Source organism: Cryobacterium melibiosiphilum (genome assembly GCF_003602235.1).
In the GTDB taxonomy this organism is placed as follows: domain Bacteria; phylum Actinomycetota; class Actinomycetes; order Actinomycetales; family Microbacteriaceae; genus Cryobacterium; species Cryobacterium melibiosiphilum.
Window position 1 is genome coordinate 1 of record NZ_QZVS01000082.1, and the last position, 57,045, is coordinate 57,045.

At 68.5% G+C, this 57,045-nt stretch carries 53 protein-coding genes, 1 pseudogene and 1 riboswitch (1 of these 55 only partly in view); of the genes and pseudogenes, 34 read left to right on the plus strand and 20 right to left on the minus strand.

Annotated features, from left to right (window positions below):
- Together D6T64_RS10000 and nhaA are read left to right on the plus strand one after the other, a co-directional pair.
- Positions 1-1,444: multicopper oxidase domain-containing protein (locus D6T64_RS10000; RefSeq protein WP_158594856.1), on the plus strand; the 1,444-nt coding region annotated here is incomplete at its 5' end.
- Between the two features lie 117 nt (positions 1,445-1,561).
- On the plus strand, positions 1,562-2,950 hold the full coding sequence (gene nhaA / locus D6T64_RS10005; protein ID WP_119974537.1) for a Na+/H+ antiporter NhaA: 1,389 nt from the start codon (positions 1,562-1,564) through the stop codon (positions 2,948-2,950).
- A 102-nt stretch (positions 2,951-3,052) separates the two neighbouring features.
- Here nhaA and D6T64_RS10010 read toward each other — a convergent pair whose 3' ends face one another.
- The 3 genes from D6T64_RS10010 to D6T64_RS10020 form a co-directional block, all read right to left on the minus strand.
- A complete protein-coding gene (locus D6T64_RS10010) occupies positions 3,053-3,415 on the minus strand; it encodes a type II toxin-antitoxin system RelE/ParE family toxin (protein WP_119974538.1) in 363 nt (120 codons plus the stop codon).
- A complete protein-coding gene (locus tag D6T64_RS10015; RefSeq protein WP_199719131.1) occupies positions 3,412-3,717 on the minus strand; it encodes a type II toxin-antitoxin system ParD family antitoxin in 306 nt (101 codons plus the stop codon). Before D6T64_RS10015 ends, D6T64_RS10010 begins: the two co-directional genes overlap by 4 nt.
- A gap of 234 nt (positions 3,718-3,951) precedes the next feature.
- Positions 3,952-5,469: a SulP family inorganic anion transporter gene (locus D6T64_RS10020; RefSeq protein WP_119974539.1), complete on the minus strand. Its 1,518-nt coding sequence runs from the start codon at positions 5,467-5,469 to the stop codon at positions 3,952-3,954.
- Positions 5,470-5,526: 57 nt separating this feature from the next.
- On the opposite strand from D6T64_RS10020, the gene D6T64_RS10025 reads away from it, so the two are divergent.
- The 4 genes from D6T64_RS10025 to D6T64_RS10040 all read left to right on the plus strand — a co-directional run bounded on the left by D6T64_RS10025 (position 5,527) and on the right by D6T64_RS10040 (position 7,235).
- Entirely contained in the window at positions 5,527-5,916 is a 390-nt protein-coding gene (locus tag D6T64_RS10025) for a MerR family transcriptional regulator (RefSeq protein ID WP_119974540.1), read from the plus strand.
- Positions 5,917-5,991: 75 nt separating this feature from the next.
- A complete protein-coding gene (locus D6T64_RS10030; RefSeq protein WP_119974541.1) occupies positions 5,992-6,423 on the plus strand; it encodes a chemotaxis protein CheY in 432 nt (143 codons plus the stop codon).
- Positions 6,420-6,731: a winged helix-turn-helix domain-containing protein gene (locus tag D6T64_RS10035; RefSeq protein ID WP_119974542.1), complete on the plus strand. Its 312-nt coding sequence runs from the start codon at positions 6,420-6,422 to the stop codon at positions 6,729-6,731. Before D6T64_RS10030 ends, D6T64_RS10035 begins: the two co-directional genes overlap by 4 nt.
- A gap of 96 nt (positions 6,732-6,827) precedes the next feature.
- The gene (locus D6T64_RS10040) at positions 6,828-7,235 is read left to right on the plus strand and encodes an SRPBCC family protein (RefSeq protein ID WP_119974543.1); all 408 of its coding nucleotides are present in this window, start codon (positions 6,828-6,830) and stop codon (positions 7,233-7,235) included.
- 60 nt (positions 7,236-7,295) lie between these two features.
- Here the strand turns inward: D6T64_RS10040 and D6T64_RS10045 are convergent, their stop codons facing one another.
- Positions 7,296-8,414, minus strand: a complete 1,119-nt coding sequence (locus D6T64_RS10045; protein ID WP_119974544.1) for a DUF418 domain-containing protein — start codon at positions 8,412-8,414, stop codon at positions 7,296-7,298.
- A gap of 3 nt (positions 8,415-8,417) precedes the next feature.
- Positions 8,418-8,879 carry a winged helix-turn-helix transcriptional regulator gene (locus tag D6T64_RS10050; RefSeq protein WP_119974545.1) on the minus strand — a complete coding sequence of 154 codons (462 nt, stop codon included), beginning with the start codon at positions 8,877-8,879 and terminating at the stop codon, positions 8,418-8,420.
- Between the two features lie 103 nt (positions 8,880-8,982).
- Between D6T64_RS10050 and D6T64_RS10055 the strand changes: the two genes are divergently transcribed.
- The 4 genes from D6T64_RS10055 to D6T64_RS10070 all read left to right on the plus strand — a co-directional run bounded on the left by D6T64_RS10055 (position 8,983) and on the right by D6T64_RS10070 (position 12,606).
- A complete protein-coding gene (locus D6T64_RS10055) occupies positions 8,983-10,170 on the plus strand; it encodes an MFS transporter (protein ID WP_233551012.1) in 1,188 nt (395 codons plus the stop codon).
- 213 nt (positions 10,171-10,383) lie between these two features.
- On the plus strand, positions 10,384-11,325 hold the full coding sequence (locus D6T64_RS10060) for a hypothetical protein (RefSeq protein ID WP_119974546.1): 942 nt from the start codon (positions 10,384-10,386) through the stop codon (positions 11,323-11,325).
- A gap of 187 nt (positions 11,326-11,512) precedes the next feature.
- On the plus strand, positions 11,513-12,304 hold the full coding sequence (locus D6T64_RS10065) for a transglutaminase-like domain-containing protein (RefSeq protein ID WP_119974547.1): 792 nt from the start codon (positions 11,513-11,515) through the stop codon (positions 12,302-12,304).
- A 17-nt stretch (positions 12,305-12,321) separates the two neighbouring features.
- Positions 12,322-12,606 carry a hypothetical protein gene (locus D6T64_RS10070; RefSeq protein ID WP_119974548.1) on the plus strand — a complete coding sequence of 95 codons (285 nt, stop codon included), beginning with the start codon at positions 12,322-12,324 and terminating at the stop codon, positions 12,604-12,606.
- A 10-nt stretch (positions 12,607-12,616) separates the two neighbouring features.
- On the opposite strand, the gene D6T64_RS10075 is transcribed toward D6T64_RS10070, so the two are convergent.
- A complete protein-coding gene (locus D6T64_RS10075) occupies positions 12,617-15,391 on the minus strand; it encodes a LuxR C-terminal-related transcriptional regulator (protein ID WP_158594858.1) in 2,775 nt (924 codons plus the stop codon).
- 363 nt (positions 15,392-15,754) lie between these two features.
- On the opposite strand from D6T64_RS10075, the gene D6T64_RS10080 reads away from it, so the two are divergent.
- The 8 genes from D6T64_RS10080 (at position 15,755) to D6T64_RS10115 (ending at position 23,561) form a co-directional block, all read left to right on the plus strand.
- Entirely contained in the window at positions 15,755-16,477 is a 723-nt protein-coding gene (locus tag D6T64_RS10080) for a SipW-dependent-type signal peptide-containing protein (RefSeq protein ID WP_119974550.1), read from the plus strand.
- A gap of 21 nt (positions 16,478-16,498) precedes the next feature.
- The gene (locus D6T64_RS10085; RefSeq protein WP_147364516.1) at positions 16,499-17,137 is read left to right on the plus strand and encodes a S24/S26 family peptidase; all 639 of its coding nucleotides are present in this window, start codon (positions 16,499-16,501) and stop codon (positions 17,135-17,137) included.
- On the plus strand, positions 17,134-17,877 hold the full coding sequence (locus D6T64_RS10090) for a hypothetical protein (protein ID WP_119974552.1): 744 nt from the start codon (positions 17,134-17,136) through the stop codon (positions 17,875-17,877). The genes D6T64_RS10085 and D6T64_RS10090 overlap by 4 nt, the downstream gene beginning before the upstream one ends.
- Entirely contained in the window at positions 17,874-19,712 is a 1,839-nt protein-coding gene (locus D6T64_RS10095; RefSeq protein WP_119974553.1) for a choice-of-anchor G family protein, read from the plus strand. Before D6T64_RS10090 ends, D6T64_RS10095 begins: the two co-directional genes overlap by 4 nt.
- 76 nt (positions 19,713-19,788) lie before the next feature.
- A riboswitch (TPP riboswitch) is annotated at positions 19,789-19,898 on the plus strand.
- On the plus strand, positions 19,881-20,750 hold the full coding sequence (gene thiM, locus D6T64_RS10100; RefSeq protein WP_158594859.1) for a hydroxyethylthiazole kinase: 870 nt from the start codon (positions 19,881-19,883) through the stop codon (positions 20,748-20,750). Its footprint overlaps the riboswitch before it by 18 nt.
- Positions 20,747-21,568, plus strand: a complete 822-nt coding sequence (gene thiE / locus D6T64_RS10105) for a thiamine phosphate synthase (RefSeq protein WP_119974554.1) — start codon at positions 20,747-20,749, stop codon at positions 21,566-21,568. The genes thiM and thiE overlap by 4 nt, the downstream gene beginning before the upstream one ends.
- On the plus strand, positions 21,565-23,058 hold the full coding sequence (locus D6T64_RS10110; RefSeq protein WP_119974555.1) for a bifunctional hydroxymethylpyrimidine kinase/phosphomethylpyrimidine kinase: 1,494 nt from the start codon (positions 21,565-21,567) through the stop codon (positions 23,056-23,058). The genes thiE and D6T64_RS10110 overlap by 4 nt, the downstream gene beginning before the upstream one ends.
- A gap of 125 nt (positions 23,059-23,183) precedes the next feature.
- Positions 23,184-23,561: an HPF/RaiA family ribosome-associated protein gene (locus D6T64_RS10115; protein ID WP_119974556.1), complete on the plus strand. Its 378-nt coding sequence runs from the start codon at positions 23,184-23,186 to the stop codon at positions 23,559-23,561.
- 51 nt (positions 23,562-23,612) lie between these two features.
- Here the strand turns inward: D6T64_RS10115 and D6T64_RS10120 are convergent, their stop codons facing one another.
- Complete coding sequence (locus D6T64_RS10120; protein ID WP_233551013.1) at positions 23,613-24,323, minus strand: TetR/AcrR family transcriptional regulator; 711 nt, start codon at positions 24,321-24,323, stop codon at positions 23,613-23,615.
- A gap of 117 nt (positions 24,324-24,440) precedes the next feature.
- Between D6T64_RS10120 and D6T64_RS10125 the strand changes: the two genes are divergently transcribed.
- The 3 genes from D6T64_RS10125 to D6T64_RS10135 are packed head-to-tail and all read left to right on the plus strand — an operon-like array spanning position 24,441 to position 26,776.
- On the plus strand, positions 24,441-25,508 hold the full coding sequence (locus tag D6T64_RS10125; RefSeq protein WP_119974557.1) for an ATP-binding cassette domain-containing protein: 1,068 nt from the start codon (positions 24,441-24,443) through the stop codon (positions 25,506-25,508).
- On the plus strand, positions 25,505-26,335 hold the full coding sequence (locus D6T64_RS10130) for an ABC transporter permease (protein WP_119974558.1): 831 nt from the start codon (positions 25,505-25,507) through the stop codon (positions 26,333-26,335). Before D6T64_RS10125 ends, D6T64_RS10130 begins: the two co-directional genes overlap by 4 nt.
- Before the next feature lie 48 nt (positions 26,336-26,383).
- Entirely contained in the window at positions 26,384-26,776 is a 393-nt protein-coding gene (locus tag D6T64_RS10135) for a VOC family protein (protein ID WP_119974559.1), read from the plus strand.
- 17 nt (positions 26,777-26,793) lie between these two features.
- On the opposite strand, the gene D6T64_RS10140 is transcribed toward D6T64_RS10135, so the two are convergent.
- Positions 26,794-27,651: a LysR substrate-binding domain-containing protein gene (locus D6T64_RS10140; protein ID WP_119974560.1), complete on the minus strand. Its 858-nt coding sequence runs from the start codon at positions 27,649-27,651 to the stop codon at positions 26,794-26,796.
- Positions 27,652-27,776: 125 nt separating this feature from the next.
- Here D6T64_RS10140 and D6T64_RS10145 point away from each other — a divergent pair, with 125 nt between their 5' ends.
- A complete protein-coding gene (locus tag D6T64_RS10145; RefSeq protein ID WP_119974561.1) occupies positions 27,777-28,241 on the plus strand; it encodes a DUF5997 family protein in 465 nt (154 codons plus the stop codon).
- Positions 28,242-28,584: 343 nt separating this feature from the next.
- On the opposite strand, the gene D6T64_RS10150 is transcribed toward D6T64_RS10145, so the two are convergent.
- Positions 28,585-29,241 (minus strand): alpha/beta hydrolase, encoded by a 657-nt coding sequence (locus D6T64_RS10150; protein WP_119974630.1) that lies wholly within the window; start codon positions 29,239-29,241, stop codon positions 28,585-28,587.
- A 126-nt stretch (positions 29,242-29,367) separates the two neighbouring features.
- Between D6T64_RS10150 and D6T64_RS10155 the strand changes: the two genes are divergently transcribed.
- Complete coding sequence (locus tag D6T64_RS10155; protein ID WP_119974562.1) at positions 29,368-29,952, plus strand: NUDIX hydrolase family protein; 585 nt, start codon at positions 29,368-29,370, stop codon at positions 29,950-29,952.
- Positions 29,953-30,077: 125 nt separating this feature from the next.
- On the opposite strand, the gene D6T64_RS10160 is transcribed toward D6T64_RS10155, so the two are convergent.
- The 5 genes from D6T64_RS10160 to D6T64_RS10180 form a co-directional block, all read right to left on the minus strand.
- Positions 30,078-31,046, minus strand: coding sequence for a nucleoside hydrolase (locus tag D6T64_RS10160; protein ID WP_119974563.1), 969 nt, complete (start codon positions 31,044-31,046; stop codon positions 30,078-30,080).
- 30 nt (positions 31,047-31,076) lie between these two features.
- Positions 31,077-31,568 carry a GNAT family N-acetyltransferase gene (locus tag D6T64_RS10165; protein ID WP_119974564.1) on the minus strand — a complete coding sequence of 164 codons (492 nt, stop codon included), beginning with the start codon at positions 31,566-31,568 and terminating at the stop codon, positions 31,077-31,079.
- A 108-nt stretch (positions 31,569-31,676) separates the two neighbouring features.
- Positions 31,677-33,275 carry a DEAD/DEAH box helicase gene (locus D6T64_RS10170; protein WP_119974565.1) on the minus strand — a complete coding sequence of 533 codons (1,599 nt, stop codon included), beginning with the start codon at positions 33,273-33,275 and terminating at the stop codon, positions 31,677-31,679.
- A gap of 279 nt (positions 33,276-33,554) precedes the next feature.
- Positions 33,555-34,193, minus strand: a complete 639-nt coding sequence (locus tag D6T64_RS10175; RefSeq protein ID WP_119974566.1) for a DUF1684 domain-containing protein — start codon at positions 34,191-34,193, stop codon at positions 33,555-33,557.
- Entirely contained in the window at positions 34,190-34,807 is a 618-nt protein-coding gene (locus tag D6T64_RS10180; RefSeq protein ID WP_199719132.1) for a hypothetical protein, read from the minus strand. The genes D6T64_RS10175 and D6T64_RS10180 overlap by 4 nt, the downstream gene beginning before the upstream one ends.
- A gap of 76 nt (positions 34,808-34,883) precedes the next feature.
- On the opposite strand from D6T64_RS10180, the gene D6T64_RS10185 reads away from it, so the two are divergent.
- The 3 genes from D6T64_RS10185 to D6T64_RS10195 all read left to right on the plus strand — a co-directional run bounded on the left by D6T64_RS10185 (position 34,884) and on the right by D6T64_RS10195 (position 37,354).
- Positions 34,884-35,324 (plus strand): EVE domain-containing protein, encoded by a 441-nt coding sequence (locus D6T64_RS10185; protein ID WP_233551020.1) that lies wholly within the window; start codon positions 34,884-34,886, stop codon positions 35,322-35,324.
- A 157-nt stretch (positions 35,325-35,481) separates the two neighbouring features.
- On the plus strand, positions 35,482-36,747 hold the full coding sequence (locus tag D6T64_RS10190; RefSeq protein WP_119974567.1) for a coiled-coil domain-containing protein: 1,266 nt from the start codon (positions 35,482-35,484) through the stop codon (positions 36,745-36,747).
- Positions 36,748-36,781: 34 nt separating this feature from the next.
- A complete protein-coding gene (locus D6T64_RS10195; RefSeq protein ID WP_119974568.1) occupies positions 36,782-37,354 on the plus strand; it encodes a 2-phosphosulfolactate phosphatase in 573 nt (190 codons plus the stop codon).
- A 26-nt stretch (positions 37,355-37,380) separates the two neighbouring features.
- On the opposite strand, the gene D6T64_RS10200 is transcribed toward D6T64_RS10195, so the two are convergent.
- The 4 genes from D6T64_RS10200 to D6T64_RS10215 form a co-directional block, all read right to left on the minus strand.
- Entirely contained in the window at positions 37,381-37,875 is a 495-nt protein-coding gene (locus tag D6T64_RS10200; RefSeq protein WP_119974569.1) for a SprT-like domain-containing protein, read from the minus strand.
- Complete coding sequence (locus D6T64_RS10205; RefSeq protein ID WP_119974631.1) at positions 37,875-39,071, minus strand: PQQ-dependent sugar dehydrogenase; 1,197 nt, start codon at positions 39,069-39,071, stop codon at positions 37,875-37,877. Before D6T64_RS10205 ends, D6T64_RS10200 begins: the two co-directional genes overlap by 1 nt.
- A 113-nt stretch (positions 39,072-39,184) precedes the next feature.
- The gene (locus D6T64_RS10210; protein WP_233551022.1) at positions 39,185-39,763 is read right to left on the minus strand and encodes a tetratricopeptide repeat protein; all 579 of its coding nucleotides are present in this window, start codon (positions 39,761-39,763) and stop codon (positions 39,185-39,187) included.
- Positions 39,764-39,854: 91 nt separating this feature from the next.
- Entirely contained in the window at positions 39,855-40,754 is a 900-nt protein-coding gene (locus D6T64_RS10215; protein WP_119974633.1) for a spermidine synthase, read from the minus strand.
- Between the two features lie 294 nt (positions 40,755-41,048).
- Between D6T64_RS10215 and rpoB the strand changes: the two genes are divergently transcribed.
- Entirely contained in the window at positions 41,049-44,540 is a 3,492-nt protein-coding gene (gene rpoB, locus D6T64_RS10220) for a DNA-directed RNA polymerase subunit beta (protein WP_119974570.1), read from the plus strand.
- A 42-nt stretch (positions 44,541-44,582) separates the two neighbouring features.
- Positions 44,583-48,505: pseudogene (locus D6T64_RS10225) on the plus strand (DNA-directed RNA polymerase subunit beta').
- A 514-nt stretch (positions 48,506-49,019) separates the two neighbouring features.
- On the opposite strand, the gene D6T64_RS10230 reads toward D6T64_RS10225, so the two are convergent.
- Both D6T64_RS10230 and D6T64_RS10235 read right to left on the minus strand, forming a co-directional pair.
- A complete protein-coding gene (locus D6T64_RS10230) occupies positions 49,020-49,586 on the minus strand; it encodes a hypothetical protein (RefSeq protein WP_147364517.1) in 567 nt (188 codons plus the stop codon).
- Positions 49,587-49,835: 249 nt separating this feature from the next.
- Positions 49,836-50,477 (minus strand): acetate uptake transporter, encoded by a 642-nt coding sequence (locus tag D6T64_RS10235; RefSeq protein WP_119974572.1) that lies wholly within the window; start codon positions 50,475-50,477, stop codon positions 49,836-49,838.
- Positions 50,478-50,809: 332 nt separating this feature from the next.
- Between D6T64_RS10235 and D6T64_RS10240 the strand changes: the two genes are divergently transcribed.
- From D6T64_RS10240 to D6T64_RS10265, 6 genes are all read left to right on the plus strand, one after another.
- The gene (locus tag D6T64_RS10240) at positions 50,810-52,480 is read left to right on the plus strand and encodes a GspE/PulE family protein (protein WP_119974573.1); all 1,671 of its coding nucleotides are present in this window, start codon (positions 50,810-50,812) and stop codon (positions 52,478-52,480) included.
- A gap of 45 nt (positions 52,481-52,525) precedes the next feature.
- On the plus strand, positions 52,526-53,920 hold the full coding sequence (locus tag D6T64_RS10245; protein ID WP_119974574.1) for a type IV pilus twitching motility protein PilT: 1,395 nt from the start codon (positions 52,526-52,528) through the stop codon (positions 53,918-53,920).
- The gene (locus tag D6T64_RS10250) at positions 53,920-55,149 is read left to right on the plus strand and encodes a type II secretion system F family protein (RefSeq protein WP_119974575.1); all 1,230 of its coding nucleotides are present in this window, start codon (positions 53,920-53,922) and stop codon (positions 55,147-55,149) included. Before D6T64_RS10245 ends, D6T64_RS10250 begins: the two co-directional genes overlap by 1 nt.
- 9 nt (positions 55,150-55,158) lie before the next feature.
- Positions 55,159-55,596, plus strand: a complete 438-nt coding sequence (locus D6T64_RS10255; protein WP_119974576.1) for a type II secretion system protein — start codon at positions 55,159-55,161, stop codon at positions 55,594-55,596.
- A complete protein-coding gene (locus D6T64_RS10260) occupies positions 55,593-56,189 on the plus strand; it encodes a PilW family protein (RefSeq protein ID WP_147364518.1) in 597 nt (198 codons plus the stop codon). Before D6T64_RS10255 ends, D6T64_RS10260 begins: the two co-directional genes overlap by 4 nt.
- A gap of 89 nt (positions 56,190-56,278) precedes the next feature.
- Positions 56,279-57,045: the 5' portion of a hypothetical protein gene (locus tag D6T64_RS10265; RefSeq protein WP_119974578.1), read on the plus strand. 607 nt of this gene lie beyond the right edge of the window; the window shows 767 of its 1,374 coding nt (coding positions 1-767); its start codon is at positions 56,279-56,281; its stop codon lies beyond the right edge, outside the window.

Sequence of the window (57,045 nt, forward strand, 5' to 3'; positions counted from 1 at the left end):
CGCGCCCTCAGCGGGGGCAACCCCACCGGCCGCGCCCGCGGCAACCGTTGCCGCGCCGGTGCGGCGCCGTGGCCTGGCCGCCGCCGCGGCGACGCTCGCGCTGAGCCTCGCCCTCGGGGTGGGCCTCGACTCCTCCGCGATGACCCTCGCCGGTACCGGCGCGGCCGGCGGCACCGGGCACACCACCACCGTCGACGTGACCATGATCAACACGACCTTCAGCCCCGACAGCATCGACGTTCCGGTCGGCGACACCCTCGTGATCAACGTCACCAACGACGACGACATGCTGCACGACCTGGTGCTGGCCAGCGGCGGCGACTCCGGCCGGGTGGCTCCGGGGGCGAGTGCCACGATCAACGCGGGCGTGATCACCGCCGATCTCGACGGCTGGTGTTCGATCGCCGGGCATCGCCTGCTCGGCATGGAGCTGACCATCAACGCGATCGGTGCTGACGACAGCGCGAGCGCCGGGGCAGCGGATGCCGCAGCCCCCGACGACGGAACGGCCATGGACCATGGCGCGATGGGTGACGAATCCGTCGAAACCGGGTCGGCCGCCGACGACCTCGTGCCGGGGGCACTGCCGGGGGCGGACTTCGTGGCGCGGGACGCCGCGTTGGCGCCCGCGGCATCCGCTACCGTGCACGAACTGACGATGACCGTGACCGATGAAGAACTCGAGGTCGCGCCCGGGGTCACGCAGACGCTGTGGACCTACAACGGCGGTGCGACCGGGCCGACGCTGCGCGGCAGGGTCGGTGATGCCTTCGACGTGACCTTCGTCAACGCGGGCACGATCTCGCACTCGATCGACTTTCACGCCGGAGCGCTCGCACCCGACAAGCCGATGCGCTCGATCGACCCGGGGGAGAGCCTCGAGTACCGCTTCACGGCGACCCGCTCGGGCATCTGGATGTACCACTGCGGAACCATGCCGATGACGAGTCACATCGCCAACGGCATGTTCGGCGCCGTGATCATCGACCCGGCCGGGCTCAGCACGGTCGACCGGGAATACTCGCTCGTGCAGAGCGAGTACTACCTCGGCCCCCAGGGTGGTGAGGTCGACTCCGCCAAGGCGCAGGCCGCTGTCCCCGACCTCGTGGTGTTCAACGGGTACAGCGATCAATACATGGCCGAACCACTCACAGCCCGGGTTGGAGAGACCGTGCGCGTCTGGGTACTGGACGCCGGGCCGAACTCCGGCAGCTCATTCCATGTGGTCGGCGGGCAGTTCGACACCGTCTTCAAAGAGGGCGAGTATCTGCTCAAGGACGGCGGCAGCACCGGCAGCGGCGGGGCGCAGGCCCTCGCGCTGAGTCCCGCGCAGGGCGGCTTCGTCGAGCTCACCTTCACCGAGGCGGGCACCTACAGCTTTGTGACCCACATCATGGCCGATGCCGAGAAAGGCGCGCACGGCGTCTTCGTGGTCACCGACTGACGGTTGCGGCCCAAACAGGGGCCTTCGTTCAGGTGCGACCGTTAGAGTGGGTAAAAGGTGAGCCGGGAAGTCTGGTCGGCACAGACTTTTGTACGCCCGAAACCTGAGGACGAGATTTTGACTCACCCCACCCCCCTGCCCCCTTCTTCCAGCCCTTCATCGCCCGCCGTGCTACGGCGCGGCAGCGGCCGTGAGGCCCTGCGCATCGGCGCCATCCTGCGCAAGGAAACCGTCGGCGGTGCCCTGCTGCTGCTGGCGACCATCGCCGCCCTGATCATGGCCAACACCGGCCTCGCCGACAATTACTATGCGTTCCGTGACGTGAAAATCGGCTACGAGCCGTGGAACCTGAGCCTCAGCCTGGGCGCGTGGGCGGCCGACGGCCTGCTCGCGATCTTCTTCTTCCTCGCCGGACTCGAGCTGAAACGAGAGTTCGTCGCGGGCGACCTGCGCAGCGTCAACCGGGCCATCGTGCCCGTCGCCGCCGCGGTCGGCGGCGTGATCGTTCCCGCCGTCATCTACACCCTCATCAACCTGAACTCGGGGCCCGAGGCCCTGAAAGGCTGGGCGATCCCCACGGCGACCGACATCGCCTTCGCGCTCGCCGTGCTCGCGGTCATCGGTTCCAAGCTGCCCGCCGCCCTGCGTATCTTCCTGCTCACCCTGGCCGTCGTGGACGACCTGCTCGCGATCGCGATCATCGCCTTTTTCTACACCACCGACATCCTCTTCGGACCCCTGCTGCTCGCGATCATCCCGCTGGCGCTCTACGCCTTTCTCGCCCACAAGTTCTCTCACTTCTTCGGCACCAGGGCGCTCGCGCCGTGGCTCATCCTGCTGCCGATCGGTTTCGTCACCTGGGCGCTCGTGCACGAGAGCGGAGTGCACGCGACCGTTGCCGGCGTGTTGCTCGGCTTCGCCGTGCCGGTGCTGCGCAGTGCCAAGGGCGGGGGGCCGGATGCCGGTCCCGGCCTCGCCGAGACCCTCGAGCACCGCATTCGGCCCCTCTCGTCGGGCTTTGCGGTGCCGGTGTTCGCGTTCTTCTCCGCCGGGGTCACCATCGGTGGTGCCCAAGGCCTGTACGAGGCGCTGACCGACCCGGTCGCGGTCGGCATCGTCGTGGCGCTCGTCATCGGCAAGCCGATCGGTGTTCTGCTCGCCACCTGGATCGTGACGAAGACCACCAAAGCCAGGCTCGACCCCGACCTGGCCTGGATCGACGTGTTCGGCCTCGCCCTGCTCGCCGGCGTGGGCTTCACGGTCTCGCTGCTGATCAGCGAACTCGGTTTTGGGCAGGGCACCCTGCTTGACGACCACAGCAAGGTCGCCATCCTGGTCGGCTCGCTGCTCGCGGCCGTGTTGGCCTCGGCGATCCTGATCAGCCGAAACCGCCACTACGCGAAGATCGCCGAAAAAGAGGCGGTCGACGCCGACGGCGACGGCATCCCCGACGTCTACCAGACCGAGGATTCCGACCAGGCCGGCCGGCCCGCCCCGAAGAACTAGCGTCCGCCCGTACCATTCGACGGAGATCGGCCCCGAAAACCATGGTTTCGGCAAGAAGGCGTGATCTTGGGTGCTGAATACCGTCGAATGGTACGGGGACGGCTAGTCCCAGCGGGGTCGGGAGTCGAGGAGCTGGCGCGGCTCCATGGCGTCGTGCAGTACGCGGCCGATGACCGATACCTCGCCTTCGCGCCGGCAGAGGAGAAAATGTCGCGGGCTGTGGACGGTCTTCCCTGGTGCGTGGTCGCGGCTCTGCGCCAGATGCCACGAGAAGACACCGTCGCCTAACTCCGGGCGGGGGAGGCAACCGACATCGTCGCTGCGCGCGGCCGCATCCCGAATGGCGGTGCCGATGAGTGCCTCGTAGCGCTTGCGTGCCTGCTCGCCGAACTGCTCGTCTGTCCAGGCGAGGATGGCGATGATGTCGGCCTGCGCCGCATGAGTGAGACGGTATCCCGCCCTCACCCAGCCGACTCGTTCCGGGCCGCCGCTCGCACACCGAGCTGTCCGATGACGGCGTCGAGGTTCTCGTCAGCAACGTCATCGAAGCGACCGGATGCGAGATCCGACCAACCCTGCTCGGCCGCCGCACGCAGTGCGGCAAGTTTTGCTGCACTCTCCAACTCCCGACGTTCCAGGAGCCGAAGACCGTCTCGCAGCACCTCGCTGGCGTTCTGGTAGCGCCCCGCCTTCACCAGCGATTCGACGAGCTCGTGCTGGTGCTGACTCAGGACCACGTTCCTGGTTGCCACGGCGACCACCTCCATTGGCAGTTTATGCCATCGGGTCCCTGTTCGGCAGGGCACAAAAAGCCGTTGGCGGCGTCGACAGGAGCCCCGCAGTCGTCTGATTGCAGGCCGTCCCCGCCGTCTGGCGGGTCGCAAGAGGCGTTCTGTGACACCTCGTGCGCGAGGTGTCACAGATAGTCCCGTGGTGGGTGGCAAAACCAAGCGAATGGACCGCTCGCCGGGCCCTGGGTCGCTCGTGGTTCGACGGGGCGGTCAGTGGCCGCCGCCGAGGGTGCCGGCGAGGCGGGCGTGCAGGGTGGTGCTCGCCTCGTTGAGGCCCTCGATGACCACGCGCTTACCGTGGCGCTCGTACTTGTACGTGATCGAGTCGAGGGTCGCGACGGTCGAGGCGTCCCAGATGTGGGATGCCGACATGTCGATCACGATGTGCTCCGGGTCGTCGGCGTACTCGAACTGGGTCATCAGGTCGTTGCTCGAGGCGAAGAAGAGGGCGCCGGTGACGGTGTAGTGCGCGGTGGGTTGCGGTGCGTCGAGCGCTACCGTGCGGTCGACGGTCACGAGGTGGGCGACCCGGCGCGCGAAGGCGACCATGGCCACGATCACCCCGACGACCACGCCGATCGCGAGGTTGTGGGTGATGACGATGACGACGACCGTGGCAAGCATGACGGTCGTCTCGCTCGCGGGCATCCGCTTCAGGGTCGACAGGCGGATGCTGTGCCAGTCGAACGTGAGGTACGACACGATGATCATCACCGCGACCAGGGCGGCCATGGGGACGACCGCCAGCACGTCGCCGAGCCCGAGCACGAGAACGAGCAGGAAGACCCCGGCGAGGAACGTGGAGATGCGGGTGCGGGCACCAGATGCTTTCACGTTGATCATGGTCTGGCCGATCATGGCGCAGCCGCCCATGCCGCCGAACAGGCCACTCATGACGTTGGCGACGCCCTGGCCCCAGGTTTCGCGGGTCTTGTTGGAGTGGGTGTCGGTGATCTCGTCGACGAACTTGGCGGTCATCAGTGACTCGAGGATTCCGACGAGGGCCATGCCGAGCGCGTAGGGGGCGATGATCGTGAAGGTGTCCCAGGTGAGGGGGACTGTGGGCAGGAAGAGCTCGGGCAGGCTGCGGGGGAGTTCGCCCTGATCGCCGATCGTGGGCACGTTGATGGCGATGACCACGGTCGCGACCGTGAGCACGACGATCGCGACGAGCGGCGCCGGAACCACCTTGGTGAGGCGCGGCATCACGATCATGATGATGAGGCCGGCGGCGACGAGCGGGTAGACCATGAACGGCACGCCGAGCAGCTGGGGGAGCTGGGCGGTGAAGATGAGGATGGCGAGGGCGTTGACGAAGCCGACCATGACGCTGCGCGGGATGAAGCGCATCAGCCTGGCGACGCCGATCAGGCTCAGCACGATCTGGAAGACCCCGGCGAGAATCACCGTGGTGATGAAGTATTCCATGCCGTAGTCGCGCGCGACCGGTGCGATGACGAGGGCGACGGCGCCGGTCGCGGCGGTGATCATGGCGGGGCGTCCGCCGACGAAGGCGATCGTGATCGCCATCACAAACGACGAGAACAGGCCCACGCGCGGGTCGACGCCGGCGATGATCGAGAAGGCGATGGCTTCGGGAATCAGGGCCATCGCCACGACGAGGCCGGCGAGCACCTCGCGGGTCAGCAGTTTCGGGCTGCGGAGGGCGGTGAGTACGGAGGGCTCGGCGCGATAGCGGTTGGGGCGCGGGGTGGTGGTGAGTGCCATTCGTGCAACTCTACCCTGACGTTAGGGTTGAGTTCGCGTTCGTGAGAAGCTGGACCCATGACAGCGGAGACGAACCCAGGCCTCGCGATGATGCACATCGGCGAACTCGCGGAGAAGACCGGCATGTCGCTGCGCACCCTGCGCCACTACGACGAGATTGGCCTGCTCGCCGCCTCGGGCCGCACCGAGGGCGGCTTTCGCCTCTACACCGAAGACGACCAGTCGCGCCTGATGCTCATTCGACGGATGAAGCCCCTCGGCTTCTCGCTCGAGGAGATGACAGCGCTGCTCAGCGTGATCGACAGGTTGCAGGGCGATCAGGCCGACGACCCGGCCGTGCGCGCCGAGCTTGCCGCCTTCATCACGTCGGCCGGTGAGCGCCGCGTGAAGCTTCAGGAGCAGCTCGCCATGGCCGACGAGTTTCTGGAGCTTCTGCGCGCACAGTAGGCGCGGTCCCGATAAGGAAAGTACTTGCCAAAAGTGCAAGTACCTGCCATATTGGGGGAAACGGAAAGGAACATCATGGAGACTCAGTCCCCGGTCAGTCCCGCAGAAGCACGCAGCCTGCTCGATCACGCCGACCGCATCAGCCGCCAGGCCCACGAATCGACCCGCTGGCCGTACATCACCTTCATCTTGGCTCTCGGCGTATCCACGTCGCTCGGTACCCTGGCCATGGGTTTGACCACCGGCGACGCCTTTGGCATGTCCTACTTCGGCACGCTGACCGTGGGCCTCGCGCTGATCATCTTCTTCTCGATTTCGATCCAGGGCCGGGCCGCCTTCGCGCGGAGCCGACGCTGGACGGCCTACATTGCGATCTGGGTAGCGACCTACGCGGCTGCGATCGTCGTCGCCGCCTGGGTTCACGGCTCGGTCTTGTGGTCGGGCATCACCTCCGGCCTGATCCTCGTTGTCACGATGTCCTGCGCGGCCTACGAGGCACGGCGATGACCGTGACCGAGAAAGCCCACCCCCGGCACCGGCTGGACGAGCACCTGCAGAACCCCGTGCGGTTCTCGATCATGGCCGCGCTCGCCCGGGCGGGAACGCTCGGCTTTCGCGAAGTTCGGGACGCGATCGAGGTCACTGACTCCGCGTTGAGCAAGCAGGTCGCCCTGCTCGAAGCGGCCGAGTACGTCTCGGTCGGCAAGGCATTCGTCGGCAAGATGCCCCGCACCTCCCTGACGCTGACCCGCCAGGGACGGCTCGCCTGGAAGGCCCATCTCGCCGCGCTGACCGAAATCGCCGGCCAGGGGTGAGCATCCGCTTCGAAGGCCCCGGTCCGAAGTCGTGAGCCCTTACACTGTGGCCGGGGGTGGGTATCCGTTCCTGGACGCCCACGGTGCGGAGACAGCTTGGAATACGTCGGTCGGCGAATAGTCAACGCGAGCAGCGCGACGATCGTCGGCATCCTTGCTGATATTCGGCGACTGCCGGAGTGGAATACCGCGATCCTGTCGGTCACAACCGGCGATGCCCAGGCCATCGCGCTCAAGACGTACCCGATCAGAGCGAAGCTGCCCGGTGCGTGCACGATGACCTACGACACGGTTTCGACCAGCCACATCGGCTGGCGGGTCGACGGCTTTCACGCCCATGAAACCGGAAAGTGGACACTCGTGCAGGTCGCCGACAACGTGACCGAGGTCACGCACACGATCAGGCACAGCGGAGCGGTCTTTCGCCTGCTGGCCGGCGCTTTTCGGACTGTGCCTGGCCTGAGACTCGATCGTCTGCAGCGCCGAGCTGAAGGCGGAAAATAGCGCTTCCCGCCGCTGGATTACGTCACGCTGGCACTCGACGCGCTCGACGCGCTCGGGGAATCAGGGGGTGCGGGGGCGGCGGGTGGCGGCCGCGAGCATCCGCTCTAGAGGACCCTTGCCGAAGAAGACGCGCCAGAGCGACGCGAAGAGCAGGGAGGCGAGCACCATGCCGACCAGCAGTGGCACGCCGGGGTAATCCACGATCGCTGGCACGCTCGGATCGTTTCCCTCCCGCACTGCGACGAAGCCGATCAGGGCCACGATCTGCAGGGTGTAGACGGTGAGGGCCATCGAACCGGCCGCCGCGATCGGCCAGAGTGCGCCGCGTGCCGCGCGCCCGAGCGACGCGCGCTCGGGTGCGGTCAGCCAGAGCAGTGCGCCAATGATGGCGATCGCCAGGCCTCCCGAGCCGAGCACCTCGGCGGTGGATCCGGAGTGTGCCTCGGCGCTGATCCCCGGCAACACCGCGGCGGCGCCGTAGCCGGCGAGGGCGAAGAACGCGCCGACGCCGATCATGAGGGCCCGGGTGCGCGGCCGGGTCAGGCCCGACCGCGCCGCGATCAGGCCGGCGAGCAGAAACGGCAGCCAGATCAGAATGGGGTAGTAGCCGTTCAGAAAGTAGTAGTCGACAAAATAGGCGACCGTGTCACGCGACGTGTTCACGTCGCCCTGCCCGGCGCCGAGAATCGGCGCGAGCGCGATCAGCCCGACGCCGAGCGCGGCGAGCGCCCAGCGCGGAAAGAACAGCACCGGGGTCAGCAGCAGGAACATGATGCCGTAATAGTCGAGGATCACGGCGACGTCGCTGTCGAAGCTCGAGAGCACGATGCCGATCAGAAAGATGAAGATCGCGCGCAGCACGACGCTCACGATCCGATCCGAGCGGATGCCCCGCCCGGTTGGCCGCGCGGCCCCGGTCATCAGGCCGAGCGACACCCCGGCGAGTGTCGCGAACAGGATTGAGGAGCGGCCGTCGACCAGGAGTTCGGTGTCGTTGGGCCGTGGAATGGCGTGGGCCACGAGCATGCCGAAGATGGCGAGCCCGCGCGCCACGTCGACGCCTACGATGCGCGCGCGGCTGTCGGTCTGAGTGGAAGGGGCGGGCGCCGAGGTCGGCCCCAGAGCAGGAGTGGCACCGGCGCCCGAGCCGGGATCCGGGGGAGTCGCGGGGGGCGGCATCCGTTACCAGACCGTGATCGCGGCGGGGCCGGGCACGATCCCCACGGCGGGCAGCTCGCGGCCGGCGGCGTCGACGACGGCGACGCGGGCCGGGGCGCCGGTGGCGGGGTCGACGAGGCGGGAGCCGGCACCTTCGGGCGCAGGGTTGAAGGTGTCGCCCCACTGGATGAGGGCCGCCAGGGCGAGGTCGAGGCCCTGGCCGGCGGGGGTGAGGTGGTAGCTGGAGCGCTCGCGGCAGCCGGGCTCGCGGTAGGGGCGCTTGTCGAGCACGCCGGCCGTGACCAAGGTCGCGAGGCGACTGGCGAGGATGTCGGTCGGGATGCCGAGTCCGTCGCGAAACTCGCCAAATCGGGTCTGGCCGCGCAGGGCGTTGCGCACGATCAGCAGCGACCAGCGTTCGCCCACGATGTCGAGGCTGCGGGCGACCTGGCAGGTGGTCGGCGTGCCGTCCGGTCGTCTGTACATGGGAACACTGTACGACTTTTTCGCCTCACTTGGAGATTCCAAGACAGACTGGGTATGGTGACCACCATGAGACAACCGGGCCTTCGATGACGCTGGGCCTTCGATGACGCTGGGCCGCCGCGGCACCTTCTGGTCGGCCGCGATCGTGCTCGCCCTCTGCCTCTGGGCGAGCGGGGCGCCGAGCGTGCTCTATCCCGCCTATGCCGCCGCGTGGAACCTGGCTCCGGTCGTGATGACCTCGGTGTTCGGCGCGTACCCGATCGCCCTGCTGCTCGTGCTGCTGTTCGCCGGCGGACTCAGCGACACGATCGGTCGGCGCCGGGCGATGCTGCTCGGCATCACGCTGATCGGCGTCTCGGCCGTCGTGTTTGCGGTCGCCCCGAACGTCGGCTTTCTCTTTGCCGGCCGGGTGCTGCAGGGCGTGGGCACCGGATTCGCGCTGGGCGCCGCGAGCGCTGCCCTCGTCGAGCACAACGTTTCGGGCAACCTGCGCTTCGCCGGGTCGATGGCCACCGTCTCGACCTCGACCGGGCTGACGCTGGCGCTGCTGCTCTCGGGAGCGCTCGCGGAGCTGGCGCCGCTGCCCCTGGTGCTGAGTTTTCTGGTGCTGTTCGCGCTCAGTGTTCTCGCCTATTTGCTCGTCTGGCTGACCCCCGACGATCGGCCAGCTGGCCTTGCGCGCTATCGCCCGCAGCTGCTGCGGATGCCGCCCGGCATCATGCGGGTCTTCATCGCGTCGACCCTCTCCGTCTCGGTCGCCTACGCGATCGGTGCCATGTTCCTCTCGCTCGGCGCCCAGATGGCCCGGCAGCTGACCGGCACGACGAACCTAATCGTGGTCGGCGGGCTGCTCGCGGTGTCTGCGTTCGTGATCGGGCTGACAGCGCTGTTCCTCAGCCGGGTGCACGCGCACGTCGCCATTCTGGTCGGGGGCGTGCTCTCGATCGGCGGGCTGGCGCTGATGGCGGGCACCGCGGCATCCGGGTCGATCGGAATGTTCCTCGGCTGGTGCGTGGTGGGCGGAATCGGGTACTCGTTCGCCTTCACCGGCGGGTTGCAGCTCGTGAACCGCACCGCGCCGGTGGCGCACCGCGGCGCGACCCTGTCGATGATGTACCTGTTCGGCTACCTGTTGCAGTCGGTCACCGCGATCGGTGCCGGCGCGCTCGCGACGGCGCTGGGCCTCGAAACGGCGATCTACGTCGCCGCGCCGGCGCTCGCCGTATTGTGCCTCGCGGCGATCGGCTGGGCGGTCCTCGACCTGGCCGCCCGGCGCCGTCGGCCTTCATGAGACGACTCTCACAAAGAACGCGTCTCCCAGGGTAATTGCTGATCACAGCGAATTCTGTGTGATAGCAGCGGATGTCCCCGGCCGGCGGAATACCCCCCGGTCAGCTTTCACGGAGCTTCGGTAACAGGCCCGTGCCTAGGCTCGGGCCGTGCCCAAGTGTGGCTGGTGCGGCGTCTGCCGGGCCGGTCACGAGCTATCGAAAGGAACACACGAATGATGACGCAGAACCACACGCAGAACCAGAACGAGAACACCTCGGCCTTCGGCTCCCCGCTGAAGAAGCGTTTCGCCGTCGGCGCCGTGACGGCGCTGGCCGCCGGCTCCCTGCTGGGCCTCGGCGCCGTGGGTGCCACTGCCGCCCCGCTCGATGTCTCGAGCGAGAACGGGTCGAGCAACTCGACGACCGCGTCGGCCGAGGCTGACACTGCAGCGGGTACCCAGCTGACCGAGGCTGAGGCCCTCGACCAGATCGCCACCCTCACCGAGCAGCTGCAGGCCGACCTGGCCGGCAGCACCGAGGACGGCTCGACCGATGACGGCGCGGATGCGACGCAGATCGTGACCGACGCGATTGCCGGCCACGGCGACCTGTTCCAGAGTCTGCCGGCCAACCTGCAGAGCGACCTGACCGCACTCGGCGACGCGAACACCGACCAGGCGATCGCCGCCGACACGATCGAGACCACCGCCCTCAGCGGTGGGTATGGTGAGCAACTGCAGAAGCTGGCCGAGGCGATCCAGCAGGACCCGGAGCATCCGCTCGCCGCCGTCTTGCAGGCCGTCGCAGCCAGTGACGCCGTCGCGCCTGACACGGGAGCACCGAACGGCCTGAGCGCCGAAAAGATCACCGACGCGCTCGCGGCCAACCCGGCCCTGTTCGAGAAGCTGCCGCAGGAGCTGCAGGCCGACCTGACCGAACTGCAGGCCGCCCCCGAGGGAGACCGCGCCGCCGGAGCCGACGAGATCAAGGCCACCGCGCTCGACGGCGGCTACGGCGAGCAGATCCAGGCGATCGCCGAGCGGGTGGTGGCGAACTTCGCCGCCGCCGAGGCCGGTGCCGAGGCTGAGGCCGGCGCTGATGTTGAGTCCGACGAGGCCGACACCGACGTCAAGACCGACGCCGCGGCCACGGCGGGCGGGCACGACGCCAACTAGTCCACCATCACAACGGCGGGTCGGGAGCGATGCTCCCGGCCCGCCGTTGTGGGTGAGCGCGGCGAAAGCAGGATGCGACGCTTCAAACGGCTCGTTTCAACCTGTTTTCGCCGACAGCAGCGCAAATCGTCCTGTTTTGGGCACGCACCCGGCGCGAACGGATGCCCCGACCTGCCATCATCGGGGGATGAATCGCATTTCCTCCGCACAGATGCAACTTGAAGCCGTGGCGCCGGCCCGCCTGGTGCTCTCGATCGCACCCGCCGCCGGCCTCGATTCCACCGAGCAGTTGAGCGTGCTGCAAGCGGGCGAAAGCCTGCCGGTGCGCGAGATCCACGACGAGTTCGGCACCCGGCTGCACCTCGTCGACGTGCAGGCCGGAGGGGTCGACGTGAACTATTCCGTCGCGGTGACCGGCCAGGCCGAGCCAGCCGCGGTGACGGAGATCGACCGCATCCGCTACCTGCGGCCGAGCCGCTACTGCGAGTCCGACCGCGTCGGGGCCATGGCCCGCGCCGAGTTCTCGGGGCTCACTGGCCGCGACCTGCTCGCCGGGGTCAGCTCCTGGGTCGGGCAGAAACTCGTCTACGTGCCCGGGGCCAGCCTGCCGACCGACGGCGCGGTGCGCACCCTCATCGCCCGGCAGGGGGTCTGCCGGGACTACGCTCACCTCGTCGCCGCCCTGCTGCGCGCGGTCGACGTGCCGACCCGGGTCGTCTCGGTCTACGCGCCGGGCCTCGACCCGATGGACTTCCACGCCGTCGCCGAGGCGCTCATCGACGACGTCTGGCAGGTGGTCGACGCCACGATGCTCGCGCCGAGGCAATCCCTCGTGCGCATTGCGACCGGCCGCGACGCCGCCGACACCGCCTTTCTCACGACGATCGGCGGCATGGTTCTGCTGCACACCCTCGAGGTCACCGCGACCGTGGACGTGCTGCCCCGCGACGACGTGCGCGAGCTCGTCGAGCTGCGCTGACCGGAACCCTCGCGACGGTGCTGACCGGCACCGCCGGAGGCCTCGACGCCTCACTCAGCGGCCTCTTCGCCGCCCTGCCCGGGGTACTCACGCTCACCGTGAACGTGCAGCCGGACCAGGCGGATGCCCCGCCGCATCCGCCCTATCAGGCCGCTAACCCGCCGGATTCCAGCGCCGAATACCGGGTAAGCGCACTGCGGATCGGACTGCTCGACTCAGCGCCCGGCAGCGTGGCCGGCAGCGAACTCGCCTCGGTGACCCTCGCCACGGCCTCGGCGGGGGCGAACGCCCGGTTGCCGTAGTCGGGGCCGGTCAGGCCAACTGCGGGGAGGGGCGGTCGGGCTCGCCGGCCACCTCGGCGGGGGTGCGCGCACCGAGCTTGATGCGGGCCTTGTAGAGGTGGGACTCGACCGTGCGCACCGAGAGAAACAGGGCGGCGGCGATGTCGCGGTTGGTGCGCCCCTGGGTGGCGAGGGTCATGATCTCCGCCTCCCGCCGGGTGAACGCCGTGCGCGGAGCACGCACCACCGGCCGCCCGGCCGGCGGCAGGCCGGCGGCCATGGCCCGAAGCTTCTTGCCCTGAATGCGGCTGAGCGCGGCGGCGGCGCGGTTGTCGTGCTCGGCGTGCAGGAGCGCGGCCTCCTCGCTGACCCAGGCGGCACGGCCCCAGGCTCCCAGGCCGTCCAATCGCGAGCTGGCCCGGTCCAGCGCAACGGCGTCGCCGTCGGCGAGTGCGCGCACCTGTTGCGCGCCGGCGAGGAGCAGCGGCGCGTCGGTGTGGTCGACCGCGAGCTGAAGGCTGTCGATGAGGTCGGCCGCGGATTCGCCGAGGTCGACCCGAACGTGCACGAGCCACGACCGCATGACCGGGGATTGGCCGCCATCATCGAGCAGAAGCTGATCGGTGAGGGCCAGGGCGCCGTCGATGTTGCCCGTCGCAATCAGCAGGGCGAGCGCGGCGCGGTGAGCTTCGAAGCTCAGGTTGCCGTTGACCTCGTCGGGGCAGACGTGAGCGTTGACGGTGGCCATGAGAACCCGGGCGGCATCGACCGAGCCGACCCGTGCCAGGGCGCCGGCGAGTTGACACTGCACCCACGGCTGCCAGCCCGCGGCGTCGGACTCGGCGAAGTGCGCCTCGGACCGGCGCAGTTCGGCGACCGTCTGCGCGGTGTCGCCGTGGTACCGCGCGAGGGTCGCGGCAATCAGGCTGAGCACACCGAACTCGCCCTCATCACGGTCGCGCACGGCTCGATCGACCCGCTGGTGCAGTTGCGCCGCCAGGCCGTGCACATTGAGCCCGCTCATGCAGCGTACGAGGGTTTCGTGATGAAAAATCTTCAGCGAGAATGCCGCGGCAGAAAACGATTCCGTGGCGCCGTGGCGCCCATCGCTGTGATTGAGCGTTGTCGCCCAGTCGAGCAGTTCGAGAGCCCGGGTGGCGCGCCCCAGATACGCGTAACCGAGGCTGCCCAGGCACGCCGCACGGATGCGGGTGCCGGGATCGGCGGCTTCGTCCTGCGCCAGTGCTTCGCCTTCGGCCGAGACGCGCACCCAATTCATGCGCTGCCACGACGCGACGAGTCCGATGAACGCGAGCTCGCCGGCCATCGCCCCCGACTCAAACCACTCGGCGGCCTCCAGGGCCAGGGCGGCCAGGGCGTCCGGTCCTTCCGAGGACACCCGGGCCAGGGTGAGACGCCACTCCACGAGCTGAACCCCATCGTCCGACGTGCGCACCAGGGCGGCGGCATCGTTCAACAGTGCGCGGGCCGGCGCGAAACGATTGTCGCCCGCCAACGCCCGGGAATGACCGATGAGCGAGCGGATGCCCGGGCGAATTTGCCCGGCCAGCCAGGCGTACAGCACGGCATTGCCCGGATGGTTCATCGAGCTGCTCCGGCGTGACGCGACGAGGAGCACCTCACTGACCACGTCGTCGCCCCACTCGTCCCGCAGCCGGGGTGCGATGGTTCCCGCCTGCACCCACTGGTCGGCGATGAGCAGGCACTCCGCCGACGTGGTGGTCATGCCCAGCTTGCGGTCCAGGAGCAGACGATGAACCAGCCGGGCGCTCAGGTCGCCGAGCTGCGCCGGGTCGCAACTGGCCAGCGCTGCGTCGCCCACGAGCCCGTTCACGCGCAGGATGTCGCCGCCGCCGGCGGTCGTCGGCTGCACGAGCCCGCGCTGTACCAGATCGCGCAGTTCGACGCGGTTGCAGATCGCGGCCGCGCGCGACTGCTCCACGCCATTGGCGTGCGCGAGCAGGGCCATCGCGGCGATCTGGCTTCCCGTCAGGCTGCGGAGCTGGTGCGCCAGCAATTCGACGATGCGGCCGGCGGGACGCAAACGGGGAGCGGGGTCCCGGGCGGTGGAGCCGTGCGCCCCGCGAGCCACCAGCGCGGTCAACTCCCGAAGCAACACCCGTGATCCGCCACTGCCCTCGTGGAGTTGCGCCAGCGTGATGAGGTCGAAGGTCTCGGTGGGAGCGAATTCGCGAACCAGGTCGGCGGTCTGCGCCGGCGACATCGGCTCCAGGTCGATACGCTCGGCGCCGCCTTTGATCCAGAGGGCATCGAGCAGGCGAATGGTCACGGGATCGGTCTCATCGACCCGCACGGTGGCCACCGGGTCGGAGGTGAGGAGCAGGGCCAGCGCGCCCTCGAACGCGAGCTGGTTCAGGCAGGTCATCGTGGCCGCATCGAGCAGGTGCGCATCGTCGACGATGATCACCGCGGGGGAGTCGGTCGAGGAATGCTGAACCGCGTAGGCGAACACCCGCGCTGCGGTGATGGGTTCCCCGCCCGCGAAGGCGTCGGCGAGTTCCCGGGTCGAGCTGCCGGTCAGGGCACCGAACGCGACGGTGTGCGAGGAGGCCTGCGCTCGAATGCGCATCGCCGCCGCGCCACGGGCCTCCAGCAGTTCTGCGACCGCATCGGCGAGATGGCTCTTGCCGAAACCCGGTGCCCCCACGATGAGCACGCTGCGCGAGGTCAACAGGTGGCCGGAAATCTCGGCAAGGCGCTGTTCGTCAGCCAGGCCCGATGACAGCGGCGCGGGCAGGTCGGATACTGCGTGTCCCCTGTGCACCCCGGGCCTCCCCTCGATCAGGTTCGAGCTGTACGCCACACTTCCAAGTTACCCGCAAGCAGGGGGTGGTATGACGATCCGCGACCCGACGGCACTGATTTCGCGTCGCCCACGCTGGCATATCACTGCCTTTTCACTGGCTTTTCACTGAGATCTCCCGGGGATGACGGCGATGGCCCTGCGTGCGGCGCGGACACGCAAACTGAGGCCCACGCTGGCAACCGGCGGCCACGGCACTGAAATAGCCGAATCCGTTTCCATCGACGTGATCACTCGACCTAACGTTTGGCTGGTGGCCCCGATTGGGGCGACACAAACGCAGGGCGTTGCTCAGCAACGTCGCCTGTTCACAGGGGGATCACGATGGCACGACACATTTCCGGTACCAAGCCTTCCCGGCGCGGCAAGGTCATGGCGATTCTCGCCGGCGGCGCCGTTATCGGCCTTGGCACCACGGCCACACTGGCCTCCTGGACCGACACCGAATGGGTCTTCGGCGGCACCACCGACGTCAACGGCGACATCATCCCGGGCGTCGGAACCTCCATCTTCGAGGTGGAGCAGAACGTCTCCACCCCGTACGTCAGCACCGGATTTCTGCAGAACGAGACCAACCCGGGTGAGAGCCTCATCTTCACCAGCACGGCCCTCGCGCTGTCGCCGGGCACCAGCACCTACGCGGCCGTCGCCCTGCGCACGGTGACCGCCTCCGTCGGGGGAGACCTCACCCTGCAGGCCGCCGTGCCGGCCGCCGGCTTCAATGCGGCCGCCGACGTCGACGACCTGCTCTGGAACGCCCTCACCGTGCGGGCGTCGGTCACGAGCGCCGCGGTCACCTGTGATGCCAGCGCGTTCCTGTCGACCGTCAATGCCGGTGCCGGCCCCGTGATCGTCGCCTCGGGCGCGCTCGGCACGGCGATCGGCACGACCGACCAGAGTGTCAGCGCCGCCAGCGGCAATGTGCAGCACTACTGCTTCGAGGTCACCCTGCCGACGGTACCGACGGTCTCGGGCGCCTACACGGTGTCCGACCTGCAGGACCGGCTCGTCGCGCCGGCCTGGGAATTCTCCGCCGTCTCCAACTAGCATCGTCGCAACAGACCCGTCGTGATGGCCCTGATCGAGCGAGCGGATGCGGCGGCGCGGCCCCGTCGCATCCGTCGCCCGGATCGCGCCGCGCGCACCCGGCGCGGTGCGGGACCGTGGATCAAGGAACTGCTGCTCACCCTCGCCGGCCTGGCCGGCGTGATCTCGATGGGCTGGTTCGCGGCCTCGTCGATCTTCGGCCTGACCGTCGTGATCTTCATGACCGGGTCGATGGCCCCGGGTTTGCCCACTGGATCCGCGGGGATCGCGGTCAACGACGTGCCGGCTGCGAGCCTCTCGGTGGGCGACATCGTCACGGTGCCGCGTGAGGGCCGTGACCTGCCGGTGACGCACCGCATCATCGCCATCGATCCGGTGCCGGGCGCCCCCGCGACGCGCTCGCTCACCCTGCAGGGCGACGCGAATGCGACGCCCGATCGTGAGGCCTACATGGTCGAAACGGTGCAGCGCACGGTGTTCGGTGTGGCCGGGGCCGGATTCGCCCTGCGTGCGCTGCAAACCCCGTTACTGCTCGGCGCGGTCACCCTGCTCGTGGCCCTGCTGGTGGTGTGGGCGTTCTGGCCGGCTCCGCCGGTCGCCGGTCGCCCGAACCGGCGCCGGCACTCCCCCCGATACCCAGCTTCCGAGGAATTCCCATGACCACGATCATGCCAGCCGGCGCGGCCCGCCGGGCCGTCGCGCTGGCGTCGGGCGTGGCGCTCATGGTGGGACTGAGCCTCTTCTCCGTGCAGGCGCAGGCCGCCCTGCGCGGGGTCCCCGAGACCGGTGCGGCCGGCATGCTCACCCTCACGTCTGACCAGGCCGACCCGGACCAGATCGTGGTCGTGCCGGGCGTGCCGACCTACTGGCAGATCGACGCCGCGCTGCAGCACGACGGGTCGGGAACGCTCAACCTGGAAATGATCAAGAGCGGCGCAATGGCGACCAACGCGAACGGACTCACCGTGATGGTGGAGCGCTGCAACGAATCGTGGACCAACGTGCCCGACCGGCCCGAGTGCGCCGCCAACCGCCGAACCGTCGTCGTCGCGACGCCGCTCGACAACCTGGAGTCGGGCAGCGAGCTCTTCGACCTCGACGGCATTCCGGCCCGCAGGGGCAAGCACCTGCTGGTGACCCTCACGCTGGGCAACACCGGCATGCCGGCCGGAACCCTGTCCGGGCGCATCGGATTCGGTCTGACGGCGGCCGGTGACACGGCCGCCGCCGATACCGCGAGCAGCCCCGCGGCCCTCGCCGCGACCGGGATGGACGCCGCCGCGCTGGTTCTGGTCGGGCTCGGTGCCGTCGGGCTGGGCCTGACGGTGTCCGCCATGCGGCGCGCCCGTGCGTCCGTGGTTGTGGCCGCCCGGCCGAGCCCGACCGGGGACCTGCGATGACGCTGCGCTCAGGCGTCTTCCGGCCGCGCGGTCGCCCGTCGGGTCGCGCGGTGCACCGCTCCGCGTCGTCCCCACGTTCCCTGGCCGGCACCGCGCTCGCCGCGGTGCTGGCGGCCAGCCTGCTCGTGGTGACGGTTCCGGGGCCCACCGCGCCCACGATGGCCTCCTGGAACGACGCCGAATGGACCTCCGGATCCCTCGGCACCGACTCCTTCGACTGCGGCGCCGACACGAACTATTCCACCACCGCGTCGGCCCGGTTTCTCAGCGGCAGCCTGCTCGGCACCAACCTGGATTCGGTGGCTGAGCTCGCCGGCGTGACCGCCACGCGCAACGTGTCCGGCGCGGCACCGGTCACCCCGACCACGTCTCTGGTTCTGGCGACCGGTGACCCGGCGACGGATGCCTACGCGAACCCGCTGCCGGCATCCGCCCTGAACGGGGTGGTCGGCCTCGACCTGACCGGCCTCACCCTCGGCCTGCCGGGCGGCTCCGCCGGCGCCCTGAACCAGTACGCCCGGGTCAGCACCGACGGCACCTCGGCGGGCGCATCGGGGCTCGTCAACAACTCCGGCGGGGTGGGCGTGACCGCGGGCACGCCGAGTTCGGAGCTGCCGGAATCGGCGACGCTCAGCCTGGCGCAGGCTCTTCCGGTCGTCTCCGGCGTGACGGATGCCCGCCTCGAGATCGGCGCGGTCGCCGCGTCTTCGCAGCTCGACTGGTGCGCGGCGCTGCTCAGCCAGGTCTGGGGCGACGGGACCATCAGCGGGGTCACCCGCGATTACGGCATAGCCGGGCTCGACCTCGTGGTGGACAGCCCGCTGGTGAGCGACCTGGTCGGCTCCGTGAACGGCACGATCGCCGGGCTCGAAGCCGCCGTCACGGACCTGTCGGGCACCAACGGGCTGATCAACAGCACGATTCGCAGCGCCCTGCTGGCGAGCGGGTTGCTCGGCACGCTCGGCCTCGGCTCGATCACGGGCACGGTCACGGTCGCTGACCCGCAACTCGCGAGCGCCGTCGGCACGCTGCTCACGACCCCGCTCAGCGACGGAACGGTCACGATCAACCTCGTCGACGGCACCGTTGCGGTGAACCTCGCGACGCTGCTGGGCGATTCGACCCAGGGCATCAACAACCTCGCGCCGAATACCGAGCTGGTGCTCACCAGCGCGGTGCTGAACCCCCTGGCCGCGCGGGTCGGCGCGCTGCTCGACGCCTGGACCGTGAATGTCACCGCCGCCGTGACGGATGCCGTGAACGCCGCCGTGCTCAGCGTGGAATCGTCGGTGACGATCAGCCTGCCGCCCGTGCTGGGTGTCGCCGTCGAGGTGTTGCGGCTGGACATCGGCCTGCGCAACGTCAACGCCGGCGACACCTCGTCCACGACGGTCGGCGACGTGCTGGCCGGGCGGGCGGCCCTGGCCATCGTGCCCACGACGCTCGGGGTGGGGCTCGGTGGGGTGACCGCGCTCGTCACCGGGTTGACGGCGTCGCTCGTGGCGCCAGTGTCGACCCTGCTGACCACGCAGCTGCTGACGCCGGTTTCGTCCCTCGGCGCCGCGCTGGCGGCGGCGTCGGCGCCGATCGTGACGGCCCTCGGCAGCGTGGTCGCGGCACTGCCGAGTCTGCTCTCGCTCGCGGTCAACGTGCAGCCCGACCAGGCCGGGGCGCTGCCCGGGCCGGGCTACTCCGCCGCCGTGCCGCCGCGAACGAGCGCGGAATACCGGGTGAGTGCCCTGCGCATCGGGCTGCTCGACTCGGTCGGCAGCGCGGGCTTCGTCTACGCCCACCTCGCCACCGCGACGGCGGGTGTCAACGCTCGCCTGCCCTGATCGCTCGCAGCGTGCGCGGAGGTGTCGCCGGACGACCCCCGAATTGGCCGCGGGTGAACGCGCCGTCTAGGGTGAAGGCAGTGACACGGGGTGCGGTCGCACGGCACCGGTCGGGCGAAGGCTGAGAACACACCCGTTGAACCTGATCTAGCCAGAACTAGCGAAGGGATGTCGCGAGTGAACTCTCGACTGTCGAACCACCATGCCCACCCGCCCGTGCCCGAGGTTCCGGCGCCGGCGCCGATTCCCACGGCCGAGACCGCCGCCGCTCTGCTCGCGGAGCTGCAGGCGCGTCAACCGCTCGTGCAGTGCCTCACCAACGCGGTCGTGACCAACTTCACGGCGAACGTGCTGCTGGCGGTCGGGGCATCCGCCGCCATGACCGACCTGCCGCTGGAAGCCGGCCCCTTCGCGGCCATCGCCTCCGGCGTGCTGGTCAACCTCGGCACCCCACACACCGCCCAGCGCGACGCCATGCGTGAGGCCGTCGCCGCCGCCAAGGCCGCCGGCACCCCGTGGGTGCTCGACCCCGTCGCGATCGGCACGCTTCCGGTGCGCACCGCGCTCGCCGCGGAGCTGCTGCTGCAGCGGCCGACCGTGATCCGCGGCAACCCCTCGGAGATCATCGCCCTCGCCGGGGTCGGCGTCGGCGGCCGCGGGGTCGATTCCGTCGACTCCGCCGAGGACGCCCTCGCCGCCGGGCGCCTGCTCGCGGTCGAGTTCGGCTCGGTCGTCGCCATCTCGGGACCGATCGACATCGTCACCGACGGGGTCACCGACGTGCGGGTGCACACCGGCACGCCCCTGCTGACCCGCGTGACCGGCGGCGGCTGCGCCCTCGGCGCGGTCATGGCCGCCTTCGCCGCCCTCAGCGACGACCGGCTCGCGAGCACCGTCGCGGCGACCGTCGTCTATACGATCGCGGCCGAGCAGGCGGCAGCGGATGCCGCCGGCCCCGGAAGCTTCGCCGTCGCCTTCCTGGATCGGCTGGCCAACCTCACCGCCGAGACCGTGCTGACGCTCGCGGTGATCCGATGACCGCGCAGAACCCGGCCGCGGCCGACGCGGTGGCGGATGCCGCGGCATCCGCTTCGGGAGCGCGCCCGAAACGGGTGAGCGCTACGGCCGTTACCGGAGCGGCCACCGAGATCGGGCGCGCTCACGATGTGGCGCCGACACAAGCGCCCGTTGTGCTCGGGCGACCGACGGCATCCGTCGACCTGTCGACGTACCTCGTGACCGACGCCGGCCTCAGCGGCCCGCACGGCGTGCTCGCCGTGATCGCGGAGGCCGTCGCCGGCGGGGTGTCGGCCGTGCAGATTCGCGACAAGACCGCCTCGACCCGCGAGGTCTACGAACTCGTGATCGCCGCCACCCGGCTGACCCGCGGGCGGTGCCTGCTCTTCGTCGACGACCGGGTCGACGTGTTCCTGGCCGCCCGCAACGGCGGCGCGCACGTGGACGGCGTGCACGTCGGGCAGTCCGACCTGCCGGCCAACGTGGTGCGGCGCCTGATCGGACCCGACGCGCTGCTCGGCCTGACCGCGAATAGCCCCGCGCACCTCGCCGCGGCCCACAGCCTGCCGAACGGCACCGTCGACTACTTCGGGGTCGGCGTGATTCGGCCGACCGCGACGAAGGCGAACCATCCGGAGCCGCTCGGCGCCCGGGGCTTTGCGGCCCTCGCGGCGTCGACGCCGATTCCCTGCGTGGCGATCGGGGGCATCTGCCTCGATGACACCGCGGCGCTGAAAGCCGCCGGTGCGGCCGGGCTCGCCGTGGTGTCGGCGATCTGCGCCGCCGAAGATGCGCGCGCCGCGACCCGCGAGTTCGTCGACGCCTGGGCCCGCGCATGAGTCGCATCGTGAACGTTCTGAGCATCGCCGGCACCGACCCGACCGGTGGCGCCGGAATCCAGGCCGACCTCAAGAGCGTGTCGGCGACCGGCGGCTACGGCATGGCCGTCGTCACCGCGCTCGTCGCCCAGAACACCCGCGGCGTGCGGTCGATCCACCTTCCGCCGGTCGACTTTCTGCGCGAACAGCTCGACTCCGTCAGCGACGACGTCACCATCGACGCGGTCAAGATCGGCATGCTCTCCAACCTCGCGGTGATCGACGTCGTCGCCGACTGGCTCGATCGGGTGCGGCCGCCGATCGTCGTGCTCGACCCGGTCATGGTCGCCACGAGCGGCGACCGGCTGCTCGACGCCGCCGAAGAGGGGCTGCGCGCCCTGCTCACCCGGGTGCACATCGTCACGCCGAACCTGCCCGAATTGGCCGTGCTCGTCGACGCCCCGGTCGCGTCGGACTGGGCTGGGGCGCTCGCTCAGGGACGTCGCCTGGCGAAGGAATACGTCGTGCGGGTGCTCGTCAAAGGCGGCCACCTCGGCGGCAGCGCCTCGCCCGACGCCCTGATCGAACCGGGCGGCCGGATGGTCGAATTCGCGGCCGACCGCATCGACACCGTCAACACCCACGGCACCGGATGCTCCCTCTCCAGCGCCCTGGCGACCCTGCAGGCCCAGCTCGGCGACTGGGAACAGGCCGTTCGGTCGGCCAAGTCGTGGCTGACCGACAGCCTGCGGCACTCTGATGAGCTGCAGGTCGGGCAGGGGCACGGGCCTGTGCACCACTTCGCCGCCCTGTGGCGCGGAGATGGCCTGCCGGCGGCGCTGCTGCCGGCCGTGACTCCGCACCTGCTGCGGGACGACTGGTGGCACGGCATCGCCGACCTGCGCACCCAGGTCGACGACCTCGAGTTCATCCGCGGGCTGAGCGACGGCACGCTGCCCGAAAGTGCGTTCTCGTACTACCTCGCCCAGGACGCGCTCTACCTGCGCGACTACTCCCGGGCCCTCGCGCGGGCGAGCCAGCTCGCGCCGACCCTCTCGGAGCAGTCCTTCTGGGCCGTGAGCGCGCACGGCAGCCTGGCCGTGGAGATGGAACTGCACCGGGACTGGCTCGGCGCCGACCTCGCCGCCCCCGAGCCGAACCCGGTCACCAGCAACTACCTGAACCATCTGCTGGCCGTCGCCGGGGGATCCAGTTATGGAGCGCTCGTTGCGGCGCTGCTGCCCTGCTTCTGGATCTACCAGGACGTGGGAGAGCGGCTGGCGGCGGCGAACCACCCGGGGCATCCGTTCACTGCCTGGCTGTCGACCTACGCCGATCCGGCGTTCGCCGAGTCGACCCGGCAGGCGATCGAGATCGTCGAGGCGGCGGCGCTGCTCGCCGGGCACGTCGAGCGCGGCCGCATGTGGGAGGCGTTCCGCGCCTCCGCCGCGCACGAAGTCGCGTTTTTCGCGATGGGCACCGCGCCCGTGGCCGTGCCCGTGAACGGGTAGCAGTCGGGAGCGCGTTCGGCCTGATCGGGCGCACAAATTGGAGCGCTACGCTGAAACCAGCGGATGATTTTCGGTCACGATACGCACTTCGCAGCGTGACGGGTCACCGCGTGCAAAGGAGCAACATGCAGGTTCTACTGAACACCGACCACAACATCGACGGCACCGCCGGTCTGACCGAGTACGTGGAAACCACCGTGGCCGCGAGCCTTGCTCGCTTTGCCCCGCACATCACCCGCGTCGAGGTTCACCTCAGCGACGGCAGCGCGGGCCGTTCCACCGGCGACGACATCAAGTGCCTGCTCGAGGTGCGCCCCGCCGGCGGCAGCCCGATCACCGCGCACAACAATGCGTCCAACGTCGATGATGCCCTGAACGGGTCGCTCGAGAAGATGGAACGCCTGCTCGAGACGGCGTCGGGCAAGCTTGACGACCGCCGCGGCGACTTCGCGTCGGAGATCGCCGAGCAGCACGCCGAGCAGGAATCCGTGCAGCGCGCCTGATCCACCCGCATCACCCGCACCACGAGATCCACCCGATCGGGCGGGGGCCGCTCAGAGCCCCTGCTCGACCATGGTCACGACCCGACCGACCAGTGACTGAACCTGATCGGGGTCGAGGGCCCGCAGCGGCCCGTCGATGAGCAGCGCGGCAAGGCCGTGCACCGCCGACCAGGCCAGGAACTCCGCTCCCGGGCGGCGCTCGGAGGGCAGCACCCCGACCGCCACCAGGTCGTCGAGCGCCGCCGTGAGCAGCTCGAACGGCGTGCGCCCGGTGGTGCCGGCCCGCGCCGCACTCGTCGCGCTCTCGAGGTCGGACGAGGGGGAGAACGCGGCCCCGAACAGGCCCGGTTCGGCGAGCGCAAAGCGCAGGTAGCCGGTGCCGACGGCACGAAAACGCAGGCGTGCCCGCAGCGCGCGGGTCTCGGCATCCGTCAGCGCCGGGGCAGCGGGTGACCCGGCCGCCGGGCCGCCCAGGACCGCCAGCGCCGCCTCCTGCTCGGTCTCCATGGCGATCGCCACGCGGGACTGGCAGGCCGAGCACACCGCGTCGAGCAGTGCGAGGCGGTCGACGAAATGGCGGTAGGCGGCGTTCGGGGTCACTCCCACGCGGCGGGTGGCCTCGCGCACGCCGACCGCGGCCGGGCCGCCCTCCCGGGCCAGCTCGACGCCGGCCTCGATGAGCGCGCGGCGCAGGTCGCCGTGCCGGTAGGTGTCGCGGCCGGGAGAGGTCGCCGGCGGGATTTCTGCCGGAATGGTTGTCACGGCCACCCCGTTTCGTTAGCATGGAAATTCAGCATGTGGACAACGTACACATTAGCGGATCTCCTCCCGTTCAGACGCTTTCAGACGCATCCCGACGATTTCGAGGCAAGGACCAGCATGACGATCATCGAGGCCCACGGTCTGACCAAGACCTACAAATCCAAGAGCGGACCGGTGCACGCGCTCGCCGGGCTCGACCTCACCGTGCCGCGCGGTACGGTGAAGGCCCTGCTCGGCCCGAACGGCGCCGGCAAGACCACCGTCGTGAAGATGCTCACGACCCTGATCCGGCCCGACAGCGGCACCGCCCTGGTCGACGGCATCGACGTCGTCACCGACCCGAAGGGGGTGCGCCGCATCATCGGCGTCTCGGGCCAGTACGCCGCCGTCGACGAGAACCTCACCGGGTTCGAAAACCTCGAAATGGTCGGCCGGCTCTACCACCTCGGCGGCGCGGCCGCCCGCAAGCGGGCTCACGAGCTGATCGACCTGTTCGAACTGACGGCGGCCGGCAATCGCCCGGTGAAAGGCTTTTCCGGCGGCATGCGGCGACGCATCGACCTGGCCGGTGCCCTCGTGATCAACCCCAAGGTGCTCTTTCTCGACGAACCGACCACCGGGCTCGACCCGCGCAGCCGCCTCGCCCTGTGGGACGTCATCAAGCGCCTCGTCGCCGACGGCACGACCGTGTTGCTGACCACCCAGTACCTCGAAGAGGCCGACCAACTCAGCGACGACATCATGGTCATCGACGGTGGCAAGGCCATCGCCGAGGGTACCTCCGACCAGCTCAAGGCGCAGATCGGTGGGCACCGGCTGGTGATCGCCCTTGTCGACGCCACCGACAGCGCTCCCGCCCGCCAGATCATGGCCCGCCACGGCTCCGCAGAGCCGACGGTCTCCACCGACGGCCGCGGCATCGAGGTGGCCGTGACGGACGGACCCGCCGGACTGCAGCACGTGCTCGCCGAGCTCGGCGCGGCCGGCATCGAGCTGCACGACGCGGGCATGCGCCGCCCCACCCTCGACGATGTCTTCCTCAAGCTGACCGGCCACAAGGCCGACCTCACCGTGACCGACGACGACGAGACGGATGCCGCCAAGCCCGCGAAGGGCCGCCGCGCCCGCACCGACAACCCGGGCGATGCATCCTCTGACACACCCCCGCGGGAGCTGGTGAAATGACCGCGATCGCGACCACCCTGCCCGACTGGAACCCGCTGTCCCTGTGGTACAGCGACGGCTGGACCGTGACCAAGCGCAACCTGATCAAGATCAAGCGTTCACCCGACGTGCTCGTTTTCGCGGTGATCCAGCCGATCATGTTCGTGGTGCTGTTCAGCCAGGTCTACGCCGGCGCGATCCAGGTGCAGGGCACCGACTATGTGCAGTTTTTAATGGCCGGTATCTTCGCCCAGACCGTCGTCTTCGGCGCGACCTTCTCCGGCGCGGCGATGGCGCAAGACCTCAAGGAGGGCATCATCGACCGGTTCCGCAGCCTGCCGATGTCGGCATCCGCTGTCTTGATCGGACGCACCAACAGTGACCTCGTGCTCAACACCATCTCGATGGTCATCATGATGGCGACCGGCCTCGTCGTGGGCTGGCGGGTGAACTCGACCGTGCCGGAGTTCCTCGCCGGGGTCGGACTGCTGCTGCTCTTCGGCTACGCCTTCAGCTGGGTGATGGCGCTGCTCGGCATGACCGTGAAAAGCCCGGAGGTCATCAATAATGCGTCCTTCCTGATCCTCTTTCCGCTCACGTTCATCTCGAACGCGTTCGTTCCGAGCGAGACCCTGCCCACGCCGTTGCGCATCTTCGCCGAGTTCAACCCGGTGTCCTCGCTCGTGCAGGCCGCCCGGCAGCTGTTCGGCAACGAAGGGTCGGCGCCGGTGCCCGACATCTGGACCATGCAGAACCCGGTGTTGACCGTGCTGATCGGCGTCGCCGTCATGCTGCTCGTGTTCGTGCCACTGTGTATTCGAAAGTTCGCCTCGATCAGTTCGCGCTAGACCCCACGCGCTCGACCCCACTGCTCCACTTCACCGAAGGAGACAGCAATGACGTCACCCACCGCAACCCGGATCGGAATCGCGCATGGCTTCAGCGGCTTCGCCGTCGCCGACCTCGACGCCACCAAGAAGTTCTACGGCGAGACCCTCGGCCTCGACATCCAGGAGCAGGGCGACATGGGCCTGCTCAGCCTGACCCTGCCCGGCGGTGCCGAGGTGATGATCTACCCGAAACCCGACCACGTGCCCGCGGTCTTCACGATCCTGAACCTCGCGGTCGAGAACATCGACGTGGCCGTCGACGAACTGACCGCCCGCGGCGTGGTGTTCCTCCGCTACGACGGCTTCGAGCAGGACGACAAGGGAATCGCCCGTGGCGGCGACCCGCAGATCGCCTGGTTCACCGACCCGGCCGGCAACATCCTCGCCGTTCTCAAGTAGTTCCAGACTCGGAGCGGTCAGCGCAGGCGGCGCTTGGGGTTGCGGGTCGGGCGGGTGCGCCCGGGAGCCGCGTCGTGGGACTTCTTCACGGCCGGCTTGGCCTTGGCGATCTCGGCCCGCTTCGCCTTTGCCGCGGCCTTCGCCTTGTCGGTCTTCTTGGGCTTGCGTTCGGGCTTCGGGGGGCGGGCGTTCTTCCCCCCAGCGGCACCGCCGGCAGCGGATGCCGCGGGCTCCGCCTCCGGTACCGGTGCGGCCGGCGCCGGGGTGCGCGAGCTCGCACTCGAGCGACCACGCACGATTCCGATGAATTCCTCGACGAGGTCGGTCGTCGCATCCGTCGGCCAGGCCAGCGCGATCTGCGTGTCGGGAACGCCCGCGACGGGGCGGGACACGACGTCCTTGCGGCCGTACAGGCGGGCGATGGAGTGCGGCACCACGACGATACCCACGCCCGCGGCGACCTGCTCCATGACCTCGTCCATGTCGCGCATCGGCGGCAGGGCGCGGCGGGAGCCGTCGGCGACCTCGATCGCCAGATCGCGCCAGGCGGGCACGTCGTCGGGATCCTGCAGCAGGTGCTCGTCGGCGAGGTCGGCGATCGACACCGGTTCGGTGTCGCCGGTCACGTCGAGGTCGTGGCCCTTGGGCAGCACGACGACCGGGATCTCGTTGTAGAGCGCGATCACGCTCAGGCCGGTCTCATCGATCGGCAACCGCACCAGGCTGACCGCGGCGCGCTCGTCGCGCAACACCTCAACCTGCTCGGGCATCTCGGTGCGGAACACCGCGAGCGGCGTTTCGGGGCGGCGCTGGCCCCAGATGCGGGTCCACTTGGTGGGGGTGACACCGGCGACAAAGGCGATGGAGAATGTCATCGGTATCCGTTCAGATCAGGCTCAGGGGCGTCTGGGGCGCGGTGCGGGCGCACAAAAGCGGCCGCACGGCCGTGTTTGGCCGCTTTTGCCCAGACGGGGGTGCCTTCAGGCTATACGCTTGAAGGATGAGTTCCGAGAAGAAGCCCCAGACCATGAAGCCCGCCACGGCGGCACAGAAACTCGGGATTCTGCTCGACGCGGCTCCCGCTGACTTTCAGACCGAGCTGGTGACCCGCACCCAGCTCGCCGCCCTGATGGAAAACCCGCCGGAGTGGCTCGTCGAACTGCGCGCCAACGGCCCGCACCCCAAGCAGGTTGTCGCCGCCAAGCTCGGCGTGTCGATCTCGGGCCTGGCCCGCAGCGAGGCCACCGAGCCGCTCACCACCGCCGAGATCAGCGCACTGCTGCAGGCCCCGCCGGCGTGGCTCGTCACCGAACGCGCCACCCAGGCCGGCGTGCGCGCCGAGCAGATCGTGGTCAAGGACCGTGACGCGCACCGCGCCGCGAAGATCGCCCACGTCGCCCGCCAGGCCGCGCAAGAAGAAGCCGCCGCCGAGCGCGGCACCGGAAGCGCCGGCAAGAAGCGCTGACCCGCGCATCCGCTGCCTCCATGGGGCGTTCTCTGACACGTCGCCGACGAGGTGTCAGAGATGGCCCCTTGGGTTTCGCGAGGTGGCGAAGATTGCCCCTTGAACTCGAATCATGGGGCGTTCTGTGACACTTCGCGCGCGAGGTGTCAGAGATGGCCCCTTGGGTTTCGTGAGGTGTCACAGATGGCCCTTTGAACTCGATTCATGGGGCGTTCTGTGACACCTCGCGGCGTCGTTTTCTGTTGAAGGGGCGTTCTGTGACACTTCGCTGACGAGGTGTCAGAGATGGCCCCATGCCTCCGTGGATGAGCTGAATCGGCGCGCCGGTACCGCCCCGCGTGACTCAGGCCGCGGGGTACTGCTCCCGCAAGAACGTGACGACCTCGCCGAGTTCCTGCTGCGAGATCGAGTGAGCCATCCCCTCGTAGATGCGCTCGGTGAGGGTGCTGTGACCCGGCAGCCAGGCCTGGGTGCGGTTGATCGCGCTGGCTGGAATGACGGTATCGGAGGTTCCGCGCCCCCAGAACACCGGCAGCGGATGCTCGACCAGGGCCTCATCCCCGGCCTGCGAGGCCGTCGCCACGAACCCGGACAGGTTCACCGCGAAACTGAAGCGCTCGGGCGCTGCCCGGAGCAGTTCGAGGGCCATGGCGCCGCCCTGCGAGAAGCCGAGCAGGCCTACAGACGTGGGTTGCTGCGGCAGGGTGTCGAGCCACGCCAGCACCGCCGTGACGGCCGTGTCGACCGTCGCGGGGTCGGGGCTGCCCGGTTGGCTGATCGGAAACCAGGCCCAGCCGTCGGTGACCGGCGCGGGAGCCGGCAGCGGCGCGCGCAGCGCGGCGATCACGGGCTCGAGGGGCAGGTGTGGCGCCAGCGAGAACAGGTCACCTTCGTGGGAACCGTAGCCGTGCATGATGATCAACAAGGGGCGGTCGACCTGGTCGGAGCCGGTCGCCGACCAGAGCACGGCGGCGCTGTCGATGGACGTGGTGGTGGTCATGGGATCCTCCCGGTAGCTCGCGTCGCGGGGCGCGCGTACTCCCATACTTTCATTGCCGTGCTGTGGAAGGCATCCGTTTGGCGCAATGGTTGTCGGGGAGGCCCGCGCGTAGGACAGAATGGCATCATGACCGTGCGCACCCCTGACCCTGATCCGGACTGGACGCCGAAGCCCGACAGCGGGGGGCCCAACATGAACCCCGGCTGGCTGACCGATGTCGAACTCGCTGAGATCCGCGGCCGGCTGCCGATCCTGTACATCGAAGCCGTGCCCGTGCGGGTCGACGGCCTCGGGCAGGTCGTCGAGGTCGGCGTGCTGCTGCGCGCTCGGCCGACCGGCGAGATGACACGCACACTGGTCTCCGGCCGGGTGCTTTATGGCGAGACCCTGCGCGACGCGCTGTTCCGCCACCTCGAGAAAGACCTCGGCCCGATGGCGTTCCCGCAGCTGCCGGCGAGCCCGATTCCGTTCAGCATCGCCGAATATTTTCCGATGCCCGGCATCACCGCCTACACGGATGATCGCCAGCACGCGGTCTCTTTGGCCTACGTCGTTCCCGTCACGGGCACCTGCGACCCGCGCCAGGATGCCCTCGAGCTGACCTGGATGACCCCGGCTGAGGCCGCGTCACCGGGGGTGTCGGCCGAGATGGAGGGCGGGCGCGGGGCGCTGCTGCGCGCGGCCCTCGCATCCGTCGGAGTGCTGCGCTAGCCAGCCAGCCAGCCAGCCAGCCAGCCAGCCGGGTGTAGCCACGGGAGGACGCGACGTCGAAAACGGGCCGAATCGTCCTCCCTACGACGACGGATGCGCAATTCGTCCTCCCTCCGCCCCGCCGGTCAGGCGAGGCCGAGGGTGCCGAGGAACAGCGCCGTGACGCGGGGGACATCCACCTCGAGGGCAACTTCGACGCTCTGCCACTCCTCGGCGAGCCCGTGCACGATGTCCTCACCCGGATTGCGCCGCAGGTCGGCGAGGGTCTGGCCGCGCCCGTAGCCCGAGAGCTGCACCCGTAGCGGCAGCAACTGGGTGCGGAGGGCCCCCGGGTCGACGAGTGCGCACACGGCTCCGGCATCGCCGATGAGTCCCGAGTATTCGGTGTCCCCGTCGGTGCCAGCCAGTACCCGGTTGGTCAGCAGCGCGCCGACGACCCGGCCGAGCGGCGAGTCGCCCGCGAGCAGCGCTTCGGCCGTGGCCTCGTCGACCGCGACCCGGTTGAACACGTCGAGGCCGTACATGTAGGTGGGCACGCCGCTGCCCTGCACGATCGCGGCGGCCTCGGGGTCATGCCAGACATTGAACTCGGCGACCGCGGTGGCGTTGCCGACGCTCGTCGACCCGCCCATGAACACGATGCGTTCGATGTTGCCGGCCAGCCCCGGATAGAGGCGCAGCAGCAGTGCGAGGTTGGTCTGCGGCGCGAGCGCCACCAGGGTCACCGGTTCCGGGCTCGCCTCGATGAGGCGGCGCATCAGCTCGACCGAATTCTCGGGCACGGCCCGACGCTCGGTCGCCGGCAGCACGAGGCTGCCGAGACCGCCCTCGCCGTGCACGTGCGATGCCGCCCGGGCCGGCTCGATCAGGGGCCGGTGTGCGCCGGCGGCGACGGGGATGTCGCCGGCGCCGGCCACGTCGAGAATGCGCAGGGTGTTCTCGACCACCCGGTCGAGCGGGGCGTTGCCGGCGACACAGCTGATGCCGAGCACGGTCAGGCCTGGGTGGGCGAGCGCGAAGAGGATGGCGAGGGCGTCGTCCACCCCGGTGTCGACGTCGAGGATAACGGGGATCGGGCGCGGGGTTGCAGGCATCCGCTCAGCCTAGTTGCGCAAGCGACAGGCCTAGCGCACCAGACGCACCTCGTGCAGCAGCTCGCCGAGCACCTCTTCGGTCTTCTCGCTCCCGTCGGCCAGATAGCCGTTGCGGGCATAGAAAGCGTGGGCGCGCGGGTTGTCGGCCGCGACCCAGAGCACCGACGGCCCGGCGTCGACGACGGCGTCGAAGAGCTGCTGCCCGACACCGGTGCCCTGGTGGGACGCCAGCAGGTACATGATCTTCAGCTCGCGCGCGGTCGGCACGTCGGAATCGCTGCGCGGCACGCTCGCGGCGAAGCCGACGATGTCCTCGCCGTCGACGGCGACGACCTGGCGGTAGTCCCCGCCCATCTTGGTGATGCCGCGCCACATGGTGGCGAGGCGTTCCGGCCGCAGATGCGACAGCGCGGCCTGGCTCAGCAGATGATCGTAGGTTTCATGCCAGCAGGCGACGTGCACGCGGCCCAGGGCATCGGCATCCGCTTCGGTAACGGGTCGAACGACAACGGTGGTGTTCATGACTCGACCCTAAGCCGGTTCGCCCGGGCACACAAAACGGGCCGGCCTCGTGAGAGACCGACCCGTTCTTATGTGCTCAACGGGTGCTGAGCGGATGCTGCGGGCTGGCTAGCCCTGGGCGCGACGGGACGAACCGCCACGGCCGGCGCCGTTGGAACCCGAGCCGGAGCCGCGAACCAGGCCACCGACCTGCAGGCTGCCGGCGCGTGCTCCGCCGGAGCGGCCGGCAGCCGAACCCGAACGGGCCGGAGCGGCAGCGGCGGGACGAGCGGAACGCTCGCGACGAGCGCCACCGGTCGATGCGCCATCGCTGGAGCGTCCACCATCGCGGCCACCCTGGCCACCGCGGGAGTCACGGCCACGGCCGGCGTCACCGTCGGAGCGTCCGCCGCGACCGGCGTCGGCGCGGGAGTTCTCGGAGCGACCGCCACGGCCACCCTGGCCACCCTGGCCGCCGCGTCCGCCCTGCGAGCGACCGCCCTGCGACTGGCGCTGCTGCTGCTGCGGTTCGACGCGGGGGAGCGGCTTGACGTACTCGGCGACGTCGCCGACGAGGGCGTCGACGGCGGGCGAGGAGGCATCCACGCGCTGCGGGGTCACCTTGATGGACGCCTTCCGCAGCAGGGCGTCGGTGTCGCGCTTCTGCTCGGGGAGCACGACGGTGACGACGTCACCGGCGCTGCCGGCGCGAGCGGTGCGGCCCGAGCGGTGCAGGTACGCCTTGTGCTCGGCCGGCGGGTCGACGTGGATGACGAGTTCGATGTCGTCCACGTGCACACCGCGGGCGGCGACGTCGGTGGCGACGAGAACCTTGACGGTTCCGGCGCTGAACGATGCGAGGTTGCGGTCACGGGCGACCTGCGAGAGGTTTCCGTGCAGGTCGACGGCGGGGATTCCCGAGTCGGTGAGGCTCTTGGCGAGCTTCTTGGCCTGGTGCTTGGTGCGCATGAAGAGGATGCGGCGTCCGCTGCCCGAGGCGAGCTTCTGCACGAGGTCCTTCTTCGCGTCGACACCGGAGACCTCGAACACGTGGTGGGTCATCATCGAGACGTGGCTGTTGGCCTCGTCAACCGAGTGCAGAACCTCGTTGTGCAGGAAGCGGCGCACGATCTTGTCCACGCCGTTGTCGAGCGTGGCGGAGAACAGCAGGCGCTGGCCGGTGGAGGGCGTCTTGTCCATGATGCGGGTCACGACGGGCAGAAAGCCGAGGTCGGCCATGTGGTCGGCCTCGTCGAGCACGGTGATCTCGACGGAGTCGAGGTTCACGAAGCCCTGCTTCATGAGGTCTTCGAGGCGGCCGGGGCAGGCCACGACGATGTCGACGCCGCTCTTGAGTGCGGCGACCTGACGGTTCTGCGAGACGCCACCGAAGATCGTGGTGGTGTTGAGGCCGTAGGCCTCGGCGAAGGGAGTGAGGGCGTTGGTGATCTGCGTGGCGAGCTCGCGGGTCGGCGCGAGGATCAGGCCGAGCGGGCGGCCCGGGCGGCGCTTGCCGCCGGCGAGCGTGCCGCCGAGGCGGGCGGCCATCGGCAGCGAGAAGGCGAGGGTCTTGCCCGAGCCGGTCTTGCCGCGGCCGAGCACGTCGCGGCCGTTCAGGGTGTCGGGCAGGGTGTCAACCTGGATGGGGAACGGGGCGTCGATTCCCTGGGCGGTCAGAACCGCGACGAGGGGAGCCGGCACGCCGAGCGCGCTGAAAGTTTTAGACAAAGTGGTGCCTTTCGGGCATCAGACTCCTCGCCCGTTCAGCACCATCGCACACGGCACTTCAGGCTGTGCGCGGGTGGTGGAACAAGGAGGATTCACGTGGCGAAGGTGCCGATGGGCACATCCGTTCGCCGTAAGAATGATTTGTTCGAAAAATCGAGCCAACCGAAAGGGCGGTCTCGATAAGAAGAGGGCGTTCTACGACGCAGCGAGCGCGTCAACGCACTCGCAATGCTCTTACTCTAGCGGATGCTGTCAAGCCCCGCCCGCAAATCCGCTCTCTTACGCCCGGCTGCGGTGGTACAGCTCGCCGACCGGCACGTCCACGGTCACGGTATTTCCGGGCTGCGCGAGCGGGCATGCCCACATCGGGTCGTAGGCGCAGGAGGGGTTGTAGGCGAAGTTGAAGTCGAGAATGAGGGTGTCGTCGTCGGCTCCGGGGCCGAGGTCGGCGCCTTTCACGGTGTCGAGCAGGTAGCGCCCGCCGCCGTAAGTGCCCGCGGGCTTGCCGGCCAGGGCATCCTTGATCGGCAGAAAGAGACCGCCCGCGTAGTTGGCGATGCGCCACACGTCGAGGGGTCCGATGTAGGGCAGGCGCACGGTGCCGACGAGATCAAACGGCACCGTGCCATCCGTGCCGGTGTCGACGCTCATCCGGTACGGCTCCGCGGCGCGGTGCACCTCGACCTCGAACCGCCAGTCCGGGTCGTAGCCGGCGACGGGCAGGCCGGTGAAGGTCGCGCGGTCGTCGGGCAACAGCGGCGACGACGGATGCCCCGCAAACAGTTCGTCCCGCCCCGACCGCCACAGCTCATGGCCGGCGGCGGGGTCCTGCACGCTGAGGTGCCGCACCCCGGAGTAGAGGCCGAACACGCGGCGGCGCCAGTCGGCGATCTGCAGGGCTCCCAGGGACGAGGTCATGGGGTGGCATTGGTGTTGGCGTCGGGATCGACGGCGTCAGCGGCGGTGGTCGCCGCGTCGTGTGGGGCACCGGCGGGCTCCTCCACGTCAACGCCGAGGTCCAACCGCCAGGTCGGAGCCAGCCGCTTGATCTGCGCCATCCGCCACTGCCAGAACACCCAGAAGCCGGGCCAGACCGCAAGGGTCGCGTGCCCGGCCTGAAAGATCAGCTGGTCGCGGTACAGCGTCTTGCCGGGGTTTGCGGGGTCGGCGGCGATGGCCATCCGGTGGTCCCAGTGCGTGACGGCGGTCATCGAGCCGGAGATTCCGCGTCCGGTGTCGCGCAGGATGCGCACGGTGCCCGCGCCGGTGCCGGTCTTTCCGCTGCCGGTCTTCTTCTGCCGCAGGGTCGTCTCGCTCAGCCGGATCACCTGGATGCCGAGCGGCACGAGCCCGAGGCCGCGCATCGTCACCGGGTGTTCGCCGGGTTCCCAGACCGTGGGAAACCCGTCGGCCTCGAGCGATTCGACGGTCATCACCGGGGAGCTGACCTCTCGAAAAACGGCGGGGCTGTGGATCGCCCGCCACGCAGCATCCGGTGTGCAGTCCAGTGTCTCTTTCAGCAATACGCGCATGACCTCAGTCTGGTCGGCGGCGGCGGGTTCGACAACCGCGTCCTGATCGCCGGCACGGGGGCTGCGAGAATAAGGGGTGGCAATTCGGTTCTGGCTCGGTGTGGCGCAACGCGATCGCGTGCTGCGCTGCGTGCACATGGGCATGGCCCAGGTGTCCGAGGGCGCGCGTGGCGTGCTCGAGAGCATGAACGAGTCCGACGGGCTGGTCTACTACTCGCCGCGCGATACCTGGGAGGGCGAGTCCCTGCGGGAATTCACCGCGATCGGCCGCATCGCGCCCGGCCCGGCCTTCCCAACCGGAGACTCGTACTCGGCCTACAACCCGTGGCGTCGCCGCACCGATTACGACACGGATGCCGTCGCCACCTCGATCCGCCCCCTGCTGTCGATCCTGGACCTGAGCCGGGGCAATCCCGACTGGGGCTACCAGCTGCGGCGCGGCATCATCGAAATCTCCCGGCACGACTTCGAGCTGATTCGCCAGCAGATGCGTCGGCCGAACGCCGACGACCGCTAGCCCGGTTCACTTCGGCCGGCGTGTCGATACGTGACAGCTGTGGGCGCGCGACCCCGCTCTGCGGCCTTCGCGCGCTGCTGACTGTCACGTATCGACAGGCGGATGCTCGCGCCCGGCCCGGGCGGCCCCTCAGCGCGCGTTGGCTAGACTCGCGAGCATGTCTGGCGCTTTCTGGTGGGTCCCCTCGGTCGTTGTGCTCGCCCTCGTCGTGGCGGGGATAGCCCTGGTCGTGACCCTGCTCCGCCGGCGCACGGCCGCCCTGCGCGGGGCCGCAACCGCCGCCGCCGCGGCCCTCGCCCGCGAGGCCGCGATCAGCCTCGTGCGAGCGGATGACCTCGTCGAGTCGAGCACCGACGAACTCGACTTCGCCCTCGCCCAGTTCGGGGAATCCGCTACCCGCGACTTCGCCGCCGCTCTCGCCGCCTCGCGTCGCCAGCTGAGTGAGGCCTTCGCCCTGCAGCAGAAACTCGACGACGCCGTGCCCGACAGCCCTGCGGAACGCGACCGCTGGAACCAGCAGATTCGTGCGCTCGCCGAAGAGGCCGGCCAGCGCCTGGTCGACCAGGAGCGCGACTTCGACACCAAACGCGGCGTAGAACGCGAGGCCCCGCGCCGACTCGAGCTGCTGCGCCGCCAGCTCGACCGCATCGACGACCGCCTCTCCAGCGGCGCCGCCACGATCGACCGGCTGCGGCAGAGCTACGCCGAGCACGCCCTCGCCCCGATCAGCGGCAACGTCGAACGGGCCCGCACCGCGCTCACGCTCGCCCAGCAGGCGGTCGCAGCCGCGGACATCCGCCTGGCCGAAGGCGCCGCCGAACCGGTGGGTGAGCAGCTGCGCGCCGCCGAACATGCCCTCTTTCAGGCCACCGCGCAGCTTGACGCGATCGAGGCCGGCGAGGATCAGCTGCACCGCGGCTTCGCGACCCTCGGGCAGGCCCTCGCCGCCGTGACCGCTGAACTCGCCGAAGCGCGCACCCTGCGCGACGTCCACGAGGAGTCCGAGACGAGCGCCGACCTGAACCGGGCGATCTCAGGCGCCGCCGCGGTGCTCGCCGAGCTGCGCGAACCCACCCGGCTCAGCGACCCGGCCGTCGATCTGGCTCGGTTGGAAACAGCGCGTGACGGGCTCGACGTGATCCGCTCCGAGGCCCGCAACCGGCAGCTGCGGCTGGACAATGCCCGCACCGCCCTGGCCGGCGCGCTGCTCACCGTGCGCAGCCAGCTCACCGTCACGCACGCCTACATCGGGGCGAACCGCGGCCGCATCGGCGCCGGCGCACGCACCCGGCTCGCCGAGGCCGAACGGCAGCTGGCCCTCGCCCTCGCGGAGGCCGATCCGGTCGTCGCCCTCGATACCGCCCGCCGGGCCATGACCCACGCGACGGATGCCGACGCCCTCGCCCACTACGACGCCCGCTGACCCGGTGCCCGGCCCGCGGCGGTTAGCCTGAGGTGTGACCGACACACAAACTTCCGCCCCCGCCCACCCCCAGCAGCCCTACCAGGTGCGGCTCGACTGGGGCCTCGCTGGCTTTCAAGCGCTCGCTGGGCAAGCGGATGTCCTCATCCTCGTCGACGCGCTGCCCACGGTCGACTCCGAGTTCAGCATCGACACCCCGCTCGGCGAGCACCGCGTGATCGCCGCGAGCTTCGCCAACCGCACCGCCGTCGCCGAGTGGGTGCTGGCTCGCCAGGCCGAGAAGGGCGACCGGTTCGCGGTCGCCGTGATCGCCGTGGGGGAGCGGCGGGAGGACGGCACTTTCCGGGTTGCCGTGGAGGACTCCCTCGCCGCCGGAGCCGTCGTCGACGCCCTGTCCAGCCTCGGCATCGACCACTGCTCGCCCGAAGCGGCGGCGGCATCCGTCGCCTTCGAAGGGCTCACCCGCGCGGTGCGGCACCTCGTCGGGGCCTCGGAGACCGGTCAACTGCTCAGCGCACAGGGCCTGGGCGATGTCGTGCACGCCTCAAGCCAGATCGATACGGCCCGCGAGGTCGCCGAGGTCAGCGAGTTCGCCTTTCCCGCCTGACGCCCGGCCCAACTGACACTGGCCGACTACCGCCCGGCGGATGCCGCGGCCTGCCGGCGCATGGCCGCCGTGATGTCGCGGCGGGTCCACTGGATCAGGTGTTCGCTGCGAAAGCCGCGGGCGCAGAGCCCGCAGGCGAGCGGGCGGGTCGGCTGCCGGTAGCGATAGTGCACGTGGCCGGCCGGACAGGTGCCCACCCAGGGCGCGAGTTCGTCGGCGATCTCACCGTCGTGGGTGCGCTTGCCGTCGTAGCCGAGAGCGAGGGCCACCTTCTTCCATTTGGGGCCGTGCCCGGCGCGCGGCCCGGCCAGGGCATGCGCGACCTCGTGCAGCAGGATCTGGTGCACGTCGTCGTCGTCGTAGCGCGCCGCGAGGTAGCGCGACACGGTGATGCTCTTGTTGCTGAAGCTGCACAGTCCCGCGCGCTTCTTCGCGTTGTCGAAGCCGAACGTCCAGCTGGGGTCGAGATGCAACACAATCAGGGCGTCTGCCCACCGTCGCACCTGGTTCAGATCTGCCATCAGGGTGCCACCTCCACTTGGTAGAGCCGGTCATCGTCGGCCGTGGGGTCTCCCCGGCCATCCGTGTTGTTGCTGATGAACCACAGTGTGCCAGCGGGCCCCGACACGACGTCGCGCAACCGGCCGTAACTGTTCACAAACCATGCGTCCACGGTGACTGTGGAGGGATCGTTCGCCGCCGCCGTGGTTGCCACCGTGCGCAGGTCGATGCGCCACAGTCGGGCCCCGCGCAGGCCGGTCATGAACAGGGTGTCGTCCACGATCGCGATGCCGCTCGGGCTGGCCTCGCTCGTCGCCCACTGCTGCACGGGATCGATGAAGTCGGGGTCCGCGCCGCCGCCGACACCCTCCACGATCGGCCAGCCGTAGTTGCCGCCGGCCTCGATGCGGTTGAGCTCATCCCAGGTGTTCTGGCCGAACTCGCTCGCCCAGAGGGTTCCGGTCGAATCCCACGCGATGCCCTGCGGGTTGCGGTGCCCGTACGAGTAGACGAGGCTTCCGAACGGGTTCACCTCCGCCCCCGACGGCACCCCGCCGGTCGGGGTCATCCGCAGGATCTTGCCGCCGAGGCTGTCGAGGTCCTGCGCGTTGCCGGTGTTGCCGGCGTCGCCCGCGGTGGCGTAGAGCAGCCCGTCGGGGCCGAAGCCGATGCGGCCGCCGTCGTGGTTGCCGGCCCGCGGGATGCCGGTGAGCACCGACTCGGGGGAGCCCAGGGTGAGCGCACCGGGGGTGCCGAGCAGCGGCATCCGCTCGATGCGGTTGTCGGATTCCGACGTGAAGTAGGCGTAGACCCAGCCGGTGCCGCCGGCGGCCTCGGGGTCGGCCAGAAAGGCGAGCCCGAGCAGGCCGCCCTCGCCGGAGGGCTGGGCATCCGGCACCGAACCGGCCTCGCGCAGGCTGCCGTCGGCGAGCAGCTCACGCACGAGGGTCGTGTCGCGTTCGCTGATCAGGGTGCCGCCGGGCAGCCGCAACACCGACCACGGTGCCGCGAGGCCCGAGGCGATCACGACGGGGTCACCGACCGGACTCACCGGCAGCAGCACCTCGCTGGCCGGCGCCGTCAGCGAGGGCGTGGGCCGCGGCGCCGCCGGGGTAGAGGTGGCCGGCGTGGCCCGTGGCGATGCGGCGGTGCAGCCGGCCAGAACCACCACGACGGTGGCGGCGAGCAGGCCCGCACGGAAGGGTTTCGGGATCACGGCGGCCTCACTCACTCACGCTCAACGTCGGCTCTCCAGCATGCCCCAGACCCCCGGCGGCGGATATCCCCCGCGCCGTTCAAAAACCAGCGGAAAATAACGGCCGAGAAAACCTAGAGCCGGTCGCGCTCACTGATGTGTGTTTCGACGCTGACCACGGCCGCCAGCGCGCCCTCGAGCACGTCTTCGCCGGCACCGTCGTGCTCGCGCAGAAAGACGGCTGCGGTGAGGTCCACCAGGGCGGCATCGAGGTTGCCCTGGTCGAAGTAGGCTTTGCCGCGGTTCTCCCGGGCGAACGCGGCCACGGCATTCCACTCGTGGGCCTCGCACTCCTGCACGCAGTGGGTCAACTCGACGATGGCCTCGTCGAGCTTGCCCTGGAACTGCTGCACCTGCGCCCGACGGATGCGACTGGCCGCGGCCTGCTCGCGGTCTCCCGTGAAGCGCGCCTGGCGCACCGCCTCACTGGCGATCAGCCAGGCCTCGTCGAGGCGCCCGACCAGGCGCAGCAGGGTGACCTTCTCGTTCAGCGCGGACAGGCTGCGCAGCGCGCCGAGCTCCTCGAGCCGCGCGCCGGCGGCGGCGAGGTCGACGGTGTCGCGCAGCGTGACGGCGTCGAAACCGGTGACGATGTTCGGGGAGTTGAGCATATTCGGGGTGTTCAGGGTGTCGTCCTGTACAACGGGCGGCACGAGGCCGCGAAAAGAAATGGGAGACTCCAGCGTAGCGCCGCGGGTGCGGCACGCGCCTGAAGCGGATGCCCGATCCTCGCCCGTTCGACGGCTAGTGCCCGATCTGGAACACCGTGCGGCCGGGCAGCGGGGACTGGATGCTCGTCGCATCCGTCGCCACCAGCGAGCCGGCCATGAACTGGGCCAGTTCGGCGCCCTCGATGACCTTCGCCGGGTGCGGCCCGTTCGCGAGCAGGCGCGGGATCCAGGTGGTGTCGATCGGGGTGTGCGCGGCGATGAAGACGATGTTGCCGAAACGGCGGCCCTTGAGCACCTGCGTCTCGGCGAAACCGATCACGTACTCGAACACGTCGCTGAGGGTCGCGGCCTGGCCGCGGGCGAAGGCGAGCCCCGGGCCGTCGGCCACGTTCACCGCGACGACGCCGCGGGGCGAGAGCAGCGGCGCGGTGAGGGCGAAGAACTCGCGGCTCGTGACGTGGGCTGGGGTGCGGGCGCCCGAGAAGATGTCGACGACCACGAGGTCGACCGCGCCGTGCAGCCCGGTGGGCAGCTTGGCGAGCACCTCGCGGGCGTCGCCGTGCCGCACGCGCAGCTGGGCGCGCTTGTCCCACGGCAGCACGGAACGCACGAGGTCGATCAGGTCGCTCTCGATCTCCACGACCTGCTGGCGCGAGCCCGGCCGGGTTGCCTCGACGTAACGCGGCAGAGTGAGCGCGCCGGCCCCGAGGTGCACGGCGGTGATCGGCTCGTGCGGGTCGCCGAGCAGGTCGATCACATGCCCGATGCGCTGGATGTACTCGAAGAACAGCTCATCGGGGTGGTCGATGTTCACGTGCGACTGCGGGGTGCCGTCGACGACGAGCTGGTAGCTGCCCGGGGTGAAGCGGTCCGGTTCGATGACGGCGGTGTGGCCGCTCAGTTTCAAGACGACCGACGGATGCCCCGCCTCGCCCGACTTTTTGGCAAGCGGATTTTTGGAAACACTACTCATATCGACCATTCTCCCATCCGCCGGGAGGGGGGTTATACCTGAGAATCCGCACAAAGGCAAGATTCGGGTAGACAGGAGCCTATAAGAGGCATATAGTTGATCCTTGCGCTCCCAGATAAACCTCTGCCTTCATATTGCGGTCGGCTTTGCGTGCCCAAGCCACCTTGCGGCATCTCTCTCCTGCTCGTCTCACACCCGCGAGGGTCTGTAGATCGTGCCAGCGCTCCGAGAGTCTGTGGAGTTCTTCACCAATAACAGTAACTAGACCTGACGGGGTCCACGGAGGTTATTTCCTTGGCTGCTGCGCGCAACGCAACCACCAACTCACCCAAGAACGGCCGCTCAGCTGAGCGTCTCTCGTTCGCAAAGATCAGCGACAATCTCACAGTTCCCGACCTGCTTGCCCTGCAGACCGAGTCCTTTGACTGGCTCGTCGGCAACGACATCTGGAAGAAGCGCGTCGCTGAAGCCCAGAAGTCGGGTCGTCAGGACCTGCCCAGCCGTACCGGCCTGGACGAGATTTTCGAAGAGATCTCTCCGATCGAAGACCTCAGCGAAACGATGCAGCTGTCGTTCACGAATCCTGAGCTCGAGCCGGAAAAGTACACGATTGACGAGTGCAAGGAAAAGGGCAAAACCTACTCCGCACCGCTTTACGTGAACGCCGAGTTCATGAACCACCTCACCGGTGAAATCAAGACCCAGACCGTATTCATGGGCGACTTCCCGCTCATGACGCCCAAGGGTACCTTCGTGATCAACGGCACCGAGCGTGTTGTTGTGTCGCAGCTGGTGCGCTCGCCCGGTGTGTACTTCAACCGCGAGCAGGAGAAGACCTCCGATAAGGACATCTACTCCGCCCGCGTCATCCCGAGCCGTGGTGCCTGGCTCGAGTTCGAGATCGACAAGCGCGACCAGGTTGGCGTGCGCATCGACCGCAAGCGCAAGCAGTCCGTGACCGTGTTCCTCAAGGCCCTCGGCCTGACGAGCGAGCAGATCCTCGAAGAGTTCAAGGGCTTCGCATCCATCGAGCTCACCCTCGAGAAGGACAACATCCTCACGAAGGAAGAAGCCCTCAAGGACATCTACCGCAAGCTCCGCCCGGGCGAGCAGGTTGCCGCCGAGGCTGCCCGCGCGCTGCTGGACAACTTCTTCTTCAACTCCAAGCGCTACGACCTGGCCAAGGTTGGTCGTTATAAAATCAACCGCAAGCTCGGCCTCGAGGCTCCGCTCAGCGACTCCGTACTGACGCTCCAGGACATCCTGGCCACCATCAAGTACCTCGTCGCCCTGCACGCCAACGAGACCACCATCGCCGGTCTTCGCGAGGGCAAGCCCGCCCAGATCCCGATCGACACCGACGACATCGACCACTTCGGTAACCGTCGTATCCGTGCCGTGGGTGAGCTGATCCAGAACCAGGTTCGCACCGGCCTGTCCCGCATGGAGCGCGTCGTTCGCGAGCGCATGACCACGCAGGACATCGAAGCGATCACCCCGCAGACCCTGATCAACGTGCGGCCCGTCGTCGCGGCGATCAAGGAGTTCTTCGGAACCAGCCAGCTGTCGCAGTTCATGGACCAGAACAACCCGCTCGCCGGATTGACGCACAAGCGTCGCCTGTCCGCGCTGGGCCCGGGTGGACTCTCCCGTGACCGCGCCGGCGTCGAGGTGCGAGACGTTCACCCCTCGCACTACGGCCGCATGTGCCCCATTGAGACCCCGGAAGGCCCGAACATCGGCCTGATCGGTTCGCTCGCCTCGTTCGCACGCATCAACGCGTTCGGATTCATCGAGACACCGTACCGCCGCGTGGTCAACAACAAGGTCACCGAAACGATCGACTACCTGACCGCGAGCGAAGAAGACGAGTTCATCGTCGCTCAGGCCAACGCGCCGCTCACCAAGGACTCGCACTTCGCCGAGGACCGCGTTCTCTCCCGCAAGAAGGGTGGAGAGGTTGACCTCTTCCCCGCGGAAGACATCGGCTACATGGACGTTTCGCCGCGCCAGATGGTGTCGGTCGGAACCAGCCTCATCCCGTTCCTCGAGCACGACGATGCGAACCGCGCCCTCATGGGTGCCAACATGCAGCGTCAGGCGGTGCCGCTGCTGATCAGCGACAGCCCGCTCGTCGGAACCGGCATGGAGGTGTTCACCGCCATTGACTCCGGTGACGTGCTCACCGCCGACAAGGCCGGCGTGGTGTCCGAGGTGTCAGCGGATGTTGTCACCATCATGCTCGACGAGGGCGGCACGCAGGACTACTACCTGCGCAAGTTCAGCCGCTCCAACCAGGGCACGAGCTTCAACCACCGTGTGATCGTCAACGCCGGCGAGCGCATCGAGGTTGGCGAAGTCATCGCCGACGGTCCGGCAACGGACCAGGGCGAGGTTGCCCTCGGAAAGAACCTGCTCGTGGCATTCATGCCGTGGGAAGGCTACAACTTCGAGGACGCGATCATCCTGAGCCAGAACCTGGTCAAGGACGACACCCTCTCGTCGATCCACATCGAAGAGTACGAAGTGGATGCCCGCGACACCAAGCTGGGTAAGGAAGAGATCACTCGCGACCTTCCCAACGTGTCGCCGGACTTCCTCGCCGACCTCGACGAGCGTGGCATCATCCGCATCGGAGCCGAGGTCCGCCCCGGCGACATCCTCGTCGGCAAGGTCACGCCCAAGGGCGAGACCGAGCTGTCCGCCGAGGAGCGCCTGCTGCGCGCCATCTTCAACGAGAAGAGCCGCGAAGTTCGCGACACGAGCCTCAAGGTTCCCCACGGTGAGCGCGGCACCATCATCGGTGTCAAGGTCTTCGACTCGCAGGACGGCGACGACGAGCTCGGCTCGGGCGTCAACCAGCGCGTGGTCGTCTTCATCGCCCAGAAGCGCAAGATCACCGAGGGTGACAAGCTCGCCGGCCGTCACGGCAACAAGGGGGTCATCTCCCGCATCCTGCCGATCGAGGACATGCCGTTCCTCGCCGACGGAACCCCGGTCGACATCATCCTCAACCCGCTCGGTATCCCCGGTCGCATGAACTTCGGCCAGGTGCTCGAAACGCACCTCGGCTGGATTGCGAAGCAGGGCTGGAACGTCGAAGGCAAGCCGAAGTGGGCCGCACGCCTGCCCGAGCACGCCTTCAGCGCTGCGCCCGGCACCAAGGTGGCGACTCCGGTATTCGACGGCGCGCTCGAGATCGAGATCGAGGGTCTCCTGGACTCCACGACCCCGACCCGTGACGGCGAACGCCTCATCGGATCCTCGGGAAAGACCCAGCTCTTCGACGGCCGCTCCGGCGAGCCGTTCCCGATGCCGGTGTCCGTGGGTTACATGTACATCCTGAAGCTCCACCACCTCGTCGACGACAAGATCCACGCCCGTTCGACCGGTCCGTACTCCATGATCACGCAGCAGCCGCTGGGTGGTAAGGCACAGTTCGGTGGCCAGCGCTTTGGTGAGATGGAGGTGTGGGCGCTCGAAGCATACGGCGCCGCATACGCACTTCAGGAACTCCTGACGATCAAGTCTGACGACATCCTCGGCCGCGTCAAGGTCTACGAGGCCATCGTCAAGGGCGAGAACATTCAGGAACCCGGCATCCCCGAGAGCTTCAAGGTTCTGATCAAGGAAATGCAGTCGCTGTGCCTGAACGTCGAGGTACTCGGAGCCGACGGCACCGCCGTCAGCCTGCGCGACACCGATGATGAGGTCTTCCGCGCCGCGGAAGAGCTCGGCATCAACATTTCCACGCGGTTTGAGTCGTCGTCCATCGACGACATCTAAGCCCGGTCCAGAGAAACTTCGAAAACTTTCCAAGGAGAGAAATTGCTCGACGTAACAACATTTGACGAGCTTCGTATTGGCCTGGCTACCGCAGACGACATCCGTCGTTGGTCGCACGGTGAGGTCAAGAAGCCCGAAACCATCAACTACCGCACGCTCAAGCCGGAAAAAGACGGCCTGTTCGGCGAGCAGATCTTCGGACCCTCGCGGGACTGGGAATGCTCTTGTGGCAAGTACAAGCGTGTTCGCTTCAAAGGCATCGTCTGCGAGCGTTGCGGCGTAGAGGTCACCAAGTCGTCCGTGCGCCGCGAGCGCATGGGCCACATCGAGCTCGCCGCTCCGGTCACCCACATCTGGTACTTCAAGGGTGTGCCCTCGCGCCTGGGTTACCTGCTCGACATGGCTCCGAAGGACCTCGAAAAGGTCATCTACTTCGCCGCCTACATGGTCATCGAGGTTGACGAAGACGGTCGCCACCAGGACATGCCTGGCCTGGAGAACGAGCTGCGCCTGGAACTCAAGACCATTGAGACCAGCCGCGACTCGCGCATCGCCGACCGCCTGCAGCGCCTCGAAACCGACCTCGCTTCCCTGGAGGCCGAAGGCGCCAAGAGCGACCAGAAGAAGCGCACGAAAGACGCCGCCGAGAAGGAAATGGGCCAGATTCGCAAGTCTCTGGACGAGCAGATCGCTCACCTCGAGCGTGTGTGGGAAGACTTCCGCACCCTCAAGGTCGGCGACCTGAAGCCGGAAGACTCCGTCTTCCACGAGCTCCAGGACCGTTTCGGCATGTACTTCGAGGCCTTCATGGGCGCCGAGGCCATCAAGAAGCGCCTCGAGGCGTTCGACCTCGTCACCGAGAGCGAAAACCTCCACCTGCAGATCGCCGAAGGCAAGGGTCAGAAGAAGATCCGCGCCATCAAGCGCCTGCGCGTCGTGAACGCGTTCATCATGACCGGCAACTCGCCGGCCGGAATGGTGCTCGACGTCGTTCCCGTGCTTCCGCCCGAACTGCGCCCGATGGTGCAGCTCGACGGTGGCCGCTTCGCGACCTCTGACCTCAACGACCTCTACCGTCGTGTGATCAACCGCAACAACCGCCTGCGTCGTCTGCTTGACCTCGGTGCTCCCGAGATCATCGTGAACAACGAGAAGCGGATGCTGCAGGAGGCCGTCGACGCACTGTTCGACAACGGTCGTCGTGGTCGCCCCGTCACGGGTACCGGCAACCGCGCCCTGAAGTCCCTGAGCGACATGCTCAAGGGAAAGCAGGGTCGTTTCCGCCAGAACCTGCTCGGCAAGCGCGTGGACTACTCTGGCCGTTCGGTCATCGTCGTCGGCCCGCAGCTCAAGCTGCACCAGTGTGGTCTGCCCAAGCAGATGGCACTCGAGCTGTTCAAGCCGTTCGTGATCAAGCGCCTGATCGACCTGAGCCACGCTCAGAACATCAAGGCCGCCAAGCGCATGGTCGAGCGGAGCCGCCCGCAGGTCTGGGACGTGCTCGAGGAGATCATCCGCGAGCGCCCGGTCATGCTCAACCGTGCACCCACCCTGCACCGCCTGGGCATCCAGGCCTTCGAGCCTCAGCTCGTCGAGGGCAAGGCCATCCAGCTGCACCCGCTCGTCTGCGCGGCGTTCAACGCCGACTTCGACGGTGACCAGATGGCTGTCCACCTTCCCCTGTCGGTTGAGGCCCAGGCCGAGGCACGCATCCTGATGCTCGCCTCGAACAACATCCTCAAGCCGTCTGACGGTCGCCCGGTGACCCTGCCCACCCAGGACATGATCATCGGTCTGCACCACCTGACCACGATGAAGGAAGGCGTTGTCGGCGAAGGCCGCGCGTTCTCCACCGTGTCCGAAGCGATTCTCGCGTTCGACCAGAAGTCGCTCGACCTGAACGCCAAGGTACGCATCCGCTTGACCGACAAGTACTTCACCGAGGGCACCCAGCCCGAAGGCGTCGAACTCGTCAATGGCCAGGCCGTCGGAACCGTGCTCGTCACCACGAGCCTCGGTCGCGCCATCTTCAACGAGGCGCTTCCGGTTGACTACCCGTACTTCGAGCAGGTAGCCGACAAGGGCACCATGTCGACGATCGTCAACGACCTCGCCGAGCGGTACGTCAAGATCGAGGTTGCCGCCACCCTCGACCGGATCAAGGATGCCGGTTTCTACTGGGCAACCCGAAGCGGTGTGACCGTGGCGCTGAGCGACATCCTGACCCCGCCGAACAAGCCGCAGATCGTTGCCGGCTATGAGAAGCAGGCTGCCAAGGTTCAGTCGCAGTTCGAGAAGGGTCTCACGACCGACCTCGAGCGTCGTCAGGAGCTCATCCAGATCTGGACGCGCGCCACCGAAGACGTGGCCGCGGCCATGCAGGCGAACTTCCCGGCCGACAACACCATCAACCGCATGGTGACGTCGGGTGCTCGTGGTAACTGGCTGCAGGTGCGTAACATCGCCGGCATGCGAGGCCTGGTGAACAACCCGAAGGGTGAGATCATCCCTCGCCCGATCATCTCGAGCTACCGCGAAGGCCTGTCCGTCGCCGAGTACTTCATTGCTACTCACGGTGCTCGCAAGGGTCTCGCCGACACCGCGCTGCGTACCGCCGACTCGGGGTACCTCACCCGTCGTCTGGTGGACGTGTCCCAGGACGTCATCATTCGTGAAGACGACTGTGGCACGACCAAGGGCCTCGAACTGCCGATCGCCCAGCGTGACGCCAACGATGCCCTCGTCCTCGACGCGAACGGTGCCCTCACGGTGCACGCGAACGTCGAGAACGCGGTCTACGCTCGCAGCCTGGCCGCCCCCGCGGTCAACGCGGCCGGCGAAGTTGTCGCCGACGCCGGCGACGACGTCGGAGACGTTCTCATCGCCAAGCTCATCGCAGCCGGTGTCGAGAACATCAAGGTTCGCTCGGTTCTGACCTGCGAGTCGACCGTCGGTGTGTGTGCGGTCTGCTACGGCCGTTCGCTCGCGACCGGCCAGCTCGTGGACATCGGAGAGGCCGTCGGCATCATCGCCGCACAGTCGATCGGTGAGCCCGGTACCCAGCTGACCATGCGTACCTTCCACACGGGTGGGTCGGCATTCGCTGACGACATCACCCAGGGTCTGCCGCGTGTACAGGAGCTCTTCGAGGCACGTACCCCCAAGGGTGCATCGCCCATCGTCGACTCCGCCGGTCGCATCNCACCATCGAAGACTCGGACAAGGGCCGCAAGGTTATCCTGACCCCCGACAACGGTGACGAAGCGATCGCGTACCCGGTGCTCAAGCGTTCGACCCTTCTCGTTGAGGATGGCCAGCACGTTGAGCTCGGCACGCAGATCATCATCGGCGCCGTCGACCCGAAGGAAGTTCTTCGAGTCAAGGGTGTTCGCGCGGTGCAGAAGCACCTCGTGACCGGTGTGCAGGACGTCTACCGTTCGCAGGGTGTACCGATTCACGACAAGCACATCGAGGTCATCGTTCGTCAGATGCTTCGCAAGGTGACCGTCGTCGAGCACGGCGACACCGGACTGCTTCCGGGTGAGCTCATTGACCGGTTGAAGTACAACGAACTCAACCGTGCTGCGCTCACCGAGGGCCGCAAGACGGCTTCGGCTCGTCAGGAGGTCATGGGTATCACCAAGGCGTCGCTGGCAACCGAGTCCTGGCTGTCGGCCGCTTCCTTCCAGGAAACCACCCGGGTTCTCACCCAGGCGGCCATGGAAGGCAAGAGCGACCCGCTCATGGGCCTCAAGGAGAACGTCATCATCGGAAAGCTCATCCCGGCCGGAACCGGTCTTCCCCGTTACCGCGACGTCACCGTCGAGGCAACGGAAGAGGCCAAGGCCGAGCGCTACCCGAACCGCATCTTCACCGATGACGCCGCGTTCAAGGAAGGTGACCTGAGCTTCGTCGATTTCGACAGCTTCTCGTCTGACGACCTGACACCCGGCACGTACAACTAACCACTAACCCGGTTGGATCAAACGGATGGCCCCCCTGCTTCGGCAGGGGGGCCATCCGTCGTTAATGCCCGCGCCGCGCCGGCGTGGTGGACCCGGGGAAGCTCGCGGCACTCGTTTGGCAAGCGGGCACTCGTTGTAACAGGTGCCGTGTGTCCAAACGAGTGCCGCCAGCAGCGCTAGACGTGCGCGTGCTGACATCTGAGGGTCTTCGTGTCGGGGTGTTGCAGCCCGGGGCGCCCATGCGGGCCTGTGGGTGGGCACCGTGTCGAGGCGGTCGCGGGTTGGTGGCCTCCCGGCGCTCGCGAGTGGGCGCATATCGCCCCTTGACGGATGCGAGTGGGCGCAAATAGCCCCTTCGCGAGCGGTCATGGGGCCGTTTGCGCCCACTCGCGTGCCGCCAGCCTGCTTCATGGGGCGTTTTGCGCCCACTCGTGGCGGTTGGCAACGCGTCGCGTGCGACACGTTGCTGCCACCCGGTGAGGACTGCCACGGCCGCCGCGGGTGCTCGTGAAGGTCAGTCGGCGACGAGCACGCCGGCGGGCAGGTCGGGCACAGCGGCGGGCCAGTCGCCCAGGACACCCGTCACGTTCTCTGACTTGAAGAGCAGGATGCCGCCTTCGTCCATGCCGCGACCGATCCAGTCGGCGTCGTATCCGGCCGCGGTGAGCGCGCCGTGCCAGTCCCAGTCGGCCGTGGTGCCGTCAGGATTCACGAAGCCGACGAGCACGCCGCTGTTGGGCTCCTGGTTGTTGATGGACCAGGCCGTGTGCAGCAACCAGTCGAGTGCCGCGTCGGCGTCGCCGACGGCATAGTCGTCGGCCACGGTGATCTCCACCGTTGTCGACCAGTAGCGTGTGAATCCCGACAGGATATTCGCGACCCGTACGCGGGAGTCGGCCACGCCGGCGAGGGAGTCGAGTCGCTCATGGGTGGCCTCCCCAGACTCGCCGCCTGGAGGCAACAGCGCGCAGCCGCCGAGTAGCAGGGCGCTGACCAGGGCCAGCAGGGCGACGGGAGCGGCACGTTGGGAGCGCCGACGCTTGCGATCCAGGCTCGTCGCATCGGCACGAACGGTCGCCATGTCCCCGTACATCGGTACCTTTCGGCCACACTCCCGGCAGGGCGGATGTGCCCAATCCTAGGGTATACGCGGAGTCCACTCCCTGTTTCGGGGCGGGGGGCGGATGCCCGACGCCGGGGCATCCGTTCGCCGGCGTCGTGCGCTGTACCGTTCGACGGAGAGTGCACGCAAAAACCCCCGTTTCGGGTCGAAACGAGGGTTTTCGGTGCTGAACTCCGTCGAATGGTACGCGGAGGTGCGCAGGGCGGGTTAGGCGAGCGGCCAGACGGGGAGCGCGGGGCGCTTCCAGGTGGCGTTGATCACGGTGGCGGCGCTGCCGTACCAGGCGATGGCCGCCGTGGCGAGGCCGAGGTACCCGCCGAAGGCGTGGATGGAGTTGATGCCGGTGAAGGCGCCGATCGCCAGGAAGATGAAGGTCAGCGTGAGGGCCACGAACAGGGTGACGAGCACCCGGTTCGTCTTGAGCGCGGCGACGGTCATGAACGCGGTGAAGATGGTCCAGGCCACGAGGAACGCGCCGACGCCGGCCCCGCCCGCGGCGGCTTCGGTCTCGGGGTTCGTCAGCAGCCACCAGAAGGCGAGCCAGAACGCACCGTACGAGGTGAACGCGGTCGCTCCGAAGGTGTTGCCCTTCACGAACTCCCACATTCCGGCGAAGACCTGGGCGATTCCGCCGTAGAAGAGGGCGAGTCCGACGACGGCGGCACCGGCGCCGGGGATGAGGCCCGTGTTGGAGAGGCTGAGAACGAAGGTGGTCAGGGCGAAGGCGCCGAGGCCGAGGGCACCGGGATCGGCGATGACAATTCCGGCGAGGCCGGCGGGGGCAGGCTGGGCGGTGGTGGCGGGGTTCTTGGCCCGGGTCGAACCCGGTTTGTTGAGAATCGTCGTCATGGTGACACTCCTTTGTGTTGGCAGTTCACATGAGACTTCGGGGCCTACTCGCGCGTAGCCCGCGAAAATACACGGGCTGCCACGACTCAGTGTCAGCGTTCCGGTCTTGTGTAGCTGAATCAGGGAAAGTATGGCACCACAGTGGGACTCAGTGCCAACTCGGCGTCTACGGGGCGACCACCGAGCGCCGTTGACCTGCACAAAAACTTGTTCTAGGTATGAGGGGCGCGGGCGGCTATGCTCGATTTCTAAGCCGTGACCCCCAAACAGGGCACGACTGCAACCGGTCCCTCCGCACACGCGCACCAGGGCCCCGATCGGGGGAGGCCCGCGTGGCAACCCTGACCGAAATCCTGATCCTGCACGGCCTGCTCCCGATCGAAGCCCTCGACACCCTGATGGCGGGTGACCCCGCCGACGAGGGCGCGGTGCGCCGCCTCGTCGACAGCGGCGTGATCACCGAAATCCAGTTCGCCAAGGCTCGTGCCCAGCAGGCCAACCTGCCCTTCGTCGAGTTGCTCGACTACCCGGTCGATCCGATCGCGCTGGCCATGGTGTCGCCGATCGTCTGCCGCCGCCACGAGGTGCTGCCGATCGCGGTCACCGACGGCCGCCTGGTGCTGGCCATGGTCGACCCCGGCAACGTCTTCGCCCTCGACGACGTGCGGGAGGGCGCCCGCATGCGCGTCGCCCCGGTGGTCGCCGAGCGCGGCGACCTGCTCGCCGCCCTCGCCCGATATCACCGCGCCGACGACGAGCTGAGCAACCTCACCACCACCCTCGAAGAGGAACACACGCCGAGCGAGCCCGAGCGTTCCATCGGCGATGACGCGACGGATGACGCGGCGCCGATCGTGCGGTTCGTCAACCTGCTGGTCAGCCAGGCAATCCAGGACAAAGCCTCCGACATCCACATCGAACCGGGCGAGCACAGCCTGCGGGTGCGGTACCGCATCGACGGCGTGCTGCACGAGATGCCGAGCGCCCCCAAGAGCATTCAGAGCGGCGTGATCAGCCGCCTCAAGATCATGAGCGACATCGACATCGCCGAGCGGCGCAAACCGCAGGACGGCCGCATGTCGGTCAGCCACGGCGGCCGCAAGATCGACCTGCGGGTTGCGACCCTGCCGACGGTCTGGGGTGAGAAGGTCGTCATGCGCATCCTGGACAACTCGACGACGAGCATGAATCTGCGCGACCTCAACCTGCTCGCGCACAACTTCGAGGCCTACAAGACCGCGTATTCGAAGCCCTACGGCATGATCCTCGTGACCGGGCCGACCGGGTCGGGCAAGTCGACGACGCTCTACACGACCCTGAACTCGGTGTCCCGGCCCGAGATCAACGTGATCACCGTCGAAGACCCGGTCGAATACCGGATGGCCGGCATCAACCAGGTGCAGGTGAACCCGAAGGCCGGCCTCACCTTCGCGAGCGCGCTGCGTTCCATTCTGCGCAGCGACCCCGACGTGGTGCTGCTCGGCGAGATTCGCGACCACGAGACCGCGCAGATCGCGATCGAGGCGGCCCTCACCGGGCACCTCGTGCTGTCGACCCTGCACACCAACAACGCGCCGAGCGCGATCACCCGGCTCACCGAGATGGGCATCGAGCCGTTCCTGGTCGGTTCCGCCCTCGACTGTGTCGTCGCCCAGCGGCTCGCCCGGCACCTCTGCGAGCGCTGCAAGGCCCCCGACGCGCGCAGCCCCGAGGAACTGGCGCACCTGCGGTTTCCGGTGGACCCGCAGCATCCGTCGCCGATCATCTTCAAGCCCAACGGATGCGCCAACTGCTCGAACACGGGCTATCGCGGCCGCATCGCGGTGCACGAGGTGATGACCGTGAGCGAGGAGATCGAGCGGCTCTGCGTGGCCCGCGCCTCGAGCGCCGAGATCGCCCGAGCCGCCAACGACCAGGGAATGATCTCGCTGCGCGACGACGGCTGGGCCAAGGTGCGCCTCGGCCTGACCTCGATCGAAGAAATTTTGCGGGTGGTGGCGTGATGCCCCCGTCGACAGCCGTTGCACGATCGTGAAGGGACACCAGCCATGAGCCAGCCGATCTACGAGATCCCGGTGACTCCGCCGGGAGCTGCGGCCGAGACCTGGCCGCTTGATGACCTCGATCCGGTCACCGACCCGGTCGCGCACGCGGCGACGGATGCGCCCACCCTCGTCGGCGCATCGGCCGCGGCCGTGAGCGACGCTTCCGAAACCGCGGTCGGGACGGCCGGGGCCGGGCTGGCCGGGGATCCCGGCCATTCGCGGCGGGCGGGGCGGGGCGCCGCCTCCGGCGAGCCGCAGCCCGACGCCGACCTCGTCGCCGCGCTCATCACCGTGCTCGACCTGGGCGCGTCCGACCTGCACGTGACCGTCGCCGCACCGCCGTGCATCCGCCTCGATGGGGCCCTGCGGCCGATCGACGGGTCGACGAAGTGGGAACGCGAGAAGGTCACGAGCGCGCTGTTCAGCATCCTGACGCCGGCGCAGCGGGAGGAGTTCGAGCGGGAGCTCGAGCTCGACTTCGCCTACACGGCCGGCGGTGCCCGGTTTCGGGTCAACTACTACCTGCAGCGCAACTCGGTGGGCGGAGCGTTCCGGCTGATCCCGCGGGAGATCAAACAGCTCAAAGACCTCGGCGTGCCCGAATCGGTCGCCGCGTTCGCGCAGCTGCCCCGCGGCCTCGTGCTCGTGACCGGCCCGACCGGGTCGGGCAAGTCCACGACCCTCGCCGCGCTGATCGACCTGGTCAACCGCACCCGAGCCGACCACATCGTGACCGTCGAGGACCCGATCGAGTTTCTGCACAAACATCAGAAATCCCTGGTCAACCAGCGCGAGGTGGGCCATGACACGCACAGTTTCGCATCCGCTTTGAAGCACGTGCTGCGCCAGGACCCCGACGTCATTTTGATCGGCGAGCTGCGCGACCTCGAAACAGTGTCGGTCGCGCTGACGGCAGCGGAGACCGGGCACCTCGTATTCGCGACCCTGCACACGCAGGATGCGGCGCAGACGATCGACCGGGTGATCGACGTGTTTCCGCCCTACCAGCAGGCGCAGGTGCGCGCCCAGCTCGCCGCGACGCTGCAGGGCGTGATCTGCCAGACGCTCGTGAAAAAGGTCGGCGGCGGCCGGGTCGTGGCGACCGAGATCCTGATCACCACGTCGGCGGTCGCGAACCTCATTCGCGAGGGCAAGACCTATCAAATCCCGTCATCGATGCAGGCCGGTCGGGGCCTCGGAATGCACACCATGGACCAGAACCTCGCCGAACTCGTCAACGCCGGCCTGATCACCCGGCAATCCGCCGAAGACAAGGCGCAGGACCTCGAGGGGCTGAACCAGCTGATTCGGCGAACGGATGCCGACGGCCCCCCGAGCGCCGCAACCGCGGGGGCCGGGATCGACTTCGGCGACTCCTTCTCGACGCGGGGCAAGTAATGTCTGGCACCCTGGCCTACGCGTACAAGGGCCGCGATATGGGCGGCAAGGTCGTGTCCGGGCGGCTCGACGCCGCCTCGGAGAGCGCCGCGATGATGCGGCTGCGGGCGATGGGACTCTCGCCAATCTCGATCGACGAGGTGAAGGTGGGCACCGGCCTCAGCCGGGAGATCCGCATCCCCGGGCTGAGCAAGGGGGTCGGCCTCAAGGACCTCGCGGTCATGAGCCGGCAAATGGCGACCATGACGAGCGCCGGGCTGTCGCTGCTGCGCACCCTGAACATCCTCTCGGAGCAGACCGAGAACAAGCAGCTGGCCCGGGTGCTCACGACCATTCGCAACGAGGTGGAGACCGGCGCGTCGCTCTCGGAGGCGATGGCCAAGCACGACGTGGTGTTTCCGCCGATCATGATCAACCTCGTCAAGGCCGGCGAGACCGGCGGGTTCCTCGAGAAATCGCTCAACTCGGTGGCCGGCAACTTCGAGGCGGAGGTGAAGCTGCGCGACACCATCAAGTCGGCGCTCGCCTACCCGGTCGTGGTGCTGATCATGGCGGTGCTGGCGGTGATCGGCATGCTGATCTTCATCGTGCCGGTGTTCGAGAACATGTTCGCCGGGCTCGGCGGCGAACTGCCGCTTCCGACGCAGATTCTGGTCGTGATGTCGAAGGTCATGGTGTGGGCCGGCCCGCTCCTCGTGGTGCTCGGCGTCGCCTTCGCCATCTGGTGGAAGAAGAACAAGAACACCGAGCGGGTGCGGCGCATCGTCGACCCGCTCAAGCTGAAGCTGCCGGTGTTCGGGCCGCTCATGATGAAGCTCGCTATCGCCCGGTTCAGCCGCAACTTCTCGACCATGATCGGGGCCGGCGTGCCGATCCTGCAGTCCCTCGCGATCGTCGGCGAGACCAGCGGCAACTGGGTCGTCGAGTCGGCGCTGCGCAAGGTGCAGGAATCGGTGCGGCAGGGCAAGTCGATCGCCGGGCCCCTCTCGCGGGAGCCGATCTTTCCCGCGATGGTCGTGCAGATGATCGCGGTCGGCGAAGACGCCGGCGCGCTCGAGCAGATGCTCGGCAAAGTCGCCGATTTTTACGACCAGGAGGTGCAGTCCACGACCGAGCAGCTCACCGCGCTCATTGAGCCGCTGATGATCGCCTTCATCGGCGTGGTCATCGGCGGCATGATCGTGGCGCTGTACCTGCCCATGTTCAGCATCTTCGAGTACGTCAAATAGCCGGCCCCGATGCCTCACACCGGGCGACCCCCGCACCCCGAGGCCGAAGACGAGAGCGGCTTCGGCCTGATCGAAATCGTCATCTCGATGTTTCTCATCGCGGTGCTCGCCATCGCCTTTCTGCCGGTGCTGGCGCAGGCGGCGCAGATCGCCGCCGTGAACGCGGTGCGGGCATCCGCTACCCAGATCGTGGTGCAGCAGCTCGAGCAGGTGGGGGCGCTGGGGTCGAGCTGTTCGGCGGTGAAGGCCTTCGCGGCGACGGTTCCGGTGCCGGTAGCGGATGCCCGCGGCACCCTGCAGCCGTACCTCGCCCTGACCGTGCCCGCGGGCGACGTCTGTGTCGAGCCGTACCTGCGGGTCGTGCCGCTGCGCGTCTGGGTCACCCGGGTGGGTTCCAGCGCCGAGCTGGCCTCGGCGAACACCCTTATCCTGTTGGACGCGCCATGAAGCGGCGCGGTGGGGTGCCGCGCGCCGGGGGGCCGTTGCGCCCGGAAGCGCAGGAGGGATTCACGCTCGTCGAGCTGTTGATCTACATGCTGTTCGCCCTCGTGGTGCTGTCGATCATCGGAGGGTTGCTGATCAGCTCGCTCAGCATTGAGCGCGATGTGCGCTCCGCGTCGACGGCCGCCGATACCGGCCAGCTGATCAGCCGGTCGGTTCAGGTCGGGGTGCGCAACGCGTCCTACGTGGCGCTCCAGAATATCGACGACACCCAGTTTCTGCTGGCCCGCACCGCGGGAACCACAAGCCCGGTCGTCTGGGCGTGCCAGGCCTGGTTTTTCACCCCGGCCGGCGGCGGCACGGTGTACACCAAGCGGCTGTCGCCGGCGGCCGTGATCGCGCCGCCGACCGGTGCGGCCCTCACCTCCTGGATCAAGCTCGGCGACGGTGTCAGCCCGGGTGGGACCCCTGTCTTCGGCGGAGTCGACGGCCGCATCACCGTCGCGCTCGCGATCGACGCGGGCGAGAACCTGCCCGTCAGCATTAATTCCACCGCGACGATGCGCACCCTAGCCACCCGGAGTGACCCATGCGCCTAAGCAGTCCCATCCACCGGGTTCGGCCCGGTCGAGTTCGGCCCGCGCGCCTCCGCTTCGCTGATCGCGCGGGCGATGCGGGCAGCGCCCTGATGGCCGTCATCGCCGTGATGGCGATCGTCCTGGTCATCACCACCACGGTCGTGGGCGTCAGCTTTTACTCCCTCGGCCTCACGAGCGCGACCCGCGCCGGGGTGCAGTCCATCGCGGCCGCCGAGAGCGGCGTGAACGTCGCCGAGGTCAGCCTGACCCAGGGCACCTGCCTTCCCCGGTACACCCGCACGACCCCGGCGTTCACCGCCGACGTGTCCTATTCGCTGAGCACGACGGGCGACACCTGGGTGGCCGGCTGCCCGGCGACCGGTGTGGCCGCCGTGCGCATCCGCGTGTTGTCCACCGGAACGGCCGTCTCATCGGGGGTGGCGGGCAACACCGGAGGCGATGCCAGCACCGTCGAGGCGGTGTTCTCCTACGTGCCGGCAGTATTGCCGGGCGTGCAGCCCACCGGTGCCGCCATGTACCTCTACGGCGGAGTCGTCTTTCAGAACAACGCGAACCTGCTCGTGGCAGAGAGCGGGCGGGCGGCGATCCAGGTGAAAAACGGCAGCATGGAATGCGCGAACAACACGGTGATCGAGGGCGACGTCGTTGTCTCCAACGGCAACCTCAATATCAGCGGATGCGCCATCGAGGGCAACGCCTGGGCCTCGGGCGCGGCCACCCTCGGGCAGGTGACCGGCAACCTGACCTCGGCGACCGTCAACGTGAACGCGGCGACCCTGCCCAGCCGGGTCGGGGGCGTGTACACGAAGTACCTGGCGCCGGCGAACCTTCCGTCGGTGCCGGGCTGGATCGATGT

Coding starts and splice junctions, on each gene's coding strand:
- D6T64_RS10065 (WP_119974547.1), top strand. CDS start 11,513: ATGAATCGCATTTCCTCCGCACAGATGCAACTTGAAGCCGTGGCGCCG.
- D6T64_RS10060 (WP_119974546.1), top strand. CDS start 10,384: ATGATGACGCAGAACCACACGCAGAACCAGAACGAGAACACCTCGGCC.
- D6T64_RS10115 (WP_119974556.1), top strand. CDS start 23,184: ATGCAGGTTCTACTGAACACCGACCACAACATCGACGGCACCGCCGGT.
- D6T64_RS10090 (WP_119974552.1), top strand. CDS start 17,134: ATGACCACGATCATGCCAGCCGGCGCGGCCCGCCGGGCCGTCGCGCTG.
- D6T64_RS10135 (WP_119974559.1), top strand. CDS start 26,384: ATGACGTCACCCACCGCAACCCGGATCGGAATCGCGCATGGCTTCAGC.
- D6T64_RS10035 (WP_119974542.1), top strand. CDS start 6,420: ATGACCGTGACCGAGAAAGCCCACCCCCGGCACCGGCTGGACGAGCAC.
- D6T64_RS10215 (WP_119974633.1), bottom strand. CDS start 40,754: ATGAGTAGTGTTTCCAAAAATCCGCTTGCCAAAAAGTCGGGCGAGGCG.
- D6T64_RS10230 (WP_147364517.1), bottom strand. CDS start 49,586: ATGGCGACCGTTCGTGCCGATGCGACGAGCCTGGATCGCAAGCGTCGG.
- D6T64_RS10045 (WP_119974544.1), bottom strand. CDS start 8,414: ATGCCGCCCCCCGCGACTCCCCCGGATCCCGGCTCGGGCGCCGGTGCC.
- D6T64_RS10150 (WP_119974630.1), bottom strand. CDS start 29,241: ATGACCACCACCACGTCCATCGACAGCGCCGCCGTGCTCTGGTCGGCG.
- D6T64_RS10125 (WP_119974557.1), top strand. CDS start 24,441: ATGACGATCATCGAGGCCCACGGTCTGACCAAGACCTACAAATCCAAG.
- D6T64_RS10155 (WP_119974562.1), top strand. CDS start 29,368: ATGACCGTGCGCACCCCTGACCCTGATCCGGACTGGACGCCGAAGCCC.
- thiE (WP_119974554.1), top strand. CDS start 20,747: ATGACCGCGCAGAACCCGGCCGCGGCCGACGCGGTGGCGGATGCCGCG.
- D6T64_RS10190 (WP_119974567.1), top strand. CDS start 35,482: ATGTCTGGCGCTTTCTGGTGGGTCCCCTCGGTCGTTGTGCTCGCCCTC.
- D6T64_RS10140 (WP_119974560.1), bottom strand. CDS start 27,651: ATGACATTCTCCATCGCCTTTGTCGCCGGTGTCACCCCCACCAAGTGG.
- D6T64_RS10015 (WP_199719131.1), bottom strand. CDS start 3,717: ATGGAGGTGGTCGCCGTGGCAACCAGGAACGTGGTCCTGAGTCAGCAC.
- D6T64_RS10235 (WP_119974572.1), bottom strand. CDS start 50,477: ATGACGACGATTCTCAACAAACCGGGTTCGACCCGGGCCAAGAACCCC.
- D6T64_RS10180 (WP_199719132.1), bottom strand. CDS start 34,807: ATGCGCGTATTGCTGAAAGAGACACTGGACTGCACACCGGATGCTGCG.
- D6T64_RS10130 (WP_119974558.1), top strand. CDS start 25,505: ATGACCGCGATCGCGACCACCCTGCCCGACTGGAACCCGCTGTCCCTG.
- D6T64_RS10175 (WP_119974566.1), bottom strand. CDS start 34,193: ATGACCTCGTCCCTGGGAGCCCTGCAGATCGCCGACTGGCGCCGCCGC.
- D6T64_RS10110 (WP_119974555.1), top strand. CDS start 21,565: ATGAGTCGCATCGTGAACGTTCTGAGCATCGCCGGCACCGACCCGACC.
- D6T64_RS10080 (WP_119974550.1), top strand. CDS start 15,755: ATGGCACGACACATTTCCGGTACCAAGCCTTCCCGGCGCGGCAAGGTC.
- D6T64_RS10255 (WP_119974576.1), top strand. CDS start 55,159: ATGCCTCACACCGGGCGACCCCCGCACCCCGAGGCCGAAGACGAGAGC.
- D6T64_RS10055 (WP_233551012.1), top strand. CDS start 8,983: ATGACGCTGGGCCGCCGCGGCACCTTCTGGTCGGCCGCGATCGTGCTC.
- D6T64_RS10025 (WP_119974540.1), top strand. CDS start 5,527: ATGACAGCGGAGACGAACCCAGGCCTCGCGATGATGCACATCGGCGAA.
- D6T64_RS10020 (WP_119974539.1), bottom strand. CDS start 5,469: ATGGCACTCACCACCACCCCGCGCCCCAACCGCTATCGCGCCGAGCCC.
- D6T64_RS10260 (WP_147364518.1), top strand. CDS start 55,593: ATGAAGCGGCGCGGTGGGGTGCCGCGCGCCGGGGGGCCGTTGCGCCCG.
- D6T64_RS10095 (WP_119974553.1), top strand. CDS start 17,874: ATGACGCTGCGCTCAGGCGTCTTCCGGCCGCGCGGTCGCCCGTCGGGT.
- thiM (WP_158594859.1), top strand. CDS start 19,881: ATGTCGCGAGTGAACTCTCGACTGTCGAACCACCATGCCCACCCGCCC.
- D6T64_RS10160 (WP_119974563.1), bottom strand. CDS start 31,046: ATGCCTGCAACCCCGCGCCCGATCCCCGTTATCCTCGACGTCGACACC.
- D6T64_RS10050 (WP_119974545.1), bottom strand. CDS start 8,879: ATGTACAGACGACCGGACGGCACGCCGACCACCTGCCAGGTCGCCCGC.
- D6T64_RS10030 (WP_119974541.1), top strand. CDS start 5,992: ATGGAGACTCAGTCCCCGGTCAGTCCCGCAGAAGCACGCAGCCTGCTC.
- D6T64_RS10145 (WP_119974561.1), top strand. CDS start 27,777: ATGAGTTCCGAGAAGAAGCCCCAGACCATGAAGCCCGCCACGGCGGCA.
- D6T64_RS10245 (WP_119974574.1), top strand. CDS start 52,526: ATGAGCCAGCCGATCTACGAGATCCCGGTGACTCCGCCGGGAGCTGCG.
- D6T64_RS10200 (WP_119974569.1), bottom strand. CDS start 37,875: ATGGCAGATCTGAACCAGGTGCGACGGTGGGCAGACGCCCTGATTGTG.
- D6T64_RS10165 (WP_119974564.1), bottom strand. CDS start 31,568: ATGAACACCACCGTTGTCGTTCGACCCGTTACCGAAGCGGATGCCGAT.
- D6T64_RS10250 (WP_119974575.1), top strand. CDS start 53,920: ATGTCTGGCACCCTGGCCTACGCGTACAAGGGCCGCGATATGGGCGGC.